This window comes from Allobosea sp. 01N443 (genome assembly GCF_056399325.1).
Map to the genome: position 1 here is coordinate 1 of NZ_JBFTRC010000023.1, position 57671 is coordinate 57671.

Annotated in this window: 47 protein-coding genes and 1 tRNA gene (1 of these 48 running past the window's edge); 23 read left to right on the forward strand and 25 right to left on the reverse strand. The window is 65.1% G+C overall.

Annotated elements, in window-relative coordinates; all coding sequences use genetic code 11:
* From AC1DRP_RS08985 to AC1DRP_RS08995, 3 genes are all read left to right on the forward strand, one after another.
* The coding region (locus tag AC1DRP_RS08985) for a hydantoinase B/oxoprolinase family protein (protein ID WP_476768320.1) at window positions 1-2508 on the forward strand (2508 nt) is incomplete at its 5' end.
* A 57-nt stretch (window positions 2509-2565) separates the two neighbouring features.
* The gene (locus tag AC1DRP_RS08990; protein WP_476768321.1) at window positions 2566-4236 is read left to right on the forward strand and encodes an OPT/YSL family transporter; all 1671 of its coding nucleotides are present in this window, start codon (window positions 2566-2568) and stop codon (window positions 4234-4236) included.
* A gap of 151 nt (window positions 4237-4387) precedes the next feature.
* Window positions 4388-5062, forward strand: coding sequence for an AroM family protein (locus tag AC1DRP_RS08995; protein ID WP_441505923.1), 675 nt, complete (start codon window positions 4388-4390; stop codon window positions 5060-5062).
* Window positions 5063-5459: 397 nt separating this feature from the next.
* Here the strand turns inward: AC1DRP_RS08995 and AC1DRP_RS09000 are convergent, their stop codons facing one another.
* From AC1DRP_RS09000 to AC1DRP_RS09015, 4 genes are all read right to left on the reverse strand, one after another.
* Complete coding sequence (locus AC1DRP_RS09000; RefSeq protein ID WP_476768322.1) at window positions 5460-5768, reverse strand: hypothetical protein; 309 nt, start codon at window positions 5766-5768, stop codon at window positions 5460-5462.
* Window positions 5769-6029: 261 nt separating this feature from the next.
* Window positions 6030-6926: an ABC transporter permease gene (locus AC1DRP_RS09005; protein WP_476768323.1), complete on the reverse strand. Its 897-nt coding sequence runs from the start codon at window positions 6924-6926 to the stop codon at window positions 6030-6032.
* Entirely contained in the window at window positions 6926-7705 is a 780-nt protein-coding gene (locus AC1DRP_RS09010; RefSeq protein WP_476768324.1) for an ABC transporter permease, read from the reverse strand. Before AC1DRP_RS09010 ends, AC1DRP_RS09005 begins: the two co-directional genes overlap by 1 nt.
* A 33-nt stretch (window positions 7706-7738) precedes the next feature.
* Window positions 7739-9427 carry a peptide ABC transporter substrate-binding protein gene (locus AC1DRP_RS09015; protein ID WP_476768325.1) on the reverse strand — a complete coding sequence of 563 codons (1689 nt, stop codon included), beginning with the start codon at window positions 9425-9427 and terminating at the stop codon, window positions 7739-7741.
* A gap of 338 nt (window positions 9428-9765) precedes the next feature.
* Between AC1DRP_RS09015 and AC1DRP_RS09020 the strand changes: the two genes are divergently transcribed.
* The 4 genes from AC1DRP_RS09020 to AC1DRP_RS09035 all read left to right on the forward strand — a co-directional run bounded on the left by AC1DRP_RS09020 (window position 9766) and on the right by AC1DRP_RS09035 (window position 14949).
* Entirely contained in the window at window positions 9766-11094 is a 1329-nt protein-coding gene (locus tag AC1DRP_RS09020; RefSeq protein WP_476768326.1) for an NAD(P)/FAD-dependent oxidoreductase, read from the forward strand.
* 185 nt (window positions 11095-11279) lie between these two features.
* Window positions 11280-12602, forward strand: coding sequence for an NAD(P)/FAD-dependent oxidoreductase (locus tag AC1DRP_RS09025; RefSeq protein WP_476768327.1), 1323 nt, complete (start codon window positions 11280-11282; stop codon window positions 12600-12602).
* Window positions 12603-12802: 200 nt separating this feature from the next.
* Window positions 12803-13471, forward strand: coding sequence for a haloacid dehalogenase type II (locus AC1DRP_RS09030; protein WP_476768328.1), 669 nt, complete (start codon window positions 12803-12805; stop codon window positions 13469-13471).
* Between the two features lie 5 nt (window positions 13472-13476).
* Window positions 13477-14949: an aldehyde dehydrogenase family protein gene (locus tag AC1DRP_RS09035; RefSeq protein WP_476768329.1), complete on the forward strand. Its 1473-nt coding sequence runs from the start codon at window positions 13477-13479 to the stop codon at window positions 14947-14949.
* A 207-nt stretch (window positions 14950-15156) separates the two neighbouring features.
* Here AC1DRP_RS09035 and AC1DRP_RS09040 read toward each other — a convergent pair whose 3' ends face one another.
* A complete protein-coding gene (locus AC1DRP_RS09040) occupies window positions 15157-16434 on the reverse strand; it encodes an NAD(P)/FAD-dependent oxidoreductase (RefSeq protein WP_476768330.1) in 1278 nt (425 codons plus the stop codon).
* Window positions 16435-16639: 205 nt separating this feature from the next.
* On the opposite strand from AC1DRP_RS09040, the gene AC1DRP_RS09045 reads away from it, so the two are divergent.
* Window positions 16640-17515, forward strand: coding sequence for a GNAT family N-acetyltransferase (locus tag AC1DRP_RS09045; protein ID WP_476768331.1), 876 nt, complete (start codon window positions 16640-16642; stop codon window positions 17513-17515).
* A gap of 103 nt (window positions 17516-17618) precedes the next feature.
* Here the strand turns inward: AC1DRP_RS09045 and AC1DRP_RS09050 are convergent, their stop codons facing one another.
* The 8 genes from AC1DRP_RS09050 to AC1DRP_RS09085 all read right to left on the reverse strand — a co-directional run bounded on the left by AC1DRP_RS09050 (window position 17619) and on the right by AC1DRP_RS09085 (window position 24780).
* The gene (locus tag AC1DRP_RS09050) at window positions 17619-18095 is read right to left on the reverse strand and encodes an Lrp/AsnC family transcriptional regulator (protein WP_200878107.1); all 477 of its coding nucleotides are present in this window, start codon (window positions 18093-18095) and stop codon (window positions 17619-17621) included.
* A 115-nt stretch (window positions 18096-18210) separates the two neighbouring features.
* On the reverse strand, window positions 18211-19605 hold the full coding sequence (locus AC1DRP_RS09055) for an aminotransferase class III-fold pyridoxal phosphate-dependent enzyme (protein WP_476768332.1): 1395 nt from the start codon (window positions 19603-19605) through the stop codon (window positions 18211-18213).
* A gap of 49 nt (window positions 19606-19654) precedes the next feature.
* A complete protein-coding gene (locus AC1DRP_RS09060) occupies window positions 19655-20071 on the reverse strand; it encodes a helix-turn-helix domain-containing protein (RefSeq protein WP_476768333.1) in 417 nt (138 codons plus the stop codon).
* A 162-nt stretch (window positions 20072-20233) separates the two neighbouring features.
* On the reverse strand, window positions 20234-21703 hold the full coding sequence (locus AC1DRP_RS09065; RefSeq protein WP_476768334.1) for an NAD-dependent succinate-semialdehyde dehydrogenase: 1470 nt from the start codon (window positions 21701-21703) through the stop codon (window positions 20234-20236).
* Between the two features lie 14 nt (window positions 21704-21717).
* Window positions 21718-22644, reverse strand: coding sequence for a 2-hydroxyacid dehydrogenase (locus AC1DRP_RS09070; protein WP_476768335.1), 927 nt, complete (start codon window positions 22642-22644; stop codon window positions 21718-21720).
* Window positions 22645-22665: 21 nt separating this feature from the next.
* Window positions 22666-23355 carry a GNAT family N-acetyltransferase gene (locus AC1DRP_RS09075; RefSeq protein WP_476768353.1) on the reverse strand — a complete coding sequence of 230 codons (690 nt, stop codon included), beginning with the start codon at window positions 23353-23355 and terminating at the stop codon, window positions 22666-22668.
* Window positions 23356-23463: 108 nt separating this feature from the next.
* A complete protein-coding gene (locus tag AC1DRP_RS09080) occupies window positions 23464-24189 on the reverse strand; it encodes a cupin domain-containing protein (RefSeq protein WP_441489753.1) in 726 nt (241 codons plus the stop codon).
* A 330-nt stretch (window positions 24190-24519) separates the two neighbouring features.
* Window positions 24520-24780: a heavy-metal-associated domain-containing protein gene (locus AC1DRP_RS09085; protein ID WP_441489752.1), complete on the reverse strand. Its 261-nt coding sequence runs from the start codon at window positions 24778-24780 to the stop codon at window positions 24520-24522.
* Between the two features lie 163 nt (window positions 24781-24943).
* On the opposite strand from AC1DRP_RS09085, the gene AC1DRP_RS09090 reads away from it, so the two are divergent.
* Together AC1DRP_RS09090 and AC1DRP_RS09095 are read left to right on the forward strand one after the other, a co-directional pair.
* Window positions 24944-25123, forward strand: a complete 180-nt coding sequence (locus AC1DRP_RS09090) for a hypothetical protein (RefSeq protein WP_476768336.1) — start codon at window positions 24944-24946, stop codon at window positions 25121-25123.
* A complete protein-coding gene (locus tag AC1DRP_RS09095) occupies window positions 25120-26136 on the forward strand; it encodes a 2Fe-2S iron-sulfur cluster-binding protein (protein ID WP_441505939.1) in 1017 nt (338 codons plus the stop codon). The genes AC1DRP_RS09090 and AC1DRP_RS09095 overlap by 4 nt, the downstream gene beginning before the upstream one ends.
* 54 nt (window positions 26137-26190) lie before the next feature.
* On the opposite strand, the gene AC1DRP_RS09100 is transcribed toward AC1DRP_RS09095, so the two are convergent.
* From AC1DRP_RS09100 to AC1DRP_RS09130, 7 genes are all read right to left on the reverse strand, one after another.
* A complete protein-coding gene (locus tag AC1DRP_RS09100) occupies window positions 26191-27261 on the reverse strand; it encodes an ABC transporter ATP-binding protein (RefSeq protein WP_476768337.1) in 1071 nt (356 codons plus the stop codon).
* Entirely contained in the window at window positions 27258-28250 is a 993-nt protein-coding gene (locus AC1DRP_RS09105) for an ABC transporter ATP-binding protein (protein ID WP_476768338.1), read from the reverse strand. The genes AC1DRP_RS09100 and AC1DRP_RS09105 overlap by 4 nt, the downstream gene beginning before the upstream one ends.
* Entirely contained in the window at window positions 28247-29707 is a 1461-nt protein-coding gene (locus AC1DRP_RS09110) for an amidohydrolase family protein (RefSeq protein WP_476768339.1), read from the reverse strand. The genes AC1DRP_RS09105 and AC1DRP_RS09110 overlap by 4 nt, the downstream gene beginning before the upstream one ends.
* 118 nt (window positions 29708-29825) lie before the next feature.
* Window positions 29826-31415: an ABC transporter substrate-binding protein gene (locus tag AC1DRP_RS09115; protein WP_476768340.1), complete on the reverse strand. Its 1590-nt coding sequence runs from the start codon at window positions 31413-31415 to the stop codon at window positions 29826-29828.
* 27 nt (window positions 31416-31442) lie between these two features.
* On the reverse strand, window positions 31443-32351 hold the full coding sequence (locus AC1DRP_RS09120; protein WP_476768341.1) for an ABC transporter permease: 909 nt from the start codon (window positions 32349-32351) through the stop codon (window positions 31443-31445).
* A complete protein-coding gene (locus AC1DRP_RS09125) occupies window positions 32351-33292 on the reverse strand; it encodes an ABC transporter permease (protein WP_476768342.1) in 942 nt (313 codons plus the stop codon). The genes AC1DRP_RS09120 and AC1DRP_RS09125 overlap by 1 nt, the downstream gene beginning before the upstream one ends.
* Window positions 33293-33304: 12 nt before the next feature.
* Window positions 33305-34927 (reverse strand): amidohydrolase, encoded by a 1623-nt coding sequence (locus AC1DRP_RS09130; RefSeq protein ID WP_441505940.1) that lies wholly within the window; start codon window positions 34925-34927, stop codon window positions 33305-33307.
* Window positions 34928-35285: 358 nt separating this feature from the next.
* On the opposite strand from AC1DRP_RS09130, the gene AC1DRP_RS09135 reads away from it, so the two are divergent.
* Window positions 35286-35864, forward strand: coding sequence for a cupin domain-containing protein (locus AC1DRP_RS09135; RefSeq protein ID WP_441505941.1), 579 nt, complete (start codon window positions 35286-35288; stop codon window positions 35862-35864).
* 156 nt (window positions 35865-36020) lie between these two features.
* Here the strand turns inward: AC1DRP_RS09135 and AC1DRP_RS09140 are convergent, their stop codons facing one another.
* From AC1DRP_RS09140 to glpK, 3 genes are all read right to left on the reverse strand, one after another.
* Window positions 36021-36920, reverse strand: coding sequence for an HNH endonuclease (locus AC1DRP_RS09140; RefSeq protein ID WP_441505942.1), 900 nt, complete (start codon window positions 36918-36920; stop codon window positions 36021-36023).
* Between the two features lie 181 nt (window positions 36921-37101).
* Window positions 37102-37175, reverse strand: a tRNA-Gln gene (locus AC1DRP_RS09145).
* Window positions 37176-37279: 104 nt separating this feature from the next.
* Window positions 37280-38782: a glycerol kinase GlpK gene (gene glpK / locus AC1DRP_RS09150; RefSeq protein ID WP_476768343.1), complete on the reverse strand. Its 1503-nt coding sequence runs from the start codon at window positions 38780-38782 to the stop codon at window positions 37280-37282.
* Window positions 38783-38988: 206 nt separating this feature from the next.
* On the opposite strand from glpK, the gene AC1DRP_RS09155 reads away from it, so the two are divergent.
* Window positions 38989-40113: a Ppx/GppA phosphatase family protein gene (locus AC1DRP_RS09155; protein ID WP_441505944.1), complete on the forward strand. Its 1125-nt coding sequence runs from the start codon at window positions 38989-38991 to the stop codon at window positions 40111-40113.
* Between the two features lie 65 nt (window positions 40114-40178).
* Entirely contained in the window at window positions 40179-40895 is a 717-nt protein-coding gene (locus AC1DRP_RS09160; RefSeq protein WP_476768344.1) for an RlmE family RNA methyltransferase, read from the forward strand.
* Window positions 40896-40982: 87 nt separating this feature from the next.
* On the opposite strand, the gene AC1DRP_RS09165 is transcribed toward AC1DRP_RS09160, so the two are convergent.
* Window positions 40983-42422, reverse strand: a complete 1440-nt coding sequence (locus AC1DRP_RS09165) for an MFS transporter (RefSeq protein WP_476768345.1) — start codon at window positions 42420-42422, stop codon at window positions 40983-40985.
* 275 nt (window positions 42423-42697) lie between these two features.
* Here AC1DRP_RS09165 and guaB point away from each other — a divergent pair, with 275 nt between their 5' ends.
* From guaB to AC1DRP_RS09215, 10 genes are all read left to right on the forward strand, one after another.
* A complete protein-coding gene (gene guaB / locus AC1DRP_RS09170) occupies window positions 42698-44191 on the forward strand; it encodes an IMP dehydrogenase (RefSeq protein WP_441489739.1) in 1494 nt (497 codons plus the stop codon).
* 234 nt (window positions 44192-44425) lie between these two features.
* Window positions 44426-44836, forward strand: a complete 411-nt coding sequence (locus tag AC1DRP_RS09175) for an MAPEG family protein (RefSeq protein ID WP_441505946.1) — start codon at window positions 44426-44428, stop codon at window positions 44834-44836.
* A gap of 204 nt (window positions 44837-45040) precedes the next feature.
* Window positions 45041-46294: an efflux RND transporter periplasmic adaptor subunit gene (locus AC1DRP_RS09180; RefSeq protein ID WP_441489737.1), complete on the forward strand. Its 1254-nt coding sequence runs from the start codon at window positions 45041-45043 to the stop codon at window positions 46292-46294.
* Entirely contained in the window at window positions 46294-49434 is a 3141-nt protein-coding gene (locus AC1DRP_RS09185) for an efflux RND transporter permease subunit (RefSeq protein WP_476768346.1), read from the forward strand. Before AC1DRP_RS09180 ends, AC1DRP_RS09185 begins: the two co-directional genes overlap by 1 nt.
* A gap of 271 nt (window positions 49435-49705) precedes the next feature.
* Window positions 49706-50632, forward strand: a complete 927-nt coding sequence (locus AC1DRP_RS09190) for a DUF2865 domain-containing protein (RefSeq protein ID WP_476768347.1) — start codon at window positions 49706-49708, stop codon at window positions 50630-50632.
* A 152-nt stretch (window positions 50633-50784) separates the two neighbouring features.
* Window positions 50785-51882, forward strand: coding sequence for a DUF2865 domain-containing protein (locus AC1DRP_RS09195; protein WP_476768348.1), 1098 nt, complete (start codon window positions 50785-50787; stop codon window positions 51880-51882).
* A 218-nt stretch (window positions 51883-52100) separates the two neighbouring features.
* The gene (locus AC1DRP_RS09200; RefSeq protein ID WP_476768349.1) at window positions 52101-53114 is read left to right on the forward strand and encodes an extracellular solute-binding protein; all 1014 of its coding nucleotides are present in this window, start codon (window positions 52101-52103) and stop codon (window positions 53112-53114) included.
* Window positions 53115-53137: 23 nt separating this feature from the next.
* The gene (locus tag AC1DRP_RS09205) at window positions 53138-54790 is read left to right on the forward strand and encodes an ABC transporter permease (protein WP_476768350.1); all 1653 of its coding nucleotides are present in this window, start codon (window positions 53138-53140) and stop codon (window positions 54788-54790) included.
* Between the two features lie 147 nt (window positions 54791-54937).
* On the forward strand, window positions 54938-56692 hold the full coding sequence (locus AC1DRP_RS09210; RefSeq protein ID WP_476768351.1) for an AsmA family protein: 1755 nt from the start codon (window positions 54938-54940) through the stop codon (window positions 56690-56692).
* A 125-nt stretch (window positions 56693-56817) separates the two neighbouring features.
* A complete protein-coding gene (locus tag AC1DRP_RS09215) occupies window positions 56818-57117 on the forward strand; it encodes a hypothetical protein (RefSeq protein ID WP_441505953.1) in 300 nt (99 codons plus the stop codon).
* An 80-nt stretch (window positions 57118-57197) separates the two neighbouring features.
* On the opposite strand, the gene gyrA is transcribed toward AC1DRP_RS09215, so the two are convergent.
* Window positions 57198-57671, reverse strand: the end of a protein-coding gene (gene gyrA / locus AC1DRP_RS09220; protein WP_441506012.1) for a DNA gyrase subunit A. It continues 2241 nt past the right edge of the window; 474 of the gene's 2715 nt are visible here — the last part of the coding sequence; the start codon falls outside the window, past its right edge — the gene reads right to left on this strand; it ends in the stop codon at window positions 57198-57200.

Below are 57671 nucleotides of genomic sequence, written 5' to 3' on the forward strand. Positions count from 1 at the left end.
AAGGATCCGCGTCACTACGCCATGGTCGGCTTCGGTGGGGCGGGCCCGGCGCACGCCGTCGATGTCGCCCGCGTGCTCGGCGTCCGGCAGGTCATCATTCCGCCGGCCTCCGGCGCGGCTTCGGCGCTCGGCTTTCTCGCCGCGCCGCTCTCCTTCGACATGGTGCAGTCGCTGCCGGTCGAGTTCTCGGAGGGCTTTGACGCCCAGGCCGTCAACACCGTGCTCAGCGAGCTGGAGGCGCAGGGCCGCAAGCACCTGCTCGAGGCCGGCGTGAAGCCAGCCGACATCACGGTCGAGCGCTCGGCCGATATGCGCCTCGTCGGCCAGATGCACGATATCGCGGTGACGTTGCCGGCCGGCACGATCGATACATCGAGCCTGGACGCCATCCGCGCTGCCTTCGCCACCACCTATTCGGCGCGCTACACCTCGGTCTACGAGGGCGCCCGTCTCGAGGCGATCAACTTCCGCGTCCGCTGCGCCGGTCCGGTGCCGAGCCTCTCGCTCTCCGGCGCGGCCGGCGGCGGCGATGCCGGCACCAAGGTGAAGGGCACTCGCCAGGCCTGGTTCGAGAGCGGCTGGAGCGAGGCGACCGTCTATGATCGCTACGCGCTGCGGCCGGGCGACTCCATCAAGGGTCCCGCGATCATCGAGGAGCGCGAAGCGACGACCATCGTTCCTCCCGGGGATACGGTTGCGATCGACCAGGTACTTAACCTGCTGGTCAGCGTCGGGCGGGCCAGCGCCGCCGAGACCACGATCAGCGCCGACATGCCGCTGGCTGAGGCCGCGCGCCGGATCGAGGCCGACCCGATCTCGCTGGAGATCATGTGGAGCCGCCTCGTCAACGTCGTCGAGGAGATGTGGCTGACCGTCTGCCGCACGGCCTTCTCGCTGGTGATCTCCGAAGCGCAGGATTTTGCCTGCGAGCTGCTCGACCCCGAKGGCGAGACGCTGGCTCATTCGCCACGCGCCATGCCGGTGTTCAACCTGACCCTGCCGCGCGCCGTCAAGGCGCTGCTCGAGCGCTATCCGGCCGACACCCTGAAGCCCGGCGACGTTCTGATCACCAATGATCCCTGGCTCTGCGCCGGCCATCTCTTCGACATTGCCGTGGTCACGCCGGTGTTCCTGGGCGACCGCGTCGTCGGACTGATGGGCACTGTCGGCCATGTCTCCGATATCGGCGGCACCAAGGACAGCCTCAGGGCCCGCGAGATCTACGAGGAAGGTTTCCAGATCCCGCCGATGAAGCTCTACGAGGCTGGCCGGATCAACGAGACACTCGTCCGCCTGCTGGGCGAGAACGTCCGCAATTCCGAGCAGGTTCTCGGCGATCTGCACTCGTTCGTCGCGGCCAATGCGATCGGCGCCGAGCGCCTGCAGTCCTTCCTGAGCGATTACGGCATGCAGGATCTGCGCGCCCTCGCCTCGGTGGTGCAGGACCGTTCCGAGAAGGCCATGCGCGAGGCCATCGCCGCGTTGCCGGACGGGACCTATCACGGCACCGTCTCGAACAACCCGCTCGGCACGCCGATGACCTATCCGCTGGCGCTGACGGTCAAGGGCGACACGATCCATCTCGACTTTGACGGCGCCCCACCGCAGCTGCCGCAGGGCGGGCTCAACTGCACCCTGAACTACACAATGGCGCATGCGACCTACCCGCTGAAATGCATGCTGACGCCGAATGTCCGCGGCAATGCCGGCTGCTATCGCGCCTTCTCGATCGACGCGCCGAAGGGCTCGATCCTGAACTGCGACAAGCCGCTCGCGGTCAACCTGCGGACGCGCACCGGCTGGTACATCGCGCCGAACATCTTCCGCGCCCTGTCACAGGCCGCTCCGAACCAGGTCCAGGCCTTCACCGGACTACCGGTGGCGGCGAGCGTCTATGGCCGGGACCAGGCGGGTGATACCTATTCCGACATGCTTTTCGTCGGCGGCGGCCAGGGCGGCTCGGCCCATGGCGACGGCAAGTCCGGCCTTCTCTATCCGACCTCGGCCGCCAACACCTCGATCGAGACCTTCGAGGCGCGCGTGCCGGTGCTGGTCGTGGAGAAGACCTATCTCACCGACTCCGGCGGTGCCGGCGAGCATCGCGGCGGCCTCGGCCAGCGCGTCCGCCTGCGCAAGCTCTCCGATGACGGTCTCCCGACGCTGGTCTCGCTCTATCCGGAAGGCGTCAACAACCCGATCCCGGGCCTGTTCGGCGGCAAGGCCGGCGGCGGAGCATCAGGGCGGGTCATCGATGAGCAGGGCCATGTCCTGAAGGATGTCGGGACGGGCGACCTCGTCCAGGTCAAGCATCCCCATGAGATCGTGGAACTCGTGCTCGCCGGCGGCGCCGGCTACGGCGCGGCGGCGGAGCGCTCCCGCGACGCCATCGCCCGCGACATCGCACTCGGCCTCGTCTCACCGGAGGCCGCCAAGCGCGACTACGGGGTCCAGACCGGCCATGCGACGCACGACGTCGGCGAGGCCAAGGCCGGCATCCTTGTTGCCTGACGACTGACATCAACAAGCACATCTGCCCCTCCAGGGGCCAATAACGGGGACTGAGGCATGAAGGACCAACCGAAAGGAGTGCCTCAGCGGCACCCGAGCCTGTTCGAGCCCGGGACGCTGGTGCTGATCGCCATTCTTTGCGTCTTTGGCGCGATCATTGGCATGCAGCTTCTGGTCTCCCTGGGCATCACGGCAAACACATCGCTAATCGGGGCGCTCGCCGCCATGGCGCTTGCGCGCGTGCCGATAGCGATGTTCACGCGCTACCGCTCGATCCATGTTCAGAATCTGGCTCAGAGCGCGATCTCGTCCGCGACATTCGGGGCTGCCAACAGCCTGCTGCTGCCGATCGGCATTCCCTTCCTGCTTGGTCGCTCCGATCTGGTGCTGCCGATGCTGGCAGGCGCCTTCGCGGCGATGCTGCTCGACGCCTACCTGCTCTACCGGATGTTCGATTCCCGGGTGTTTCCGGCGACCGGTGCCTGGCCCCCGGGCGTTGCCGCCGCCGAAGCGATCAAGGCCGGCGACGAGGGCGGACGCAAGGCGGTGCTGATGGGGGTCGGCTTCGTCACCGGCATCCTGGTCTCCTTCGTCAAGGTGCCGCTCGCGGCCATCGGCTTTGTCGGCTCGACGGCGGTCTCCGGCATTCCGATGTCCGCCTTCGGCGTCGCCTTCATCGGCAATATCTGGGCGCTCTCGATGTTCGGCGTCGGCCTGCTGCTGCGCGGCTATTCCAGCCAGCTCTTCGGCGGCCCGCTCTTCGCCGAGATCATCCCGAAGGGCGATCTGATGGCGGCCTATATCCCGCACGGCTTCATGATCGGCGCAGGGCTGATTGCCCTGTTTCAGGTCGCGCAGCTCCTGTTCAGGCGCAGCGAAGCCCAGAAGCTGGCCGAGGCGGCCTCCGGCGTTTCCGATGCGGAAGTCAGGCGCGCGCTCGGTCTCGGCACCATTGCCTATCTCGTGATCGCGGTCTTCATCGCGCTGGTCGGCGGCCTGATGAGCGATATGTCGATCGGGATGTTGATCCTGTTCGTGCTCTATGCCGCCTTCGCGGCCTATGTGCATGAGCTCATCGTCGGCCTCGCCGCGATGCACTCTGGCTGGTTCCCGGCCTTCGCCGTCGCACTGATCACGCTGATCATCGGCATGCTGATCGGCTTCCCGATGCCGGCGCTTGCGTTGCTCGTTGGCTTCTCCGCCGCGACGGGGCCTGCCTTCGCCGACATGGGCTATGATCTGAAGGCCGGGTACATCCTGCGCGGCAACGGCGCCGATCCCGCCTTCGAGCGCGACGGCCGTCGGCAGCAGCTCTTTGCTGCGATGTTCGCCTTCGTCATCGCCGGTGCGGTGGTGCTGGTCTCCTACCAGTCCTATTTCGACCAGAACCTCGTCGCCCCCGTGAACAAGGTCTATGCCGCGACGATCAAGGCCGGCGTGGCGCCAGGCGTCGCCTGGCAGCTCTTCCTCTGGGCGATCCCGGGCGCGATCCTGCAGTTCATCGGCGGCCCGAAGCGCCAGATCGGCGTGCTCTTCGCCACCGGCCTGCTCATCAGCTTCCCGATGGCGGGGTGGGCCGTCCTGGCCGGCATCGTCTGCCGGCTTGTCTGGGAGAAGCTGCGCGGCAGCACAGGCGAAGGGGACATGGAGGTCTTCGCCGCCGGCATCATCGCCGGAGACGCGATCTTCAGCTTCTTCGACTCGGTGATCAAGAACTTCAGGCGCTAAAGCAACGGCCCGAAAACTGCTTCGCGGTTTTCGGGACGGCCGATGCGAACACAGAGCTGGATCATCGGACCGGAAACGAGATCCGATCGATGATCTCAGCGCCCGTGCCGGAAACGGCACGGGCGTCCCATTCGACAGAGGACGGCCTCGCATGCGCAAACTCGGAACCCTGACCATCGGCCAGGCGCCGCGCTCCGACATCACGCCCATTCTCGACGCGGTGATCGGCTCCGACCTGCCGCGCCGCCATGCGGGTGTGCTGGACGGGCGGAGCAAGGCCGAGATCGAGCGCGACTTCGGCCCTCGCGCCGGAGCTGCCGTGCTGATCACCAAGCTGCTGGACGGCAGCTCAGTCATCATCGACAGGAGCCGCACCGAAGCTGCGGCGCAGGCCAAGATCGCCATGCTGGAAGCCGAGGGCTGCAGCACGATCCTGATGCTCTGCACCGGCCATTTCGAGACCCTGGCGGCAGACAGGGCGCAACTGATCGAACCTGATCGGATCCTGCCGCCAACGGTCGCCGCCCTCACCCCGGGCGCGCAACTCGGCATCATCGTGCCGCTCGCCGAACAGATCGCAAGCGAGGCCGGGAAATGGGCCGGGCTTGATCGCAAACCGCTCTATGCTGCGGCCTCGCCCTATGGCGGGCCTGGTTCCAACCTGTCCGAGGCGGCCCGCGACCTCGCCAGGCGCGGTGCTAAGGTTCTGCTGATGGACTGCATGGGTTTCGTCGAGGCTCATCGCCGCGAGGCCGCGGAAGCCGCGAAGCTGCCTGTGATCCTCTCCAACAGCCTGATCGGCAAGCTCGTTTCCGAGATCGTCTGAGCACGCCCGTCACGCTCGGCCCCAATCTCGGGCAGATCGCCATGCAATGGAGTTCCGGGAGGACGCAGGGACTGGCCTGACATCGGCCACACCCGCCCTTGCGCCGGTGCTTCTGAACGGCAAACGGAAGACGGCGTCTGGCGCCTCGCCTTGAGCCGCTCCTCCGACCGGTCAGGGCTCGTTCGATTATTTCAGATTGCCGAAGTGGTTCTTCTGCGTGACGCCGGYCCGGATCCGATGCTCTTCGATCGCCCGCTCGTGGCCATCGGAGCCCCGCACCCGGTCTTGTCGGTGCCTGATTTCGCCCGCTGGCAGCACCCGAGGGATCTGGTAAGTTCCGAGACCGGATCTGTCGCGGAAGTCAAAATTCAGGCTGATCACATCAGCCTTCCCTTAGTTACCGGTCATGGAGCAACTCCTCGCTCTCGCAGCGCTCGTCGAGGAGGCTGCCCACGAAGGTAGYCCCGTCGCTGCAATGATCGGTGATCGCAAGGTTCACGACATGCCCGTCCTCGCAGAGCAGCCTGATCTCATAGGAGAGCAGCAAGGGTGCGACCTGACGTAGATCGAGGTCGAAATGCCCGCGGCATCTGCCGTTCGCGTTCCGGGATGTTTCGAAACTGTAAGATACAGGCTGGCGCGTACCGTCGCGCCAGATGATCTGGCCCTTGCCCTGAAGCCAGGTGACCTGGCGTTCGCTTTGCACGACGAGCTTCCAGCCTTGACCGGCGCCAACCCGGCACCGCGGCCCGCTCTCGGTTCAGGTTGAACGGAAGCGGCGATGCAGTGAGCGCTCTTCCAGGGCACCAGGCAAGCAAAATCCGCGCGTCATCTCAGCACAGAGGCACGCCCAGGAACGCCTCTCGGAAAGGGTACAACCTAACAGAGAGGCACGTGCCACCGTCCCACACTCTGTGCAGCCCGCAGCAATGCCCCTCCCCCCTTTCGAGAAGGGCAGCACGCGACGTCACGGCAAGTCCATTCTGGGATCGAGCGCGTCGCGCAAACCGTCTCCAACGAAGTTGAAGCTCGTAACGGCGAGCGTGATCGCCGCCCCGGGCAGGATCGCAAGCCATGGCGCGCTGGTGAGATAGCTTTGGGCGTTCTCCARCATATTGCCCCAGCTTGGAGTCGGCGGTTGGATGCCGTAGCCGAGGAAGCTGATATAGCTCTCGGCCAGGATCGCATGGGCGACGTTCAACGTCGCGGCAACGACGATCGGTGCGATCGCGTTCGGCAGCAGCTGACGAAACATGATGCGGCCGTTGCTGGCGCCCATCGCGACCGCTGCAACCACATAATCGCGGGTGCGGAGCGATCTTATCTGAGCCTCGACGACCCGCGCCACCTCCATCCACGAGGTCATAGCGATCAGCATGACGATCGAGGGCACCGACGGCAAGATCAGGGCCGAAACAGCAAGCAGCAGGAAGATCGAGGGGAAGCACAGCATCGCGTCGACGAAGCGCATCAGGGCAGCCCCGACCGCACCTTCGTAGAATCCGGCGATCATGCCGATGCAGATGCCGATCGCCATGCTGATCAGCATGGCGGAAAAGCCCACTGCGAGTGAAATCCGCCCGGCCATTAGCAGGCGGGCCAGGATATCGCGCCCGAGAGGATCGGTGCCGAGTACATGCGGGCCCGAGAAGGGTGGCGCGAAGCGCTGCCGGATGTCGATGAACGTGTCGCTATAGGGCAGCAGCATCGGCCCGAAGATGCAGGCGAGCGTCATCGCCACGATTGCCACCGCTCCGAAAACCGCCAGCCGGTGCCGGCGGAAACGGCGAAAGCCGGGGCTGTTCCAGACGAATGGCGAAGCTGCGATCCGGACTTCGGTGACGCCGGTGAGATCAGTGCTCATCAGCCATTCCTCGCAATCCGCGGATCGGCGAGACCATAGAGCAGGTCGGCGATCAGACTGCCGAGCAACACCAGGACGGCGGTGAACATCAGGATGCCCATCACGGTCGGATAGTCGCGATAGCTGATCGAGTCGAGGAAGAGCCTCCCCATGCCCGGCCAGGTGAAGACGGTCTCGGTCACCAGTGCGCCCGAAAGCAATGTCGGCACATGCAGGCCGGTGATGGTGATCATTGGCAGCAGCGCATTGCGAAGGGCGTGCCGCAGCAGGACCTGGCGCTCCGGCACGCCCTTGGCCCGGGCGGTGCGGATATAGTCCTGATTGACGACCTCAAGCATCGAGGAGCGCATGTAGCGGCTCCAGACCGCCGTCGAGACCAGCGCGAGCACGATGCAGGGCCCGATCAGATGATGGATCCGGTTGAGCACCGAACCATCGCCGATGGTGTAGCGGTTGCCGGCAGGTAGCCAGCCGAGCCCGACCGAGAAGACATAGATGATGACAAGGCCGAACCAGAAGGTCGGGATCGAGAGCGCGATCATCGCGCAGTCGCCGCGCAGCATGCGCCAGAGCCATTCCGCATATTGCAGCGGCAGCGGGCGGTTGAGGCCGAGCTGTTCAGCGATGCGGTCGAGATCGGCCTGGGTCATGTCGCCGCCGGCGGCGAACTGCGAGAGCGGCCCGCCCGGAGCCAGGTGCAGGATCGCAAAGCCGATTATCGAGACGATGAGCAGCAGCACGAGCGCCTGCAGCAGCCGTCGCACGAGAAAGGTGCTCATGGCGCCGTGTTCCCGGGGGGGCCGTTCATGGTCTCAGCGCGCCCAGTACCAGCTGCCCATGTTCCAGGTATTCTGGCGGGCATTGATATTGGGCTCGTAGCCGATGAGCCCTTCCTTGTAGCCCTCGACCGGAACATATTGGTAGATCGGCAGGATCGGCAGTTCCTCGCGGACGATTTCCTGCAATTTCCAGTAGACGGCCTTGCGCTTGGCCTGATCGAAGGTTTCCTGGCCCTCCTTCAGCAGCTTGTCGACTTCGGCATTCTGCCACTGCATCTGGTTGGCGCCACTGCCGTTCTTGGCGGGTATTGCATCAGAGGCGAAGCGCGAGGCCGGATCGGGATCGATCACGGTGCGGAAGGCGGTGCCGACCAGCAGCGACTGGAACTTCGAGCGCGTATAGAACTCGCCCCAGATCACCGCGGCCGGCATGTTGTTGATCTTCATGGAAACGCCGACCTGCTGCCAGTCCTGCATCATCAGTTGCTGGCACTGCTCGCGTAGCGAGGCGCCGGTCGTCGTCGAGACCGCGAACTCAAGCGGCACGCCGTTCTTCATGCGAACGCCGCTGCCGCTGCGTTTCCAGCCAGCGTCGTCGAGCAGCTTGTTAGCCTTGGTGAGGTCGTAGCTCTGCTGCGGCAGGTTGGGATTGTAGGCCCAGGATTCCTGAGGCGCGAAGGACTCCGTCGGCTTGTGCAGGCCATAGAAGATGACGTCGATGATCGCCTGCTTGTTGATCGAGGCGTAGAGAGCCTGGCGCACCGCCTTCTCGGACAAGGCCGGATGCTCGAGATTGGGCATCAGGATTTCGAGCGAGGCGTTCGGGATCTTCACGATCTTGCGGCCCGGCAGCTTCACGGCCTCGGCATAGAAATTCGCCGGGATGCCAGTGCCGATAATGAGGTCGACCTGTCCCGTGCGGAACTGTGCATAGAGAGCCGTCTGGTCCGGCACATATTTGAGGACAGCCTTCTCCAGATAGGGGCCCTTGCCGTGATAACGCTCATTGGCGACGAGCGTGATGTTGTCGCCCGGCGTGCGCTGCCCCCATTTGAAGGGCCCGGTACCGACCGGCGCGCCGTTGAAGGGTGCGGTATTCGGGTCGCTGGCTTTCTCAAGCAGATGCTTGGGCACGATGAAGGTGTTGGAGAGCAGCGCGAGATAGGGCGCGTAGGCCTTCTCCATGCGCCAGGAGATCTCATGCGGTCCCTTGACCACGATGTCCTTGACCAGCGCATGGCCGACCCGGGTGCGGCTCTTGAAGCCCGGCGCATTGATCAGCTCCAGCGTGTATTTCACGTCCTCGGCCGTGAAGGGCGTCCCGTCATGCCAGGTGATGCCCTCGCGCAGTTTGACTTTCCAGGCCAGGCCACCTTCCGAGATGCCCCCATTGGCCTCGCTCGGCACCTCGGTTGCGAGATCGGGCATCAGGTTGCCCTGAGGGTCGGCGAGCCACATCGTATTGAAGACCTGCATCCAGACGGTCTCGTCGACCTCGATGCCAGGCATGAGCGGGTTGAATGCTGTCGGCTCCTGCGACAGGCCAACGACGACCTGGCCGGTCGGTTTAGCGGGCGGTGGCGGAGCAGGCTTGGTCTGGGCGCTGGCTCCAACCCCCGAGGCGGCCAGCAGGCCGCCCGCTCCGAGCGCGAGAAACTGGCGGCGATGCAATGCCGGCATCGGGAAAGCCGAACGGGTCGTTCCGTCGGAGTGCTTTATCATCCGGTAACCCCTCTTTTGCTTGTTTTGCGGAAGTCCCGGGCGCCCCGGGCAATTCAGGCGGAAACGATCGCGCATCCACGCCGCCCGCTTCATCCGTCGGGTCGTTCGCGGGCGCGGCCGGTCCTTCAACCGCGTGCCTAGGTTAGGCCTGCACCCACCCGCCTCGTATGCCGATCACGGCGCCCGGCCGGGCATAATCTGCCGATTCAACCACCGCCTTTGGCATAGGGTTCTGCACCGGATCGGGTCTTATCGAGCCGATCAAATCGGATCGGCCGTGCGGATGGATTGGTCGTTGCCCGCGCGGAGCGGTCCCGCAGCGCAAGGAAAGCCAGCCTATGTCTCCTCCGGTCACCCGCGTCCGTAGCGACGAGTTTCTGCCGAAATCTGCCGATGTGGTGGTCATTGGCGGTGGCATCGCCGGCACGAGCGCGGCCTATGAGCTGGCAAAGAAGGGGCATTCGGTCGCACTGGTTGAGAAGGGGCACCTCGCCGGCGAACAGTCGAGCCGGAACTGGGGCTGGTGCCGCCAGCAGAATCGCGACCTGCGCGAATTGCCGCTGGCCCAGCGCGCCGTCGAGATGTGGAACGGGTTGAACGAAGAACTCGGAGCCGAGACGGGCTTCCGCCGCACCGGGCTGCTCTATGTGACGACCAAACAATCCGATCTCGATATCTGGTCGAACTGGGCCGACCGCGCCCGCGAGTATCAGATGCATAGCCGGATGCTGACGGCTGCCGAGGCCAAGGCCATGTCTCCGGGCAGTACGGAGAACTGGATCGGCGGAGTGCATTCGCCGACCGACGGGCGGGCCGAGCCCGCGCTGGCGACCCCGGCCATCGCCGAAGGGGCGCGCAAGCGGGGGGCGACCATTCATCAGAGCTGCGCCGCACGCGGACTGGAGACCGAGGGAGGCAGGGTTTCGGCGGTCGTCACCGAAAAGGGCACGATCCGGACCAGCGCAGTGCTCTGCGCCGGCGGGGCCTGGAGCTCGATGTTCTGCCGCCATCACGGCCTCAAGCTGCCGCAGGCGGGCGTGCGCTCCACCTCCTTTTTCACGGAGGCCGCGCCGCAGGTGATCGAGGGCGGGCTGTCCATGCCCGATCTCACCTTCCGACGCCGGATCGATGGCGGTTATACCGTCGGCATCAGCGGACGCGGCCTGCTCGAACTCACTCCGCAGGGCATGCTCTACGCCCAACAGTTCTGGCGGACCTTCAAGAAGCGGCGCTGGGGCCTGACCATCCGGGCTGGCCGGTCCTTCTTCGCCGGGCCGGAGGCGATCTCCCGCTGGAGCAACGATGGCATCTCGCCCTTCGAGCGAATCCGCACCTTCGATCCGCCGGCACAGGAGGAGCTGATCAGCTTTGCCCTGACACGGCTTGGGCAACTCTATCCGCAGCTCGCCAATGTGAAGATCGCGCATAAATATGGCGGGCTGGTCGACTTCACCCCGGATTGGATTCCGGTCATCTCCGGCGTCGCGACCCTGCCCGGCTTCTATATCTCTACGGGCTATAGCGGTCACGGCTTCGGCATCGGCCCGGCCGCCGGGCGCCTTGCCGCCGACATCGTCGCCAACGACACCCCCATCGTCGATCCACACCCCTATCGCTACAGCCGCATGATCGACGGGACCGATCTCGGCGAGCCCGGCATGATGTGACGCGCCTTTCAATGTCTTGAAGACAAGCCACCGCATCGGGGTTGGGTCTTGCCATAGCTGCATCCGCCAATCGGCATCGAGACCGCGCTGCGGCATTGAGTCCGGCGCCGATGCAAAGATGATCCAATGCCGCCCGCAGCGCGGTCGCTAACGTCGCGACGAAACCCTGCCGGAGCGCCCCGCCTATGTCACCGACGCTTGAACGCATCGCCAGCAATGCGCGCCTGCCGGCCCAGGCCGATATCATCGTGATCGGTGCCGGAATCGTCGGCAGCGCAGCAGCCTATTTCCTGGCGAAGCGCGGGCACAGCGTAGCACTCCTTGAGAAGGGCGTCGTCGGCGGCGAACAATCGAGCCGGAACTGGGGGTGGTGCCGGCAGCAGAACCGTGACGCCCGCGAACTGCCCCTCGCCATGCGCGCCATGGAGCTCTGGGACGGGCTCAGCCGCGACATCGGCAGTGATATCGGCTTCAGGCGCAGCGGCCTGATCTATGCCAGCAATGATGCCGGCCAGATCGCGCAATGGGACAAATGGCGCGGAACCGCACAGCAATTCGGCATCGATACGCGCATGCTCTCCGGCAGCGAAGCAGTCGCCATGACGGCAGGCACCGGCCACTCCTGGCTCGGCGGGGTCCATTCGGTCAGCGACGGCAAGGCTGAGCCTGCCCTCGCCGCACCTGTCCTCGCAGAAGGCGCCCGTTCGCAGGGTGCGAGCATCCATCAGGATTGTGCTGCCCGCGGCCTCGACGTCACGAATGGCGCGGTCTCCGGCGTGATCACCGAGAAGGGCCTGATCCGAACGCGCTCCGTCATCCTTTCCGGCGGCGCCTGGGCATCAGCCTTCTGCCGGCGCCATGGCATCCGGTTTCCGCAGGCGAGCATCCGCTCGACCATTCTGCGGACAGAAGTCGCGCCCAGATTACTCGATGCGCTCTACACCCCCGACTGCGCCCTGACGCGTCGGCTCGACGGCAGCTACACGATCGCGATCAGCGGCAAAGGCACACTTGAAGTCACGCCGCAGGGACTGCGCTATGCGCGCGAGTTCCTGCCGATGTTCATCAAGCGGCTGAAAGCGGTCGAGTTCGGCCTCGGCACCTCCTTCTTCGAGGGGCCGGAGGCGCTCGGAGGCTGGGCTTTCGACAGGGAGACTCCCTTCGAACGCATCCGCGTGCTCGATCCCGTGCCGAGCCGCAGGTCCGTTGCGCTGACGCTGGCAAGGGCACGGGCGCTCTACCCCGCACTTCAAGACGTCGCCGTCCGGGAGAGCTGGGGCAGCTATATCGATTCAACGCCGGACGCCGTGCCGGTGATCTCGCCCGTCGCGGGTCTGCAGGGCTTCGTGCTGGCGGCCGGTTTCAGCGGGCATGGCTTCGGACTCGGGCCCGCGGCCGGCCATCTGGCGGCCGATCTCGCCGTGGGGGACAAACCGATCGTCGACCCGCGTCCCTTCCGGCATTCGCGCCTGATCGATGGCTCGCGGGGCGAGATCGGCGAATTCTGAACATCGCCCGTCGGTGTCGGACAGCCCTTCATTCGGCCTTTTGCAGCCGGCGGCAATTCATGCTGAACCGGGGCAGATGATCGGCAGAATCTTTGCTCGGCCGGACGCAATTCCAAGTCCGCGCCTGCACACCGGCCCTAGTCTTGGATGCAACGCGGCAGATCGTGCTGGCGCGGCAACTTCTGATGGCGAGAGACGCGATGAGCACCCTGCGGCCGAAATTCGTGACCTTCGATTGCTATGGCACGCTGATCAATTTCGAAATGGGCCCGGCGGCGCGGCGCGTCTATGGCGCACGCCTGTCCCCCGAGGTCATGGACGGTTTCTGCGAGAGCTTCAGGGGGTTTCGCCTGGACGAGGTCCTTGGCGCCTGGAAGCCCTTCATCGAAGTGGTCCATAACTCGGTGGAGCGCAGTTGCAGAGCCTGGAAGATCACGTTCGACCCGGCCGACGCCCAGGCCATCTACGACGAGATTCCGAGCTGGAACCCGCACCCGGATGTGCCGGCAGGCCTCGCCAAGGTCGCCAGGGAGATCCCCCTCGTCATCCTCTCGAATTCGATGAAGGAGCTGATTCCGCACTCCGTCGTCAAACTCGGCGCCCCCTTCCATGCGGCCTATACCGCGGAGGAGGCGCAGGCCTACAAGCCGCGCCTGCAGGCGTTCGAATACATGTTCGACATGCTGGGCTGCGGACCTGAAGACGTCGTGCATTGCTCGTCCAGTCTGCGCTACGACCTGATGAGCGCCTACGACCTGAAGATCGGTCAGCGGGTCTTCGTCAATCGCGGTCACGAGCCCGGCATTCCAGCTTACGGCTACCGCGAAATCAAGGACATCGGCGGCCTGCCAGGCCTGCTCGGGCTCTGACGCCGATGCGCGATTTCGACCCTGACGCCATCGCCTTCGCCACGGGCCATTTCATCGCCGGCAGCAACATCGATGGCCCCGGTGAAAGGATCAGCGTCACCCGACCATCCGACGCCGTAACCTATGCCGATCTGCCGGTCGCATCGGCGGAGGTTGTTGATCGGGCTGTCGAGGACGCAACGCATGCGGTCAAGCGCAGTGGCTGGGCGACGCAGCCCCCGCGCGACCGGGCGCGTGCCATGCGGCGCTGGGCCGAGTTGATCGAGGCGAAGAGCGAGGCACTCGGCCGGCTGGAGGCGCTGGGCTCGACACGCCCGATTGCCCAGGCCGTGACCGGCGACGTCGCCAGCACAGCCGAGGGCATCCGCTTCTTCGCCGAATGGGCGGACAAGCTCGGCGGCGACGTCGCCGCGACGCGGGCCGACCATTTCGGCATGATCGTCTCCGAGCCCTATGGTGTGGTGGGGGCGATCACGCCCTGGAACTTCCCGCTCAGCATGGCCAGCTGGAAGGTCGGCCCGGCGCTCGCCGCCGGCAACGCGATCGTCCTGAAACCGTCCGAACTGACGCCGTTCTCGACCGTGAGGCTGGCTGAGCTCGCCGTCGAGGCCGGAATTCCGCCCGGTATCTTCAATGTCGTACAGGGCACGGGCGCGGTGACGGGCGACGCACTCAGCCGCCACCCCGGCATCGCCAAACTCTCCTTTACCGGCTCCACCCGTACGGGCATCGCCGTGATGAAGGCCGCGGCCGAGACCGGCATCAAGCCGGTAACACTGGAGCTCGGCGGCAAGAGCCCGCAGCTCGTCTTCGCTGACGCCGATCTCGACAAGGCAGCGGATTGCATAGCCAGCTCGCTCCTCGCCAATGCCGGCCAGGCCTGCGTGGCGGGTTCGCGGCTGATCGTTCAGCGGCAGGCCACTGATACCCTGGTCTCAGCTCTGCTGGCGCGGCTCTCGCGCATCGCGCCAGGTCCGACCTGGAAATCGTCGACGGGCTTTGCGCCGATCATCTCGGAGATCCAGGCCCGGCGCATCGATGCGATCCTGGCCCGCAGCCGCGCCCAGGGCGCCGAGGTGCTGTTGGGAGGAGGAAGGATCGAGGGTCACGGCGGAGCCTTCTATCAGCCGACCTTGCTCACAGGCGTCGATGCGGACACCGCGGCGGTGCGTGAGGAGATCTTCGGCCCGGTGCTGACGATCCAGCGCTTCGACACCGAGGAGGAAGGCTTCGCCCTCGCCGACCACCCCGAGTATGGGCTCGCGGCCGGCGTCTACACCTCCGATCTCGGCCGAGGCCTGCGGGCCGTACGCCAGATCAAGGCGGGCACGGTCTGGATCAACCGCTATAACCGCACGCTCGACTTCATCCTGCCGACCGGCGGGTACAAGAGCTCCGGCATCGGCAAGGATCTCGGCCGGCAAGCCGTCGAGACCAATCTGCGGCACAAGACCGTGCTGATCGACATCGGTGCGTGAAGGCTTACGGCCACTCGCGCGCAGCCGAGCGCGGTCGGGAAGGAGCCGATCGATCGCCTCGATTCCGGCCCGAGCTGACGACGGTTTCCCCCCTGCTTCAGCGATGCTGAAGCAGGCAGGCTGAATCCACGAGCCTCATCATCATTCCCGACAAGCCGCGACGCGGAGGCCCGGGTGTTCGATGGGGCTCCTCTCGTTGACGCCTCCTCAGTGACGCCAGTCCTGGTAGCGGTAATAGGCGCCGACGAAGGGGAGGAACCAGGGCGGACCGAAATGGCCTGGCACTGCGGGCCAGGCGAGCCCCGCCAGCGGATTCGCATTCACGTCCCCGCCCATGACGCGGGCTATGATCTGGCCCATATGCACCGACATCTGGGTGCCATGGCCGCTATAGCCCAGGGCATAGAACACGCCGTCACGCTCGCCGGCGCGCGGCAACCGGTCAGAGGTCATGTCGACCAGACCACCCCAGCAATAGTCGATGCGGACGCCGGAAAGCTGCGGAAAGAGTTCAAGCATCCGCGCCTGCAAAATCGCACCGCTCTTGGCATCGGATTTCGGGCTCGACAGTGCGAAGCGGGCGCGGCCGCCGAAGATCAGGCGATTATCCGGCGTGAGGCGGAAATAGTTGCCGATATTCTTCGTCGTCGTCGCGGTGCGCCGCATCGGAAGGATCGATGCAGCAAGTTCGGCCGAAAGCGGCGCGGTGGCGATGATGAAGCTGCCCACCGGCACGATGCGCCGCCTGAGCCAGGCGAACGGCCCCTGCCGGGAGGCCCCGGTCGCAAGCAGCACCTGCCCGGCCTCGATCTCGCCGCGGCTCGTCACGACCCTGTGCGCACGCGCCTTGAGGCGGTGAAGCTCCGTCACCGCAGCGTTCTCATAGATGCTCGCGCCACGCCGCGCAGCGGCATCGGCCAGCCCGACACCGAAACGGCCCATATGCATGTGGGCACTGCGCGGGAAGACCAGTCCGCCATGGAATCCGTCGGAACCGATTTCCCGGCGGATATCTTCCGGCCGGACCACGGTGAGATCAGGCTCGACGGTGCGCGACAGCAACTCCGCGCTCTTCTGCAACTTGGCGAAGTGCTCGGGCTTGGCCGCGAGCTTGATCTTGCCGGTGCGGATAAAATCGCAATCGATCGCCTCGCTTGCGACCAGCCTCTCCACCTGATCGACCGCATCATCGAAGGCCCGGTAGAGCGCCACGGCACGGTCCTGGCCCAGGCTGGCTGCGAGACCGCCGAGATCATGGGCGAGCCCGTTATTGCAGTGTCCGCCATTGCGCCCGGACGCCTCGCCGATCACACGGCCCGCCTCCAGAACCGCAACGCTTGCGCCGGATTTTGCCAGGGCCAGGGCCGCCGAGAGCCCGGTGAAGCCACCGCCGACGATGGCGACATCGACAGTGCCTGCGAGCGGACCTGTGGCGCCTCCGCCAAAACGCGGCGCCGTCGCAAGCCAATAGGGTTCGAGTTTCATCAGCGATCGATCCGCGGGTCAGCGCCGGCTGTCAGGGCCGGAAAGGCGTTGCGAACCGGTCTGCGCAAGCTGTTGCCCAGACGCGGTCCGATTTGGAAGCCCGAGCATGCGACATTCTAAGCCTATGTATTGTATGAATTTTACTATTCTCGAAAGCCAGCGGCGCACCTATACTTGGGCTTCATTCCAGATGAGGCTCGCAGGGGTGGATTACAAAACGGCCAAGCGCCCACTTGACTATGCGATCGATATCCGCGCGATGACCGAGGCCGATCTCGGCCAGGCACACCAACTCTCGATCGCCGTCGCCTGGCCGCATCGCCCTGAGGACTGGCGGCTGGTATTCGAGGTCGGATATGGCCTCATCGCCTGCGATCTGATCGGTCGTGCGCTCGGGACAGCGATGTGGTGGCCCTTTGGCGAACATTTCGCCACGATCGGCATGGTTATCACCTCGCCCCGCCTCCAGGCGCGAGGTGCGGGCCGGCGGCTGATGGACACGATCTTCGAACAATCCGGGCAGCGCGATCTGCGCCTGAATTCGACGCGCGAAGGCTACCGGCTCTACCGCTCGCTCGGCTTCGAGCCCATCGGCCGTGTCTTTCAGCATCAGGGCCGCGTCGAGGATGCAGGCCCCGCCACCGATTCCACGATCTCGGTAAGGCCAGTGGTTGTGGATGATCTTGACGCTATCGCCCGTCTCGATGCGATGGCCTATGGCGCGGATCGGACGCGGGTGATCAAGGCCCTGATGCCGCAATCGATCGGGACGATCCACGAACGCAACGGAGAGGCCGTCGGCTTCGCGCTGTGCCGCCACTTCGGGCGAGGCCATGTCGTCGGGCCGATCGTGGCGGAGGACGATATGGCGGCGATTGCTCTGACCCGGCCCCATGTCCAGGCACATGAGGGCGAGTTCCTCCGGGTCGACACTGCGATGGAGCAGGGCTTGTTCGGCGGTTTCCTCGAATCCTGCGGCATGATGATCCACGACACCGTGACGACGATGATCCGCGGCAACAATCATGCGGCGCGCGGCACGATGCGCACCTTCGGGCTGATCAACCAGGCCCTGGGTTGACGGTTAGATCATCGGACCGGATATCGTATCCCGTCCGGTGATCTAACCTTCTGTGTTTGCATCGGCTTTTCCGAAAACCGCAATCTACTTTTCGGCCGATGCCTTAAACGTCGAACAGCACAGGCAGCGGATAGCCCGATTTCTGGATCGGCGTCTTGATGACGATGTAGCTGAAGTATTTCGAGATGCCGAGATTGCGATCGAGCAGCGTCTCGATCAGCGACTGGTAATGCGTCAGCCCGCGCGTGACGAACTTGACCAGATAGTCATAGCCGCCGCTGACCATATGGCATTCCACCACCTCGTCGACGCGACGCAAGCCAGTCTCGAAGCGGATGAAATATTCCTTCGTATGGTCCGCCAGCGTGATCTCGGTAAAGACCGTGATCGTCTCACCAAGTTTCTGCAGATTGATCGTGGCTCCATATCCGGAAATGAAGCCGGCTTGTTCGAGCCGCTTCACCCGCAGCAGACAGGGGCTCGGAGACAAGCCGACCGCATCGGCCAGCGTGACATTCGTCACGCGGCCGTTGTTCTGGAGCTCAATCAGAATCTTCATGTCGATGCGATCGAGCCGCACGCCCGGTGTCACCACGAAAGCCTCACCCCAGCCCTCCCCGCGCAAACCCGAACGGCGAGCCACCACTCCGGTGGCGTGAAACTAAACACGTCGCTCTATCCGAGCAAAGCGAGGATCATGCCGGCTCAACCAGTTTCAACTCGGCTGTGACCTCAGGGAGCGCCAGCATGTCGTCCAGCGTCTGGCGCAGGCGCGCGACAATCAGATCGATTTCCGTCTCGCTGCAGCACAGAGGCGGAGCGAGCCCGATGATATCATCGGCGAAGGCGCGGAAGATCACGCCATTGGCATAGCCACGCGCAAAGAGATGGTCGGACAGCTTCGCCGCGCGCGAGAACTTCGCCTTGGTGACCTTGTCGGCAACGATCTCGACACCGGCGAGCAGGCCGCGCGCCCGGACTTCTCCGACCAGGGGATGGTCGGCAAGCGTAGCGAGGCGCTTCTCGAAATAGGCGCCGACGCGCTGGCCGTTGGCGAGGATGCCACCCTCGTCATAGAGGCGCAGCACCTCAAGCGCGACGGCGGCGCTGACGGGATGGCCCGAATAGGTATAGCCATGCCCGATCGGGCCGCCGGCGGGTGCGTTGTCGGCGATGGCGCGATAGACCTTCTCGCCGATCGCGAGCGCTCCGAGCGGGGCGTAACCCGAGGTCAGGCCCTTGGCCATGCTCATCATGTCCGGCACGACGCCCTCCGCCTCGCAGGCGAACATCGGGCCGGTTCGTCCAAAGCCGGTGATGACCTCGTCGGCGACGAAGAGGATGTCGAGTTCGGCCGCAGCATCGCGCATCGCTTTCAGCCAGCCCCTCGGGGGAACGACGACACCGCCCGAACCCTGCACCGGCTCGCAGAAGAAGGCGGCAACGGTGTCAGCCCCGAGTTCCTCGACCTTGGCCCGCAGCGTCGCGACGCTGGCTGCGATGACGGCGCCGTCGTCGGAGCCCGCCGGGTTACGATAGGGATAGGGCGAGGCGATGTAGTGCTGCCCCTCCACCGGCAGGCCGAAATGGGCGTGGAACGCTGGCAGCGCCGTCACGCCTGCCCCCGTCGAGCTCGAGCCATGATAGCCTCGCTCCAGCGAGATGATCTGCTTCTTCGCCGGTCGTCCGGTGACGTTGTAGTAGTAGCGGATCAGGCGCAGCGCGCTGTCGACGGCATCGGAGCCGCCGAGAGAGAAATAGATGTGGTTGAGATCGCCGGGAGTGATCTCGGCCAGCTTGGCGGCCAGCCGGATCGCAGGTTCGCTGCCGAAGCCGAAATAGCCGGTCGCATAGGGCAGCTCGCGCATCTGCGCGGCAGCCGCCTCGACGATGCTGTCATGGCCATAGCCGACATTGACGCACCAGAGCCCCGCAAAGCCATCGATCAGTTCGTGACCATCGGCGTCCGTGATGAAGGCTCCGCGTGCCGACTTCAGGATGGTGACGCCGCGCTTCTCATGCCCCGCCCAGTTGGCGACAGGGTGGACCCAATGCATGCGGTCGAGTGCTTCGAGCGAGTTGACGGTCATGGAGACAGGCCTTGCTGGGGGATCTCTGGATCGAGAGGCGGATGACGGATCAGGCAGCGCCGGCCTGCGCATAGGCAGCAGGTTCGGACCTCAGTCGCGTAGCATGCGCCTGCTCGCGCAGGTAGCGGCCCGGCGTGACCCCGCATATGCTCTTGAAATGACGCGACAGGTGGCTCTGGTCGAAGAAGCCCGCCTCGGAGGCCGCCAGTGCCAAGGGCACGCCCTCGCGCAGCAATGACTTGGCGTAACGGATACGCCGGTGGCAGATGAAGCGATGCGGCGTGAGCCCGACCTGATGGCGAAACACCGTCACGAAACGGCAGACGCTCAGTCCGGCGAGAACCGCAATATCCTCAAGATAGACCGCGTCGGTGAAGTGCCGCTCGATATGGGCGAGAGCACGTTGGATACCGGGGCTGATGCGGCCCGAAAGCGCTGCACCGACATTGGAAACTGGCTCATGCATGGACTGGCTCTTCCCTGCTGACGGCCTGGCCGCCTTGCCAGAAGCCTAGGACCGGGCCGCCATGATGTCGGCTTCAGCGGAGGGGCCGACATGGTATCCCCTGCGCATTTCCGAGGCAGCGACAGCACATCATGCTTTCGGTGCTCTGAGAGGCGCCGCCGCTCAGGCTTGCTTCAGCCCGCCCATATGGAAACTCTTGGTCTCCAGATATTCCTCGATGCCGGTTGCGCCGCCTTCGCGCCCAATTCCGGACTGCTTGATGCCACCGAAGGGCGCAACCTCCATCGAGACGGAGCCGGTATTGAGCCCGACCATACCGAATTCGAGCCGCTCGCCGACGCGCCAGGCGCGATGCAGGTTCTCGGAGTAGAAATAGGCCGCCAGGCCATGGGGCGTGCCATTGGCGATCTCGATCGCCTCATCCTCATGCCTGAACCGGAACAGCGGCGCGACCGGGCCGAATGTCTCCTCGTTGGCAAGGCGCATCCGTGTATTCGCCCCCGTCAGCACGGTCGGCGCAATGAAACGGGCAGGATCGAAGCCAGCCTCACCGCCGACCACCMGTTTTGCGCCGAGCGCCAAGGCATCCTCGACATGAGCCCGGACCTTCTCGACAGCCGCGGCATTGATCAGCGGACCGATACTGACGCCATCCCTGCGACCACTGCCGACCTGCATTGCCGATACCGCTCTCGCAAGACGCTCCGCAAAGGCGTCATGAACGCCGTCCTGCACCAGGATGCGGTTGGCGCAGACGCAGGTCTGGCCGGCATTGCGGAACTTGCTGGCGATGGCCCCTGCAACGGCCATGTCGAGATCGGCATCGTCGAAGACGATGAACGGGGCATTGCCGCCAAGCTCGAGGCTGAGCCGCTTCAGCGTGTCGGAGGACTGGCGCATCAGCAGCGCACCGACCCGCGTCGAGCCCGTGAAGGAGAGTTTCCGCACCGCGGTGCTGCCGGTCAGCGTCTCGCCGATCGCATTGGGCAGGCCGGTGACGATGTTGATCACGCCCTTGGGGATACCGGCCCGCGCCGCCAGCATACCGAGCGCCAAAGCCGAAAAGGGTGTCAGCTCGGATGGCTTGACCACGACGGTACAGCCCGCCGCCAGTGCCGGCGCACATTTGCGGGTGATCATCGCATTGGGAAAATTCCACGGCGTGATCGCGGCAGAGACGCCAACCGGCTCCTTGAGCACAAGGATGCGCCGGTCGGTGGTCGGAGCCGGCACGATGCTGCCATAGATGCGTCGCGCCTCCTCGGCGAACCATTTGATGAAGCCAGCGCCATAGCGCACCTCGCCCTCGGCCTCCGCCAGCGGCTTGCCCTGTTCTGCGGTCATGATCAGGGCGAGATCACCGGCATGCGACAGCAGGAGATCGTGCCAGCGCTCCAGCAAGGCAGCACGCTCGGCTGCCGGGCGCGCGCGCCACGCCGGGAAGGCAGCTTCCGCGGCAGCGATGGCAGCCTGCGTCTCCGCTTCGCCGCAGGCCGGGATCGTACCGAGCTCTGAGCCGTCGGCGGGATCGCTCACCGCCAGCACCGCGCCCGACGCCGCCCCGACCCACTCGCCACCGATCAGCGCGCGCTGGACGAACAGGCTTGGATCCTTCAGCTGTTCCACGAGCATGGACTGATCTCCCCTCAATAGCCGCGCTTGCGGTCCACCAGCCCGAGCAGCGGTTCGCCGGCGCGATGACGTCTCAGATTGTCGAGCACGACGTCGACCGCCGTCTCCGGCTGGGTCATGCTGGCGATATGCGGGGTGATCAGCACGCGCGGGTCGCTCCACAGCACATGGCCGACGGGCAGCGGTTCGGGCACGGTAACATCCAGGACCGCTGCCGAGAGCTGGCCGCTGTCAAGCGCGGCGAGCAGAGCATCCTGGTCGAGATGGCCGCCACGTCCGGAACTCACCAGCCGCGCGCCCCGCGGCAGTTTTGCGAAGAGCTCGGCATTCAGCACGCCGCGCGTCTCTTCGGTCAGGGGCAGCAGGCAGGCCAGGATATCGGTGCGGCTGAGGAAATCGGTCATCCCGTCCGGGCCGGCATAACAGATTACGCCCTCGATCTCGCGGCGCGAGCGGCTCCACCCCGCGACCTGGAAGCCGAAACCTGCGAGCTTGCGACACGCGGCCTCCCCCAGCATGCCGAGCCCTAGAACGCCGACGCGACGGGTCGATGCCGGCCACACCCTGATCGGACGCCAGAGCTGGTCGCGCTGCTGGGCGATATACGGCACGAGGTCGCGATGCAGCGCCAGCACCGACATCGTGACATACTCGACCATGCCGTCGACGATGCCGGGTTCGACCATGCGCACGACCGGAAGCTCCGGCGGCAGCTTCGAAAAATCGAACTGGTCGACACCGGCCCCGACCGAGATCAGCAGTTCCAGATTTGGAAACTGCGCCATGATGTCGTCGGGTGGCATCCAGGCAGCGAGATAGCGGATGTCTGCGGGATCGCCGACATCCGGCCAGATGCGGAAGGCCAGATCCGGCGCCTTTGCCGCCAGAAGTCTGGCCCATTCGGCACCGCGCGCGGGATCGGATTTGTAAAGCAGCGCCATTGTGTCCGCCTGCTCCGACAGTCAGCCGAGTGCCTGGTTGGCCAAGGCGTAGAGGCGCATCGGCCCCGGTTGGTCTGGCATCTCGCCAAGCACCATCGACGTGACCAGCCCCGCAGGCTTCAGCCCACATTCCGTCAGCCAATCCCCTAGCCCTGAATCCGCCTGGATATCGACACGCAGGAACTGACCGCGCTGTTCATGCAGCCAATGCGCAATCAGGGTTTGAGCATCGTCGCGCTTCATGGCGACGACAGGTCCGATCACCAGGCCGCGACCGAAGCGGCGGAGGATGCTGAAGCCCACGGGCTGGCCGCTGCGCTCCAGCACGATGCACTCGCCGCAGGCGAGCAGCATCTCCAACATCGGTTTGCGCGCCAGCCCGGTGGCCTGCCGGTCGATCCGCTCCAGCATTTCCAGATCCGCTGGGCGACCAAGGCGCAGCGACATGCCAGCTTGCAGGACGGGCGCCGCGATCGCCGGCGCATCGCCCTGATGTTGCTGCACCCCACCGCAGGGAACGAAGCCGAGCTTCGCATAGAGCGGCTCCCCGGCGGCAGTGGCATTGAGCATCAGCGAGCGCCCCTGTGCCTGCTCGAACAGCGCCTGCATCAGCCGTTTGCCGATGCCCCCACCCTGATGGGCGGGCGAAACAATGATCATGCCGAGCGTGGCATGGCTCTCACCATAGGGCCACCACAGAGCGCATGGCAGGCCAGTGCGTCGGCCGTCGAGATCTCGCGCAGAAGCAGCGTCTCTTGAGGGGCGGTAGCGGACATCATCGGTTCCATGGTCAGAGGCATCGGCCGGACGGTCGCGGGCTTAGCCGCGGACCTCCTGCACGACGTAGAATTTGGCGACATGAACGCGGCTTTCCCATGCGCAGGGCGTCTCCTGGACAACGAAGACGCTGTCGCCTTGCTCGACACGTGTGACGCTGCCATCGGCCCCCGTGAGATCGACGCTGCCTGCGACCAGATGCATCAGCTCATTGACGCGATGCGGGCGCGAGATGCGGTGATAGGGCGTCGAATCCCAGGTGCCTGCCCGGAAGCGCGAGGCCTCGTCGGTAAAGGCGTTGAAGCTGCGGCATTGCGGCGTCGGGCCGATGAGCACCTCGACCGGCGGCGCCGCCGAGGGCGAGAGGGCGGCCTCAGCCAGAATTTCCTGCAATCCCGGCGCGGCCGAGGTCGCACCGGTCATGGCGCAGAAGACGAAGCGCGCACCGGGCATCGCTTCGATCCGCAACCCGGTGCCGCACGCGATCACGGCCCCGCGCCCGGGTGTCAACTCCAGGGCGGCCTTACCGGTCTCGGCAAGACGCAGCAGCCCGGCGACAACAACCAGGAATTCGGTGTGAGGAAATGAGACGCTTTCGCAAGTCCCCTCGAACGTGGCGCGGCCCGCGGCCATGGAATCGGGGCCGGTCCACGCAATCTCGCGGCCCGCGGCAAATGGGTCGGCCGCGCTTAGCCTCGTCGTGACGTGGCTGATGGCAGGCTGCGCGCCCTTGGCGCGGTCAAGCACTATGATTGCGGGCGATGTCATCTGTGGAGCCGTCCAGACGTTTCTTGCGACAGTTCCAGAGCTAAGGCCAAAGMCGCCATGGGGATTGGACCATCTTTCCGGGCGCCGGCTTCCGCCCGGTCCCGTATCGGCCGCACGCCCCCAGGGAATGGGAAGGTCGGCTTACACAAGCACAGCAGCAACCGCCCCACCCCGCGCCTGAACCGGATGGGGACGGCATGATCTGCTGAGCGCCTGTCATTGTTCGAGACAGCGCGGCCAAGCAAAAGGCCGCGGCATTCGCCGCGGCTGTCACGATTTCAAGGAGCCTTGCCGAACGCGAGCGGAGGCCGGATTTCCGGCCTCACGTGCTCAGGCGTGGGCAGGCGCAGCGTCGGGCGTATAGCCGGCCTGGGCGATGATCTCGCGAACCCGGGCAAGATCGGCACCTTCGACCGAGACGAGGCGAGCCTCCGGGTTGGCACTGACCTTGGCGCCGGGGATCGAGCTCTCGATGGCGCTCTTGATGGTGCCGGCGCAATGGCCGCAGGTCATGTCGTCGACACGAACGGAAACGCCGGAAACGGCAGCGGAAGCAATCTCGTGGTCCTGAGACTGGTGAGCTTGGCACATGGGAAATCTCTCCTGAAGGAATGAGCGCAAAATCAGTGTCGGTCCTTGCCATATGGCAAGGTCAAGCCCGGATTTTCTTCCCACGACAGGTCCGCGGCCGCTTGACACTCCCACTATGGGAAGCCGCACCGCATTGAGCGTTCGTCCAATCAAGGTGGCGCAGATGACGGTAATCAATCAGTCCGAAGTGCGGTCAGCGCGGAGGCCCCTGGTCGCGGTCGGGGGCATCACCTCCTCCAGGGCCGACCGCGTCGAGAAGGCGCAGCGCCTGCGCCGTTTCTCGCCGCCAATGGCCGGCGCTGCGGTGGCGCCGTTCGAGCCTCAGCAGGTGCCCGCTCGATGACCGCAAACCACACCGTCCACATCGCCAACCTCGCGACCGAAATCACCGTCGCGGCGGATATGACGATTCTGAAAGCGGCCCAGCTTGCCGGGTACGCCTATCCCTATGGCTGCCAGGTCGGGCGCTGCGGCGCCTGCAAGTCGAGGCTTCTCTCGGGCGAAGTCGAGCTGCTTCCCCACACGCCCTTCGCGCTCACCGCAGCAGACACGGAGCGCGGCTTCGTTCTCGCCTGCCGCGCCCAGCCGCGCAGCGATTGCGGCATCGCCTGGCTTGGCAGCGACACGGCCGGACATCCCCTGCGCGAGGTTTCGGGACGGGTCGTCTCGCTGCAACGCCCGACGCCGGATATCTCGATCCTGCGCGTCGAATTGGAGGGAGAGCCGCTCGCCTTCACGGCCGGCCAATATGCCGAACTGCATTTCGCAGGCTGCGCGCCGCGCAATTATTCGATGGCGAACGACCCGGACGAGCCGCTCCTCGAGTTCCACATCAGGCATGTCGCCAATGGTGTGACCAGCGGCCATGTCGCGAGCGGGTTGCAGGCGGGCGATCCCGTCCGGCTGCGTGGCCCGATGGGCACGGCGCATCTGCGCGCAAGGCGGACCGGGCCAATCCTCGCCGTGGCGGGCGGAACCGGGCTCGCCCCGATCCTGTCGATCCTGCACAGCGCTGCGCGTCTGCACCTGAAACAGCCGATTCGGCTCTACAATGCCGCGCGGGCTGAGCATGATCTCTATCAGGAGGCCACGATCGCTGACCTCGCCAACCGGCTCGCCGATTTTACCTATATCCCTGTCCTGAGCGACGGACCGCCGCTCGGTGCTCGCCTTGAAGCGCTTGCCGAACTCGAGGGCGTGACAGCCTATGTCGCCGGCTCGCCCCGCCTGGTTGATGACGCCGTCGCAGCCATGACGCGCCGCGGACTCGACCCGGCTCACGCCTATGCCGACGCCTTCTTCACGGCAGCGGACCAAGCATGCACAAACGGCACGGAGATCGCGGTCCGGGCGTGACGGCAAGACGAGGACAATCGGTGTGCGTGGACCGCCTCAGACGCCAAGCCTCGCTCAGTTCACCTGACGACGGTGCGCCTCATAGAGCGCGAGGCGCCTGCGCCGGCTCGGCGATTCCTCCCGGGCCGCAGCCGCGTGGCTGAAGGTCGGCACAGTCTCGGCAAAATGGCACGCGGCGCTGTGCCCCGCGCCGACGGCACGAAGGCTCGGCACGTCACTGCGGCAGCGCTCCTGCGCGAGGGGGCAGCGCGTATGGAATCGGCAGCCCGCTGGCGGATTGAGCGGGCTCGGGACATCGCCCCCCAGCACATTCCACGCCTCGCGCCGGGTCGGGTCCGGCTCCGGAGCCGCGGACAGCAGGGCCTGCGTGTAGGGATGGCGCGGATTACCGTAGAGGTCCTGCTTGCTCGCCAGTTCGACGATCTGCCCGAGATACATCACCGCCACGCGATCGGCCATGTGCTTCACGACGGCGAGGCCATGGGAGATGAACAGGTAGGCCAGGCCGAATTCCTTCTGAAGGTCCTTCAGCAGGTTTACGACCTGTGCCTGGATCGAAACGTCGAGAGCCGACACCGGCTCGTCGCAGACGATGAGCTTCGGAGACAGGGCCAGGGCCCGGGCAATGCCGATGCGCTGACGCTGGCCACCCGAGAACTCGTGCGGATAGCGCGCCGCATGATAGGGAGCGAGATCGACCCTCCGAAGCAGTTCCAGCACGCGCGCACGCCGCGAGGCCGCCGTGCCCTCGCCATGGACCAGCATGGGCTCGGCAATCAGCTCCTCCACCGTCATGCGCGGATTCAGGCTGGCATAGGGGTCCTGGAAGACGATCTGCATATTGCGACGCATGCTGCGCATGGCCGCTCGGTCGAGATGCGTGATGTCGCGACCTTCGAAGCGCACGCTTCCCGCCGTGGGCTCGATGAGCCGCATGGCAAGACGCGCGGTGGTCGACTTGCCGCAGCCGCTCTCACCGACGATCGCCAGGGTTTCGCCTGGATTGATCTGCAGGCTCACCCCGTCCACGGCACGGACCGCACCGACCTGCTTCTTCCGGATCAGGCCCTTGAAGACGGGGTAGTGCTTGGTCACGTCCTCAAGTTCGAGCAACGGTACCGTCATACGAACTCCTCCAGCGGGGCCTTCCGACAGGCGACGAGATGGGTCGGGCCGATTTCCCCGAGCACCGGCATCYCCGCGCGGCAGCCGTCATCCGCAAACGGACAGCGCGGATTGAAGCGGCAGCCTTGCGGCAACCGGAAGGGCGGAGGCACGACGCCGTCAATCGCGATGAGCCGCGCAACGTCCTGGTCCATGCGTGGCATCGAACCCATCAGGCCGATCGTGTAAGGGTGCTGCGGATCGTGGAACACGTCCTTGACCGAGGCCCGCTCGACCACCTTGCCGGCATACATGACGGCCACCTCATCGGCGACCTGAGCGACGACACCGAGGTCGTGGGTGATCAGGATCATCGACATGCCCGTCTCCTCCTGCAACTCGCGCAGGAGCCTGAGAATCTGGGCCTGGATGGTGACGTCCAGCGCCGTGGTCGGCTCGTCCGCGATCAGCAGGGCCGGCTTGCAGGTCAGCGCCATGGCGATCATGACCCGCTGGCGCATGCCGCCCGACAGCTGATGCGGATACTCGTCGAAGCGCCGCTCGGGCGATGGAATGCGCACCCTGCGCAGCGCCTCGATGGCCTCGTCACGCAGATCGCGGGCCGAGGCCTTGCGGTGCGCGCGCAAGGACTCGACGACCTGATACCCCACCGTGTGCACGGGGTTCAGGCTGGTCATCGGCTCCTGGAAGATCATGGCGATGCGGTTGCCACGAATGTCGCGCATCTCGCTCGGCGGCAGCTTCAGGAGGTCGCGCCCTTCGAACAGGATCTCGCCGCCGGCATTGCGTCCCGGAGGCGGCACGAGGCCCATGATCGACAGGGACAGCATGCTCTTGCCGCACCCGCTCTCCCCCACGATACCGAGCGTTTTGCCGCGCTCGAGCGAAAGCGAAATGCCGTCGACCGCCCGCACCGTCCCGTTCAGGGTCTGAAAGGCCGTCGTCAGGTTGCGCAGTTCGATGATCGGTGTGGCCGTGGCCGGGCTCATGAGCGGGCCCCGGAGGTCCTATGCCCGGCTTCGGGAAAGGTCAGGGGCGAGTAATCCGTCACCGGGCGGCCGGCCCAGTCATTCCTCGGAGCGGCCGCTTCGGTCCGCTTTTGGGCTTCGTGCAGGCGCCTCGCAGCGGCGGGGTAATCGATGGTGAGGACCTCGCCACCGCTCACGACGAGCCGGCCATCGACATAGACGCGATCGACCGCGCGCTCGGCCGCCGCGTAGATCAGGCTGCGAACGGGATCACGCCGCGGCTGCATCATGGGATGGGCAAGGTCGACGAGCACGAGGTCCGCCTTGCAGTCCACCGCGAGCCGGCCGATATCGCTGCGCCCCAGCGCACGGGCGCCAGCGACCGTCGCAGCCTCGAACAGGTCGGTCGTGCTGAGCGTGCGCGGGCTCTCCGCCATCAGGCGCGCGACATAGGCCGCATTGCGCATTTCCTCGAGCATGTTGTGGGGATAGGTGTCCGTACCCAGGCCGATATTCACGCCGGCCCGCCGATAGCGCCCGAAATCACGCAACGCGATGCCCCGCCGCATGAAGACGGTCGGACAATGGGCCACCGTCGTGCCGCTCTCGGCCAGGAGATCGAGATCGCGGCGACTGTGCCAGGCGTTGCGCGGGTAGTCGTCGAGGAAAATGGCATGACCGACGATGCTCGTGGAGCCGAGCACGTCGAGATTCTCGAGCCACTGGATCGGCGAGACGCCATGCCGGCGCGTGATCTCATGGAACTCGACCGTCGACTGCGCCGCATGGATCTGCCAGCGCAGCCCGCGTCGGCCGGCCTCAGCATAGCTTTCCTTGATCAGCCCCTCGCTGCAGGTGTCGATCTGGGCGGGGCATACCATGCCGAACAGGCGGCCCGAGGGGTGGGCCTCGGCCTTGGCGATAACCTCAAAGGCCTGCGCCATGGCGTCGGCACCGGCCTTCTCGTCCCACTCGTATTCGACGACATAGCCATTGCGCGTATGCCAGCGGGCCGAGCGGAACATCGGAGCAAGGCAGACGCGCATGCCGCTCTGTCCCGCGAGGTCGAGCCAGTCCGGATGCGGCACCGACAGATCCGCAACCGTCGTCACGCCGGAGAGCAGCAGCTCGGAATAGGCGACGCGTACGCAATCCGGCACCGCCTCGGCATCCGGACGCAGGATCGGCATAAACTCGTAAAGCGAGGAATTGTAGAGCGCCGGCGAACCGAGCTCATCCAGAAAGCCCTTGTTGAGGGGTTCGCTGGACGGATGCGAGTGAATATTGACCAGGCCGGGCATGACCATTCGCCCCTGCCCGTCCACGGTCTCGTCCGCTGGGCCGTCATAGCGCTCGCCGACGAAAAGGATCTTGCCATCCTCGAAGGCGACATCCGCGCCGTAGAGATAGACGTGACCGGCAGCCTGGGCATCCCAGGCCACGACGACATCCGCATTCCTGATGACCGTGAGCGTCATGGCATCATCCGTAGAGAGAACAGAGAAGGCACCCGGGGCGAAGAACGCGCGAGAGAACCGTGCGGCCGACCGGAGCAGGAGATGCGGCGCGGGTCTCCCCCGCGCCGCATCGAAGCGCTCAGCGCTTCAGCTTGATGTCGAGGCCCTTGTAGAGACCTGCGCCATAGACACCGTGGGCACGCACGCCCTCGACGCGGTCGCCCGAGACAACCCAGAGCGGCTGCGAGACGAGCGGCACCCAGACATTGGCTTCGGTGAGCTGGGTCTGGACGGCGCCAATCGCCTGCTTGCGCTTGTCGGCATCGACGGCCGTTGCCGCAGCCTTCAGCATCTCGTCGGTCTTCGGGTCCTTCCAGTTCATCCGGTTCGGGGTCGGCGCCTGGCGGCTGTTGAAGTAGAGGTTCAAGGCCTCGGTCGCCGTCACATAGGGATAGGCCATCACGAAGGCGTCGAATTCCTGCGTGGCGAGCTTGCCCCAGGCAACCGTCGCATCCCAGAGCTGGATCCTCATGTCGATGCCGACCTTGCGCAGGTCGGCCTGCATGGCCTCGGTGATCCGCGGATTGACGTCGTTGCGGATGCCGTAGACCGTGAAGGTCGCCTTCTTGCCGTCCTTCTCGCGGATGCCGTCGGCACCAGCCTTCCAGCCAGCCGCATCGAGGAGCTTGGCCGCCGCCGCCGGATCATATTTCGGCATCTTGGCGGCTGCGTCCTTGTCGAAGTCGAGGACGCTCGCATTGAGGAGTGCCGGCAGGGTCTGGCCCTTGCCGAAGAAGATCGCCTTCGCGATGGCGTCCTTGTTGACGGCCATGTTGACCGCCTCGCGGATCACGCCCTCGCTGGAGATGGGCTTGTCGACCTTGAAGCCCATGAAGATGTCGTAGATATAGTTGTCCTGCCGCTGCACCTGCATGCCGGGCATACGCTGCATCGTATCGAGCGCGATATACGGCATGTAGTAGGTGACGTCGGCCTGCTTGGCCTGGATCGCCGCCATCAGCGTATTCGACTCAGGAATGATCTTCCAGACGATCTCGTCGATCTGCGGCTTCGGATCCTTGTAGATCGGCGGCCCCCAGGTGTAGTGGGGGTTCTTCTTCATCACGAGTTCCTGCCGCGGGGTCCACTTCACCCAGCAATAGGGTCCCGTCGCGTTGAAGCCCTGCACGCCGAAATTGGCGCCGAGTTTCTCGACCGCGTTCTTGTCGACCACCGAAGCGAAGGACAGGCCGATCTGGAAGAGCAGGTCGCTATAGGGCTCCTTCAGCTCGTAGACGACGGTCGCATCGCCCTCCGCGCGGATGTCCTTGACCTGACCGCCGCGGAACGACACCGGCGACTTGTTGGCCGGATCGGTCCAACGCTTCAGCGAATAGACGACGTCCTCGGCTGTCATCGGACGACCGTCGCAGAACTTCACATCGGTGCGCAGCTTGAACGTGTAGGTCGCGCCGTCCGGAGAGACCGTCCAGGATTCCGCCAGACCGGGCTTGATCGTCTTCATGTCGAAATCGACGCTGACCAGCGTGTCGGCCAGCATGTAGAGCGCTTCGGCCGCAGCCGTCGATGTCGAGCGGATCGGATCGTAATTATCCGCGTCGATGACGCGCAGGATCGACAACGGTGCCTTCTGCTGGGCGCAGACGGGCGCGGCGGTGGCCGCAACAGCGGCGGCGCTGCCGAGAAGCAGTGCGGTAAGCCTATTCATGTGAGGGAACCTCCGGAAATTCTGCGTCTATTTGCGCAGCTTGGGATCGAGAGCATCGCGCAGCGCGTCGCCGAGAACGTTGAAGGCCAGCACGACCACGAAGATGACCAGGCTTGGCAGGACGGAGACATGCGGCGCGAAGAACAGGAAGTTGCGGCCGTCCGCCGCCATCGCGCCGAGCTCCGCCGTTGGCGGCTGCGCGCCAAGGCCGAGGAACGACAGGGCCGCGCCGAGCAGGATGACCTGGCCGAATCGTAGCGTGACGAACACGAAGATCGCCGACAGGCAGTTCGGCAGCAGATATTTGAAGATGAYGCGTGCGTCGCTCATGCCGAGCGAGCGCGCGCTCTCGATATAGTCCTGCTGCAGCACGACGATGGCCGAGCCGCGCACGACGCGCGCCATGAGAGGCACGGTCGCGATCGAAAGCGCGATGATCACCGCGGTCAGCCCGGGCCCGAAAATGGCTGCGATGGCCAGTCCGAACAGGATGGCCGGAAAGGACAGAAGCACGTCCATCAGGCGCATGAGCAGGCCCGACACCCGCGTGTAATAGGCCGCAACGAAGCCGACGAGGCCACCGAGCGCACAGCCGAAGACGACGGAAGCGAACCCCATCAGCAATGTGGTGCGCAGGCCGAAGAGCAGCCGCGTGATCATGTCACGCCCCTGCCCGTCCGTTCCCAGCAGGCCCATCTCGCCGGGCGCCTTCAGGGTATTGGCGAGATCGCCGCCATAGGGGTCCGACGGCGCAAGCCAGGGCGCGAAGATCGCCCCCGCGATCACCAGCACCACGAGCACCAGCGAGATGCAGGCGCCGACATCGCTGACGAGCATTCTCAGCACCGACGGGCGGCGGACGATGAAGTCTTCGGTCGCTGGCGTCGGCAGCGATTCCGCCTGCCCCTTCGCGAGCGTCTGCGTGATGGAGCTCATCAGGCGCCCCTCACTCTCGGGTCGAGCACGGCATAAAGCACGTCCACGGCAAGGTTGATCAGGATGAAGCCGAGCGACAGCACGATGATCGTGCCCTGCGCCATCGGCAGATCGCTCGACAGGATCGCGCCAACGGCCAGCCGGCCGATGCCGGGCCAGCTGAAGACGGTTTCGGTAACGACGGCGCCGCCGAGCAGGAACCCGATCTGCAGCCCGATCAGCGTCACGACCGGAACGAGCGCATTGCGCAGGGCATGCCGCATGACCACGGCCCGTTCGGTCAGCCCCTTGGCGCGGGCCGTCCTGACGTGATCCGCTCCCAGCACGTCGAGCACCGAGCTGCGGGTCATGCGCGCGACGGGGCCGACGAAGACGCCGCCCAGCGTGATGGCCGGCAGGATGATCGCGAGAAAGCCGTCCCAGGTCCAGAACGGCCCCATCCGACCGGTGAAAGGCAGCAGCGGATACTTGAAGCCGAGCAGCCAGATCAGCGCCAGGCCGAGGAAKAACACCGGCAGCGAGACGCCTGCGACCGACACCGCCATGATGGCGCGATCAAGGATCGAGCCGCGGAAATAGGCGCCGACCGTGCCCATGGCGATGCCCAGCGGAATGGCCCAGATCAGGGAGGCGACCATCAGCTCGAGCGTCGGCCCGATCGTGTTGCCGAGCTCCTGGACGACCGGCACATTATTGATGATCGACACGCCGAGATCGCCCTGCAGCAACCGCCCGACATAGATCAGGAACTGCTTCCAGAGCGGCTGGTCGAGCCCGAGATCGCGGCGGATGGCCTCGACGATGTCCTGTGTGGCGGTTGGCCCCGCCCGCACCTGCGCSGGATCGGTCGGAACCACCTGCATGAGCAGGAAGCCCAGCAGGAGAACCCCCAACAAGACCGGCAGCGCGAGCAGCAGCCGTTGCAGCGTGTGCCGCAGCATTCCGGCTTCCCCCTACTGCGCTGCGGCTGCGAACTGGCCGAGCCGGTCATAGACCACCTCGCCGCCCAGCAGCGTCAGATCGCAGCGCGCATCCATCTCGACGGTCTCGACCGGAGCCGCGAAGATGTCGTGCGACAAAACCGCGATATCGGCGAGCTGCCCCGGCACGAGACGTCCCATGCGGTCCTCGGCGAACTGGGTATAGGCGCCGATCGCCGTATAGGCATGGACGGCCTCCTCCATCGTCAGGCGCTCCGCCGCACCGATCACCGTGTGGCGCTTGGTCTGGCGCGTGACCATCGTGAAGAGGTTCTTGAATGGGTCCGTGGCACAGACCGGCGCATCCGAACTTGCAGCGGGATGCACACCGGCATCGAACCATTTGCGCATCGGATAGGAGGCATCCGCCCGTTCCTGCCCGAGATTATGCACGTAGAGATCGCCGAACTCGTAGATGAACACCGGCTGCGGCACGGGATCGATTCCGGCAGCTGCCATCCGGGCGAGCTGGCCATCGGTCAGGAAGCCGCAATGCTCGATACGGTGACGACGCCCGAGGACGGGGTGCTCGGCACTGTCCGCCTGCTCGATCCCCGACAGCACCTGCTCGATCGCAGCGTCGCCGATGGCATGAATCGCGAGCTGGTAGCCGAGCCTGTGATAATGCGCGAGATAACCGTGCATGTCCTTGTCGGAATAGATGAAGATGCCGCGATTGTCGGGGTCGCCGACGCGATAGGGCTGGCTCATCGCCGCCGTCAGACCGCCGGCGCTTCCGTCCCCGAACACTTTCATGGCGCCGTAGCGCAGGAGACCGACCTCCCGCCCAAAGCGGTATCTGGCCGCGTGCGCGGCATCGCCGATCCCGTCGGCATTGCCATAGATGCAGACCCAGGTCCGCACCGGCAGGCGGTTGGTGCGGGCCATCTCCTCATAGGCCTCGATCTCCGCCATGCCCGCCAGCATGCCGACGCCGGCATCCATCACACTGGTGAAGCCCTGCGACAGCATGTAATGGCCGGCCTGCTCGATGGCCGTCGTCAGCTCCGCGTGGCTGGGTTTCGGCATCGCCTCGACGATCAGGCGCATGGCGCTTTCAGCCAGAAGGCCGGTGAGCTTGTTGTCGCGCCGCTCGATCAAGCCGCCATCGGGGCTCGGCGTGTTGTGGCCGATGCCGGCCTTGCGCATAGCCTGGCTGTTGACGACGCCGACATGGCCGCAGGTGCGCTTGATATAGACCGGATTGTCGGGCGCCACCTGATCGAGCTCGTCGGCGGTGGGATGGCGGCCCTCGGCCAGTTCATTGTGATCATAGCCGCGCCCGAGCACCCACTCGCCTGGCTTCTTCGTCCTGGCCACCGCCGCAACGCGGCGCAGGACCTCGTCGATGCTGCGTACCCCCTCTTCCGGCCGCAGATTGATTTCGTTCATGCTGACGCCGAGCGGCAGCAGATGCATATGCGCATCGTTGAGGCCGGGAATCGCAACGCGACCGGCCAGATCGATGACACGCGTGCCCGCCCCCCGCAGGCTCGAGATCTCCTCAGCCGAACCTGCCGCGAGGACTGTGCCGTCCCTGACCGCCAAGGCCTCGACGAAACCCTCGGCCAGACCGCAGAAGATGCGGCCGTTCAACAAGACGGTGTCCGCTTGAAACATAACCTTACGCTCACTGCTGCATTGTAATGATTGACACCGCTGCGCGCGCAACTTGYCAGACGCAAGCAAACGCGTAGCGTAACGCAGATTTAGCGCACTAAATCCACGACGTTCAGCTCTGTCAGATAATGGAATATGCTCTAGGCAGCCGTCTCGAGCCGCAGAAACTCTTCCATCCTTGATATTTCCTCGGAGTCATTTTCTTATTGGATTGGGGCTAGCATTGCTCAGAATATTTAACAGCGCAAGGGGCGCTGAGCAGGCAAGCGCTGCAGGCTGTGCGGATCAGGTTGCAGGCATTGCGTGATGGAACGAAGACGGGCGGAGACCGGTCATGAGTTTTGACGTGGGTGGAAGATTGAAGGAAATCAGGGCGTCTGCCGGGCTTTCGCAACGTGAATTGGCAGCTCGCTCGGGCGTGACGCACAGCCTGATCTCGCTGATCGAGCAGAATCGGAACAGTCCCTCGGTCGCGTCCTTACGCAAGATTCTCGACGGCATCCCGATGTCGATGGTGAATTTCTTTGACGAAGAGCGCGTGCCGCGAGGCAAGGTGTTCTTCGAGGCGGACGACCTTCTCGACCTGACATCGCGCCTGCATCAGGTCAGCGGCGGCAGCGGCGAGGGCCGCATGTCGTTCCGACAGGTCGGCGACGCCAAGGCGCATAACCTGCAGATCCTGCATGAATCCTACGAGCCCGGCGCCGATACCGGCGTGACCATGCTGAAGCACGATTCCCATGAAGGCGGGGTGGTCCTGTCGGGAGAGCTCGAGATCACCGTCGGCGAACAGATCAAGATCCTTGGCCCCGGCGATGCGTATCTCTTCGACAGCCGCACCCCCCATCGCTTTCGCAATATCGGCGCGACGCGATGCGAGGTCGTGAGCGCCTGCACGCCGCCCTATCTTTGAGGCCTGGGCGCGATTGGCGGCGCCTCGCCGGAGGAGGACCCAGGATCGTCGATGGTCGTTTTCAAACGCCTCTGCGCGCGAGATCAAAGGACCTCGGCCGCTTTGCTGCCGCCGCGTTGATCAATCGCGCAGGCGAAGGGCGACTTGGCAATCTCGTTACTGCTTGAAGCAGGTCTCGCGGTGCCAATTGAGGAAGTGAGGATGCGGACGCTCAACGGGCCGCGCGGGCGCAAATGCGCGGCCGCTTCGGTTCACGAAGGCGCGGATGCCTTCGACGTCGTTCGCATGTCGCGAGACCAGAATGTCCAGGTCATCGGACAGACTGATCAGCCCGCGATCGAACATCCAATGCGCCGTTCCCGAAAGCGCAAGCCCATTGCTGACGATGTCCGGCCCGTTCGCCTCCACGGGGCGAATATGAGCGGCAGCGACCTCGGCACGACCGCCACCATTGATCAGCCTGAGTCCAGTGATCGCACAGCGCTCACCATAGGCCCGCAACACCGTTCGGCGAAATGCTCGATCGCGCACGATCCGCGAGAGCGCGATCGTCAACCGCTCTCGGGCTTGATCGAAGACAAAGGGAGCCTGCTCTTCCGCAAGCCCGCCGGCGACGTTCGGGTCATCGCTTCGCGGCAGGAGTGGCTCCGCATCGTCGAGGCCGAGGGCGAGAACACGGTTGAAGTCGGCCGATGAGATCGGCCGCACTGCGGCTTGTGCTCGCCCCGATATCCGGCCCTCGTCGTTTAGGACGCCGCGCTCGATGACACCGCTCTCGTCAGCGAAGGGGACCGGATTGGCGAAGTCGAGATAGCTGTTAGGCTCGATCACCGCGATGAACATGTCGTGTGCGGCTGGGTCGGGAATGACCTGCTGAACTTTGGCGATGGCAAAGTATCCGCGCGTATTCGCCACTTTGCGCGGCTCGTAGTAGACGATCCAGTCACTGACGCAGGCTTGAACGCGACCAAGATATTGCCGCGGGAACTGATATCTCTCAGCCGGGCTGTCATCGTAGATCGAATCGTATCGGTGGATGAAGACGCCAAACCCCATGGCCGTTGATAGCGCTGTGTGACGCCCCGACGCTAGTCTCCTGTCGGGAGCGGCGCGCGAAGAGCGGTGTTGCCGTACCCTTCAATGAAGGCATCGGAGGTCAGCGGGCGGACATCCCTTTGGATGGCAACCAGACCTGAACAGCTGAGTTCTTGGATCTTCAAAGAAAGCCACTGAAAAGTGGCTGGGGGACTAGGATTCGAACCTAGACAACCAGAGTCAGAGTCTGGGGTCCTACCGTTAGACGATCCCCCAACGGCGCGAACGCCTTCGTTGGTGAGGCGCGGTCTAAACAACCCGCGCCCGCATGGCAAGCCCATTGTGAGCAATCTTGTGCATGAAGGCGACGGGGCCACCTGTCAGCCTGTACTCAGCGTCCTCCGCACGCTGTCGCGCCAGCCCATGACCAGCTTTTCGCGCTGGCTTTTCGCCATTCCGGGGACAAAGCGCCGTTCAAGCCGCCAGAGATCCGCAAACCGATCCGGCTCCGGCAACAGCCCTGCATCGAGGCCGGCGAGATAGGCGGCTCCCAAAGCCGTCGTCTCCAGCACCTCCGGCCTGTCGACAGGTAATGCGAGAATGTCGGCGAGCCGCTGCATGGTCCAGTCGGACGCGACCATGCCGCCATCGACGCGCAGCACCGCGGCGCCCTGCCCGGCGTCCGGCCAGTCGGCACGCATCGCGTCGAGCAGATCGAGCGTCTGGTAACAGACGCTTTCCAGCGTCGCCCGCGCCAGCTCGCGCGGGCCGCTGTTGCGGGTGAGCCCGAAAATAGCGCCACGCGCCTCGGCGTCCCAATGCGGCGCACCGAGCCCGACGAAAGCCGGCACCAGGTAGACCGCCTGGGTCGGATCGGCCGCTTCGGCAAGCGGCCCGGTCTCGCTTGCCGTCTCGATGATTCCGAGCCCGTCGCGGAGCCATTGCACAGCCGCCCCCGCGACGAAGATCGAACCCTCCAGCGCATAGGTGCGCTCGCCGCCGAGCTGATAGGCGATGGTGCTGAGCAGCCGGTTCTGGGATGCCACCGGCGTCGAACCGGTGTTCAGCAGGGCAAAACAGCCGGTGCCATAGGTCGACTTCACCATACCGGGCGTGAAACAGGCCTGGCCGATCGTCGCCGCCTGCTGGTCGCCGGCCATGCCACGTACGGGGATCGCCGCGCCGAAATGGTCGGGCAGCGTCTCGCCGAACAGGCAGGCGCAATCGCGAACCTCCGGCAGCAACGAGCGGGGAATGTCGAACAGCGCGAGCAGGTCCTCGTCCCAGATTCCGCGCCCGATATCGAACAGCATGGTGCGCGCCGCATTGGTCGCGTCGGTTGCGTGGACGGCTCCGCCTGTCAGGCGCCACAGCAGGAAGCAATCGACCGTGCCGAAGGCGAGTTCGCCGGCTTCCGCCCGCCGGCGCGYGCCCGGCACATTGTCGAGCAGCCAGGCGATCTTGGTCGCCGAGAAATAGGGATCGATTCGCAGGCCCGTCCGGCTCGAAACCAGCGAATCATGGCCTCGCTCGCTGAGCTCGGCGCAACGCGGCGCCGTCCGCCGGTCCTGCCAGACGATGGCGCGGTGGATCGCCTGCCCGGTCCTGCGGTCCCAGATCAGCGTCGTCTCGCGCTGGTTGGTGATGCCGATCGCGGCAATGTCCGCGGCTGAGAGCCCGCCCTTGCTGACGGCCTCGCGGCAGGTCGCCAGAACGCTTTCCCACAGATCCTCGGGCTCATGCTCGACCCAGCCCGAGGCCGGAAAATGCTGTGGGAACTCGCGCTGCGCCGATGCCACAGCCCTGAGCGCACCATCGAACAAAATCGCGCGCGACGAGGTCGTCCCCTGATCGATCGCGAGAATATAGCGTGCYCCGGCCATGGCAGCAGTGGTCCTTCCCAGTGGCGGCCCGTCCGATCCGGGCTTGCCCCGAACTTGGCCGAAGCGTGTCGCCGCAGGCAAGCACTCCACCGACAAATGAACAGCGCACAGGTTCCGCTTGGCATCTTCATCAGGCTCTTGTTACGCTTCACCCGAAGCAAGCGGCCGGAGCGTGCAAACCGCGGCCGACGAGGGGTCAAAACACGGTGACGGTCGAGGACCGCCAGGATCGGGATATCGCGCTCGCGGTATCCCCAGGGGTTGATGGCGCCGATCCGCGCCCGATCGGCTCGTCTCCCCTCGGCCCTGCCCCCGTCACGCAAACCTATTACGCGCCCTCGCGCCATCCGGTCGCGACCTATGCCGCGCTCGATCTCGGCACCAATAATTGCCGGCTGCTGATCGCCCGCCCGGCCCAACATGGCTTTCGCGTCGTCGATGCCTTTTCCCGCATCGTTCGCCTGGGCGAAGGGCTTACAGCGAGCGGGCGGCTTGCCGATGCGGCGATGGACCGGGCGGTCGAAGCCCTGAAGATCTGCAAGAGCAAAATGACCCATCGCGGCGTCAGCCGCGCGCGCCTGGTCACGACCGAGGCCTGCCGGGCCGCCACCAACGGGCTCGACTTCGTCCGCCGGGTCGCTGCGGAAGCCGATCTCGAGCTTGAGATCGTCGACCAGCGGACCGAGGCGTCCCTGGCCGTCACCGGTTGCGCTGCGCTGGCCCATCCCACGGCGGAAGGCGTGATCGTCTTCGATATCGGCGGCGGCTCGACCGAGATCGTCTGGATGGGCGGGCGCTCGCAGGCGCGCGACCCGGCGGGTCGCATCCGCGAATGGGCCTCGCTGCCGATGGGCGTCGTCTCTGTCGCCGAGCGCTATGGCGGCGTCGATGTCGGGCGTGAAAAATTCGAGCGCATGGTCGATGATTGCAGCGCTGCCTTGAAGCCATTCGCGACGCGCGCTGCGGCGGCAAAGGACGCCGCCGGTTTCCATCTGCTTGGCACGTCGGGCACCGTCACCACCGTCGCCGGCATCCATCTCGGCCTGCCGCGCTATGACCGGCGTCTGGTCGACGGGCTGTGGATGGACGAGACGGATATCCTCGCCGTCATCGACCGGCTGGTCGATATGGACTATGCCGCCCGCTCGGCCAATGCCTGCATCGGCCGCGAGCGGGCCGATCTCGTGCTTGCCGGCTGTGCGATCTTCGAGGCGATCAGGCGCGCCTTCCCGAGCCGGAAAGTGCGCATCGCCGACCGCGGCCTGCGCGAGGGCATCCTGCTCCGGATGATGCATGAAGATCGCGCCTGGTGGCGCCGCAGGCAGGCATGACGTAAGTCCACGGGAAGGAAGCCCCGTAGCCATGAGCACCACCAAGAGATGAGCACCACCCAGCAATGAGCACCACCAAAGGCGGCACCGGCGCCCGCGATATGCGGGTCAAGGTGAAGAAGGCCGGCAAGCTCAAGCATTCCTCGCAGCTCTGGCTCGAACGCCAGCTCAACGACCCCTATGTCAAGCGGGCGAAGGAGCGCGGTTTTCGTTCGCGCGCGGCGTTCAAGCTCGAGGAGATGGACGACCRCTACAAGTTCCTGAAGACCGGCCAGAAGCTGATCGACCTCGGCTGCGCGCCAGGCGGCTGGTGCCAGGTCGCGGCGCAGCGCATCGGGCTCGAGCGGGGCAAGGGCGCGATCGTCGGCATCGACCTGCTGCACGTCGATCCGATCCCCGGCGTCGATCTCATCGAGATGGATTTCATGGCCGACGAGGCCCCTGCCCTGCTGACCGAGCGGCTCGGCGGCCGGGCCGATGGCGTGATGTCGGACATGGCGGCCAACACCACCGGCCACAAGAAGACCGACCATCTCAAGATCATCGCGCTGGCCGAGGCCGCGCTGGAATTCGCCTATTCGATTCTGGCTCCCGGCGGCTTCTTCCTGGCAAAGCTGTTCCAGGGCGGCGAAAGCGCCGAGCTGCTCGCCATGCTCAAGCGCGACTTCACCACCGTGCGCAACGTCAAGCCGGCAGCGAGCCGGGCGGATTCCTCGGAACTCTACGTGCTGGCGACCGGCTATCGTCGCAAGGAACAGCCGGCAGCGGACACAGAGGGCTGATCTGCCTTCCGAACGCGCCAGGGGGAGGTCTAGACGGCGCCCCCTGCTTACCCCCTCGCCTGAGCGCTGGAGTTGCCGGCCAGCCCTTCAGTCCAGCGGCTTCTGATCCTCGATTGCCTGGGCCGTTGCCTTGCGCGCGCTGAGCGGTGCGTGACCGGAAACCTCGGCGCCGGCATCGGGGGCAAGCCGCGTCATCCAGAGGGCCGACGAGGCCGAAATCAGCCCGACCAGCACGAAGGCCGGCCAGAAATCATGCGCACCCAGCGCCTTGCCGCCGTTCAGCATGTTCGCCGCCTCCAGTGCGAATGCGCCGATCGTGATCCCGAGGCTGAGCGACAATTGCTGCGCCACGCTGGAGAGGCTGGTCGCGCTCGACATGTCCCGGTTCGAGACATCGGCATAGTTCAGCGCATTGATGCCGGTGAATTGCAGCGAGCGGAAGCACCCACCGATCAGCAGCACGCTGAGCATCAGCCATTGCGGTGTCGTCGGCGTGAACAGCCCGGATGCTGACAGGAAGGCCGATCCGATCAGCGCATTGAAGATCAGGACATGGCGGAAGCCGAACCGCGCCAGGATCGTCTTGGCCAGCGTCTTCATGATCATGGCGCCGGCGGCGGACGCAAACGTGATCAGGCCGGAATGCAGCGCGTCATAGCCAAAGCCGAGCTGAAGCATCAGCGGCAGCAGGAAGGGGATCGCCCCGATGCCGACCCGGAAGATCGAGCCGCCGAGCACGCCGATCCGGTAGGTCGGGATCTTGAAGAGCGAGAGATTCAGGACCGGATAGGCCGTTCGGCGCGCATGCCAGAGATAGGTCATCAGCGAGGCCAGGCCCGCGATCACGAAGCCGATCGAGGCTTCGATCGGCACCAGATGCCGGCCGCCGGTCGCAAGCCCCAGCATCAGCGCCGCGAAGCCGAAGGCCGACAGCATGAAGCCCCGGAGATCGAGCGGCGCAACGTCCTCCTCGCGGACATCCTCGAAGAAGCGGCTCGCCAGAACGATGCCGATCAGCCCGATCGGGATATTGATGAAGAAGATCCAGCGCCAGTCGAAATAGGTGGTGATGAAGCCACCCAGCGGCGGCCCGACCACCGGCCCGACCAGGGCCGGCACGGTCAGATAGGCCAGCGCACTGACGAGCTGCGATTTCTCGACGCTGCGCAGGATCACCAGCCGACCGACGGGCACCATCATGGCACCGCCCATGCCCTGAACGAAGCGCGCGCCGACGAAAGCCCCGAGCGAATTCGAGATCGCACACAGGATCGAGCCAAGCATGAAGACGCCGAGCGCCGTGCGGAAAATCGTGCGGGCGCCGTAGCGATCGGCCATCCAGCCCGAGATCGGGATGAAAACCGCGAGGCTGACGAGATAGGAGGTCAGCGCCAGCTTGAGCGCGATCGGGTCCTCGCCCAGCGATTGCGCGATCACCGGCAGCGAGGTCGCAATCACGGTGGAGTCGGTGTTCTCCATGAACAGCGCGCAGGCGACGATCAGGGGCAGGAGTTTGGCGCGTTGCACGGATAAGGAACCTTGCGGCCCGGAGCCGGGATCGGAGAGTTTTGTTCTTTGCCACGCCGGATGTGGCATGAACACGGCCATTTTGCCTGGATCGCGAAGAGACGCTCTGCGCCTGTCGCATGAGTCGCGTTATCGCAGCGCAGCATAATCCGCCTCAATTTCGGCTGAGGCCACTAGCGGCGATGCCGCACGCATGATATCGGGCCTCGTCAACTCGGTAGCGGGCGCATGTTGTCGCCCACCCTGAAATGCCCCGCATGGGCTTGGAGTTGGCGATGGCAAGCATCAGTGACACCCTCATCCGCGACGGCCTGACCTTCGACGACGTCCTGCTCGAGCCGGGGCCGTCCGAAGTGATGCCGGCCGACGTCAATATCTCGACCAAGCTCACCAAGACGATCTCGCTCAACCTGCCGATCATCGCCTCGGCGATGGACACGGTGACCGAGGCCAGGATGGCGATTGCCATGGCGCAGGCCGGCGGCCTCGGCGTCGTCCACCGCAATCTGGAGGCCGACCAGCAGGCCGCGCAGGTGCGGCTCGTCAAGAAATTCGAATCGGGCATGGTCGCCAACCCGATCACGATCTTCCCGGACGAGACACTGGGCGACGCGCTTGCTCTGATGCGGCACCATTCGATCTCGGGCATCCCCGTGGTCGAGCGCGGCCCGCAGGGACACAAGGGCAAGCTCGTCGGCATCCTGACCAACCGCGATGTCCGCTTCGCCGACCGCCCCGAGCAGCCCGTCGCCGAGATCATGACCAAGGATCGCCTGATCACGGTGCGCGAAGGCGTGACCCAGGAGGAGGCACGCCGCCTGCTCCACCAGTTCCGCATCGAGAAGCTGCTGGTCGTCGATGATCATTTCCGCTGCATCGGCCTGATCACCGTCAAGGACATGGAGAAGCAGGTCGCCCACCCGCATGCCGCCAAGGACGCGCAGGGTCGTCTCCTGGTTGCAGCGGCGACTACGACCGGCGATCTCGGCTTCGAGCGCTCCGAGCTGCTGATCGACGCCGGTGTCGACATCATCGTCGTCGACACCGCCCATGGCCATTCCGCCAAGGTGCTGGAAGCGGTCACCCGGGTGAAGAAACTCTCCAATACCGTTCAGATCATTGCCGGCAACGTTGCCACCGCGTCCGGTGCGCAGGCTCTCATCGATGCCGGCGCCGACGCGATCAAGGTCGGCATCGGGCCGGGCTCGATCTGCACCACCCGCATCGTCGCGGGCGTCGGCGTGCCGCAGCTCACCGCGGTGATGGACGCAGCCTCGGCGGCGAGCAAGGCGGGCATTCCGGTCATCGCCGATGGCGGCATCAAATATTCCGGCGACCTCGCCAAGGCGCTGGCCGCCGGCGCCTCCTGCGCCATGGTCGGCTCGCTGCTTGCCGGCACAGACGAAACGCCGGGCGAAACCTTCCTCTACCAGGGGCGCTCCTACAAATCCTATCGCGGCATGGGCTCGGTCGGCGCGATGGCGCGCGGCTCGGCCGACCGCTACTTCCAGCAGGACATCAAGGATGCCCTGAAGCTGGTGCCGGAAGGCATCGAGGGTCAGGTCGCCTATAAGGGGCCGGTCTCCGGCGTGCTGCACCAGCTCGCGGGCGGCTTGCGGGCTGCGATGGGCTATGTCGGCGGGCGCGATCTTGCCGACTACCAGTCCAAGGCCCGGTTTATCCGCATCACCAGTGCCGGCCTGCGCGAGAGCCATGTCCACGATGTCACCATCGTGCGCGAAAGCCCGAACTACCCGACGCGATCCTGAGGCCCAGGCCTCGCCGATACCATCGTGACGCCGATTGGCCCTCATACCGCGAAATTGCCCCAAGAGCATGCTGCGAAAAAGTGGCAACGGTTTTCGCACTGAGCATGCTCTAAACTATGAGAATCGATCACGTTTTCTGCGTTTGGACGATTTCGTCCAAACGCAGCGTGATCTGCCGGCAACCTCCCGGGGTGAGGGTTTTCCTTTGCATGAACAGCGAGAGGCGAGCCGCCCATGACGATCCAATTGGTCTACCCCGCCCTGGCTCAGATCCTGTGGACCTTCGTCGTGCTCGGCATCCTGTTCCAGCGCCGTCGTGTCGCCTTCCGGAACAAGGAGGTCGGGATGGCCGATATCGCGGTCTCGACCGAGCGCTATCCGGAGCGTGCCCGCCTCGCCGCTGCGAACTATGCCAATCAGTTCGAGACGCCGGTCATTTTCTTCGCGCTGATCATGCTCGCCATGGAGGTCGGCGCGACCGGCACGGTGATTGTTGCCCTTGCCTGGGCCTTCGTGCTGACGCGCATCGTGCACACCTTGATCCATACCGGGTCCAACCGGGTCCCAGTGCGCGCGGCTGTGTTTGCTCTGGGTGTCGCCTGCCTGTTCTGCATGACGGTCGGCATTGTCGTTACGGTACTTTGACATGCTCGTGCGGCGTGCAATGATCGCAGACGCACGTCCGCAAGATATACTCTGTCACATCCTCGCTACATCGTGAGACAAACGCTGTTTCGCGCTTGCGCCCAAAACCACCTGCCGGCATGCTAAATGCTTGCGGCTAGGACGGTTTAGGGACGACCGTTCCAAATGGTACAGAGTCTGTCCCGCTCTGGCGCAAGGTTTCGCATGGCTGTCTTGTCTTTCGGGCGCGTTGTTGTCGTGGCCGCCGTCGGCGCGGTCGCAGCTGGCGCGGGTCTCCATTATTCCGGCCGATCAGTCCCTCCTCCGCTCGATCGCATTCCCTACGGAAAGATCATCCCGCCCTATGCCCAGCCGGCCCAGCAGGCCGCGGCCCCATCATCACGCGCTTCGGGACAACAACGCCCACCCGTGACGATCGTCACGGCCAAGGCTGAACGCCGGCCGATGCCGGTCAGGCTCGACGCGATCGGCACCGTGCAGGCACTCTCGAGCGTTGCGGTGCGCTCGCGCGTCGATACGCAGATCATAGAGGTCGGCTTCCCCGATGGCGGCTATGTGAAGAAGGGCGACATGCTCTTCCGCCTCGACTCCCGCCTCGCGGAAGCGCTGCTGAAACAGGCCGAAGCGGGTGTTGCCCGCGACAAGGCCTCGCTCGCCTCCGCCGAAGCCGATCTGCGCCGGGCGGAAGAACTCGCCAAGCGCGATTTCGCCACCGACCAGCGTCTCGACACCGCCCGCACCCAGGTCGCGACGCTCAAGGCCAGCGTCCGTGGCGGTGAGGCAGCGGTCGACGCCCTCAAGGTCCAGCTGACCTATTACACCATCACCGCCCCGGTTTCGGGCCGGATTGGCGTAGCCGGCCTCAAGGAAGGCAATATCGCCAAGACCGGCGACAATTCGACCACGCTGGTGACGATCAACCAGATCGATCCGATCTATGTCAGCTTCGCCCTGCCGCAGCGCCAGCTGTCCAGCATCCGCGAAGCGATGAATGCCGGCACGGCCGTGGCGGTTGCCACGCAGCAGGGTGCGAGCCGCGGCGTCGAGGGCAAGATCGCGGTCATCGACAATCTCGTCGATGCGACGACCGGCACGATCCAGATGCGCGCGATCTTCAACAATCCTGACGAGACCCTGTGGCCCGGCGCCCTCTGCCAGGTCCGCCTGACCCTGCGTGTCGAGCCCGATGCGCTGACCGTGCCCCGCGAAGCCGTCCAGAACGGCCAGAACGGCACCTTCGTCTTCGTGATCGAGGACGGCGTCGCCCGCGCCCGCCCGGTCACCGTCGACCGCACCATCGATGACCGCGTCGTACTTGCGTCGGGCCTGAAGGGCGACGAGACGGTCGTCATCGACGGCCAGCTCCTGCTGACCGATGGCGCCCGCGCGGTCGAGCGCAACCGGGGCGGCCAGAGGCCGCCGCCCAACCAGACCTCGCAGCGCGGGAGTGCTGGCTGATGAACCTCCCGGAGGCCTGCATCCGTCGTCCGGTGATGACGACACTCCTGATGGCAACCTTTCTGATCTTCGGGTTGTTCGCCTTCAAACAGCTTCCGGTCGCGGCATTGCCGCGGGTCGATTTCCCGACGATCAATGTCAGCGCCCGCCTGCCGGGCGCGAGCCCCGAATCGATGGCCTCCTCGGTCGCCGCACCGCTGGAGCGCGAATTCGCCTCGATCTCGGGCATCACCTCGATGTCCTCGGTCTCGCAGCTCGGCGCGACCTCGATCACGCTGCAATTCGACCTCAACCGCAATATCGACGGCGCAGCGCTCGACGTGCAGGCCGCGCTGAGTGCCACCGCTCGTCGGCTGCCGCCGGAGCTGCCCTCGCCACCCAGCTTCAGGAAGGTCAATCCGGCCGACCAGCCGGTGCTGTTCATGGTGCTGACCTCGGCGACGAAACCGCTCTACGAAGTCCATGAATTCGGCGAGAACATCCTGCAGCAGCAGATCTCGCAATTGCCTGGCGTCGCGCAGGTCAACATCTTCGGCGCGCAGAAATACGCCGTGCGCGTACAGGTCAATCCCGACGCCGTCTCGGCTCGCGGCCTGGCACTGAGCGATGTCCGCAATGCGATCGCCGCCGCCAACTCCAATTCCCCGGTCGGCACGCTCAATGGCGAGAACCAGCGCCTGACGCTCGGCGCCACGGGCCAGATGGAGCGCGCCGCCGAGTACGGCAACCTCATCATCTCGCAGAAGAACGGCGTGCCGATCCGCCTCGAGGACGTGGCACAGGTCTACGACTCCGTCGAGAACAACCAGACCGGCAGCTGGTTCAACGGGCAGCGCTCGATCATGCTGGCGGTCTATCGTCAGTCCGACGCCAACACCGTCGAGGTCGTCGACAGCATCAAGTCCAGGCTCGAGGCCTATCGCGAGCAACYTCCAGCCGCGATGGAACTCAATGTCCTGAACGACCGCTCGATCCCGATCCGGGAGGCGGTGGAGGATGTCGAGGTCTCGCTGATGATCGCGATCGCGCTCGTGATCATGGTGATCTTCCTGTTCCTGAAGAGCCTGGCCGCGACGCTGATTCCGACGCTCGCCCTGCCGATTTCGCTGGTCGGTACCTTCGCGATCATGCACGCGCTCGGCTATTCGCTCGACAACATCTCGCTGCTCGCACTGACGCTCGCGGTCGGCTTCGTCGTCGATGACGCCATCGTCATGCTGGAAAACATCATCCGGCATATCGAGATGGGCAAGAAACCGTTCCAGGCGGCCCTCGACGGCTCGCGCGAGATCGGCTTCACCATTCTCTCGATCACCATTTCGCTCGTTGCCGTCTTCATTCCCGTCTTCTTCATGGGCGGGGTCGTCGGCAAGGTTTTCACGGAGTTTGCCGGCACGATCGCGGCCGCGATCATCGTCTCGGGCTTCGTCTCCCTGACCCTCACCCCGATGCTCTGCGCCCGTTTCCTCAAGGCGCATGATCACCACAAGAAGCCGAACCTGATCGAGCGCGTCTTCGAGGCCGGCTTCCAGGGGATGCTGGGCGCCTACCGCTGGACCCTGGATTGCGTGCTGAAGGCGCGCATCCTGATGCTGATCTTCACGCTGGCGACGGTCTATATCTCGGCGCAGATGTATATCGACATCCCGAAGGGCTTCTTCCCGACCGAGGATACCGGCCTCCTGCGCGCATCGACCGAAGGCCCGCCCGACACGTCATTCGAGGCGATGGCGGCGCGCCAGATCCGCATCGCCGAAATCGTCAAGGCCGATCCGGCAGTCGATTATCTGACGTCGAATATCGGCGGCTTCAACGCCACCAATAACGGCTTCATGTTCATCGCGCTCAAGCCCAAGGATCAGCGCGAGAAGGCCGAGGTGGTGATCTCGCGGTTGAGGCGCGCGACCGGCGACGTGCCGGGTATCACTGCGGTGTTCCAGCAGGTGCAGAACATCAACCTCAACGCCGGCCGGTCGTCACGCGCGCAGTACCTCTATTCGCTGCAAGGACCGGACCTGAATGCGCTCTTCGCCTATGCTCCGCTGATGCAGCAGCGGCTCGCGCGGCTTCCGCAGCTGCGCGATGCCAATATCGATCTGCAGTTGCGCAACCCGCAGCTCTCGATCGACATCGACCGCGAACGCGCCGCGAGCCTGGGCATTTCCAGTGACCAGATCCGGCAGGCACTGGGCAACGCTTTCGGCTCGCGCCAGATCGCGACGATATTCACCCCCTCGACCGATTATCAGGTCATCATGGAGGCCAATCGCGCCTATCAGCAGGATCCCGCTGTGCTCTCGCGGTTGCTGCTCAAGGCTGCGAACGGCCTGAACGTGCCGTTGGAAACGGTGGCGACGATCAAGCCCAGCGTCGGCCCGCTCGCGGTGAACCGCATTTCGCAGCAGCCGGCGGTGACAATCTCGTTCAACACGGCGCCGGGCATCTCGCTTGGCGACGCCGTCAACGCCATCCGCGCGGCCGAGCGCGACGTCAATCTGCCGGCCTCGATCGTGACGAGCTTCGCCGGTTCCGCCCAGCTGTTCCAGGATGCGCTGAAGGGGCAAGGCCTGCTGATCTTCGCCGCAATCCTGGTGATCTACATCATCCTCGGCATTCTCTACGAGAGCTTCATCCACCCGATCACCATCCTCTCCGGCCTCCCCTCTGCCGGCCTCGGAGCGCTGCTCGCCCTGCAGTATTTCAACATGGACCTGTCGGTGATCGCGATCATCGGCATCCTGATGCTGGTCGGCATCGTCAAGAAGAACGCGATCATGATGGTCGATTTCGCGATCGAGCGTCGTAAACAGGGGGACGACGCGTTGACCGCCATCCGCGAGGCGGCGCTTGTCCGCTTCCGTCCGATCATGATGACGAGCTTTGCCGCGATCTTCGGCGTGCTTCCCATCGCACTCGGCGCGGGCGCCGGCGCCGAGCTCCGGCAGCCGCTCGGCATCGCCGTGGTCGGCGGATTGATCGTCTCGCAGCTGCTGACGCTCTACATCACGCCGGTGATCTATTTCTACCTCGACAAGGTCGACACCTGGCTCTCCGGCCGCAGTCGCGGCGAGCGCGAGAGCGTGCCCAGCTCCGCTGTGCCCGTAGCCATCCCGCAGGCGGTGCGCGGCCCGGACCTCTGAGGGCGGTCAAAGCCTCCCTCTCAATCGTTCCTGCGCCACGAACTTCGCATCTCCTGCAGTTCGTGGCGTATTTCTGCAGAATGCATCAAAGGCAACCTTGTGCCTTAAAGCGGAGAGAACGGCGGCTTGCATAACGCTGGGTGAGTGATCCCTGCCATAAGCAAAGTCGTCGATGTTCCGCATAAGAAATGCCGTGCCGCTGTCGGGCCATACTCCRCCCGGAATCCATCCGTCTCCTTCCCGAAGGGCCGCTCTGACGCGGTATGCAGCCATGGTGCTGCTCGGATTGGTTCTCGGAGCGAGCGGCACGGCGCTGACCGTCACCCTCGTTCGGGCTGGTGATGACGCCGGCGTTCGTGCCTTCCATCTTCAGGAAGCAGCGAGACGTGCGCCCAGTGCCGCGGCCTTGACCTATGCTCCGGTCAGTTCAGGCTGGAGGCTGCCGCTCTTCGGCTCATACCCGGATGGCCGGATCGAACATCCCCCCGTCCTGCGCGAACGCGGCAAGCCGCGCGATGGAGCGACCGTAAGCACTCTCCGTGCAACGGCCCGTTACGATACCGGATCAGGCGCCTCCCGCACCATTTGCGTACGGATGTGCGACGGCTATCACATGCCGCTTGGCCATTTGCGATCGCAAGCTGACTGGCCGGCGCATGAGGCCCTTTGCACGGCGATGAATCCCGGCATCCCGGTCAAGGTCTTCCGCGTTCCTGCCGGCGCCGCGGATATCGACGGCGCCGTGGCCTCCGACGGCAGGACCTATGGCTCCCTGCCCGTTGCCTATGGTCACGAGACATCGTCCGACCCGGGCTGCAGGCCCACCGTCCCGTCTGCCGGTGATCGCCGTGTCTCTCTTCTGCGGGATTTCACCCTGCGCCCAGGCGACTCGGTGGTGCTTGATGGCAAGGTGACAACCTTTGAGGGCTCTTCCACCTGGCCTTACAACCCGAGGAATTTCCGCGATTTTCGGTCGTCGAACGAACTCAACGCCAATCAACGCCGGATGATCGACGACACGGTCGGCGTTTCCAGCCGTGAAGGCCAGATGCTGGCCCTGCGTCGCGACATGACGGTGCGGGAGGCGAAGATCGGTGATGCCACCACGATCGAGCTGCGCGGCCGTTTCGAGAGCGGCTCAGGTGAAACCGCAACCGCCTCGAACATGCAGCGCATCGTCATTTCGCCGGAAAGCTGAACCCCTCTCCAGGCATTTTGGCCGGGCACGCTGCGTTAAGCATCGCGCCCGTTTTGCATGCGCGAACGCCGACGGGCCGTTGATGATTAACGAAAAGTAAACTACACCCCAAGGGCGGCGGACGAAGAACAAGCGCGAGTGGAGTAGACGCGATGTTTCGTGTCCGTGAGATCCCCGACCGGGAAGACCCACCATTAGGCAGCCCTGTCCCCGTCGTTGCGCTGGAGCGTAATGCTCACGGCAAGAAACGAACGGGCCGCTTCGCGGCGATGACTGCGCTTGGCCTTGTGCTCGGAGCGGGTGGCGCGATCGGCACGATCTCGCTCGTCCAGGCTGGCGACGATGCCGGCGTCCGCGACTTTCAGCTCCAGGAAGCGGCGAACCGCCGTGCTATGCGCGCCCCGCAAGCCGGCGCCTATCATGCCCCCATCGCCTATGCGCCCGCGCGTGGCATCTGGAACCTGCCCCTGACGCGCAGCGTACCGAACGGGCGCATCGCGCACCCGCCCGTGGTCTTGAACCCTTTCAGGACGGTCGAACCTCCGCGTCAGGCGGCCCGGCGCCCCACGACGCAGCACAGCGTTGCACGCCTCGATACCGTCTCCGGCAGTGGACATGGCGCGCGCACCATCTGCGTGCGGCTCTGCGACGGCTTTCATGCGCCGATCGGCAATCTGAATGCCCAGTCTGACCTAACGGCACACGACGCCCTCTGCCGGGCGATGAACCCCGGCGTCCCGGTCAAGGTCTTCCGCGTTCCCGCCGGTGCCAGCACGATCGACGGCGCCGTTTCGGCAGATGGCAAGACCTATGGCTCGCTCCCCGTTGCCTATGGCCACGAGAAATCCTCTGATCCAGCCTGCCGGCCGGCGATTGTCTCCAGCGGCGAGCGCCGCGTCTCGCTGTTGCGCGATATCACGCTTCGTCCCGGCGACAGCGTCGTTCTGGACGGCAAGGTCACGACCTTCACGGGCTCGTCGCAGTGGCCCTATAGCCGGCGCGATTTCGTCGATTTCAGATCGGCGCGGGAGCTCAGCGCCGGCGATCGGCGCGGCATCGACGAGCGGGTCGGCATTTCACGCGTCGAAGCGCAGATGCAGGCGCTGCGCCGCAAGCTGCGCACGCGCGAAGCCTCGCTCCGTGACGAGACCGTGATGAGCGATGCAATCGAATTGCGCGGCTCGATCGATCCGCCAACGCGCGGGCCGGTCCGCGTGATCGCCGGGCCGGCGTTCCGGCTTTTGCCTTAGTTCCAACAGGCCTGCCGGCCGACTTTCGGCGGCCCGATGTCAGTCTTGGACGCTGGTTCGGAGGCGCATCTTCTTTGAATTAATCTAAAGAGGGTGCAACTTAGAAAACCTATAAGCGATTGATCTATAACGCTTTTCAATTGACCGCCCTAGCGTCAGGCACTACCGCTCCAGCACCACGAACGTGCAGAGGGCATCTACGCCCGAAGGAGCGAACCATGATCGACAAAACTCGCCTGTGCCTCATCGCCCTGGCGTCCTGCCTGCTCGCTACCCCGGTCCTGGCCCAGAGCGTCAATCTCTACACGACGCGCGAGCCGGCCCTGCTCAATCCCGTCGTCGAGGCCTTCACCAAGGACACCGGCATCAAGGTCAACACGGTGTTCCTGAAGGACGGACTCGAGGAGCGCATCAAGGCCGAGGGCGCAAACAGCCCGGCCGATGTCATGATCATGGTCGACGCCGCGCAGATGATCTCGGCCGCCAATGCCGGCGTCACCCAGCCGATCAAGTCGGCGGCTGTCGACAAGATCGTCCCGGCGCAACTGCGCGATCCGCAGGACAACTGGGTCACCCTGACCAAGCGCGCCCGCATCGTCGTCGTCTCGAAGGATCGCGTGCCGCAGGATGCGATCACCTATGAGGACCTCGCCGACCCGAAGTGGAAGGGCAAGTTCTGCATCCGCGGCGGTCAGCACCCCTACAACAACGCTCTCTTTGCCGCCTATCTCGCGCGCAACGGCGCCGAGAAGACCGAGGCGTGGCTCAAGGCACTCAAGGCCAACACCGCGCGCAAGCCCGGCGGCGGCGACCGTGAAGTCGCGCGCGACATCCAGTCCGGGCTCTGCGATATCGCAGTGATCAACACCTACTATATCGGCCTGATGAGCACTGCTGCGAACGAGCAGAAGGGCTGGTTCGAGGCGATCAAGCCGCTGAAGACCACCTTCGCCAATGGCGGCACCCATGTGAACATCTCGGGCGCCGCCATCGCCAAACACGCCCCCAATCGTGAAAACGCGGTCAAGCTGATCGAGTACATGCTTGGCGACAAGGCGCAGACCATCTATGCCGACGGCAATTTCGAGTTCCCGGTCAACCCGGACGTCAAGGAAAGCGCCGCTGTGAAGCTGCTCGGCAAGGTCAATGTCGACACCACCCCGCTGACCGAGATCGGCAAGAACCGCAAGGCGGCCGCTGACCTCGTCGACAAGGTCGGCTTCGACAATTGAGCCTGTCTCCCACGGCTGGAGAAATGCGACGGTCGCCACGCCTGTGGCGGCCGTCGAGCCGTTTTGTCTGGGCCTCGGTTGCGGGTGCCGGGCTTGTCGCGCTACCAGTTCTCGCGCTCGGCCTGACCGCGCTTTCGTCGGCAGCATCGTCGATCTGGCCGCATCTTGTCGCCAATGTCATTCCCGATGCGCTGGCGAACACCGCCATGCTTCTTGCCGGCGTCGGCCTGCTCTGCAGCCTCATCGGCGTCGGCACGGCCTGGCTCGTCACCCAATATGAGTTTCCCGGCCGTCGCGCCTTCGAATGGCTGCTCGTGCTGCCATTGGCGATCCCGACCTATCTGACGGCCTATATCTACGTCGAGTTCCTGGGCTTCCAGGGGCCGCTGCAAACGGCCTTGCGTGCGGTGACGGGCTATCGCAGCCTGCGTGACTACTGGTTTCCCGATCCGCGCAATCTGGCGGGCGCGATCTTCGTCATGGGGATCGTGCTCTACCCTTACGTCTATCTCAGCGTCCGGGCGCTGTTCGGCCTGCAGAGCGCGACGATCGTCGAGTCGGCGCGGACGCTCGGAGCTGCGCACGGCACCTTGTTCTGGCGGATTGGCTTGCCCATGGCGCGCCCGGCGCTCGTTGCAGGGTTGACCCTGGCACTGCTCGAAACACTCAACGATATCGGCGCGACCGAATATCTCGGGGTCCGCTCCCTGACCCTGTCGATCTACACGACCTGGCTCAATCGCGGCTCTCTGGCGGGCGCAGCCCAGATCTCCTGCGTGATGCTTCTCCTCGTGGTCGCCCTGATCGCAACCGAGGCGAGACTGCGCGGCGCGCGCCGCTTCACGCTCTCGGTGCGCCAGCCCCGCGCCGTCGGCCGCCGGCTCCTGTCCGGGCGCATTGCGCTCGCAGCCAGCGCCGCCTGCGCCCTGCCCCTGCTGCTTGGCGCGCTTCTGCCGATGGGCTTTCTCCTCCAGGAGGTCCTGACGCGCGGCCTGCTGCATCAGTTCGACATGGCCCTGCTGCGCAATCTCCTGAATGCCCTGCTGCTGTCGGCTGGCGCCGCGCTGATCGTGGTGACGCTTGGCCTTTGCATCGTGGCTGCAGGCCGGCTCGGCCGCGAAACCTGGCTGCCGGCGTTCGCGCGCATCGCCTCGCTTGGCTATGCGCTGCCCGGCACGGTGCTCGCGCTTGGACTGCTCGTCCCGCTTGCCGCCTTCGACAATCTCGTCGCCGACACCGTCTCCGCATTGTTCGGCGTCAGTCCTGGTCTCATCCTGATCGGCTCGGGTGCCGCTCTCGTGATTGCCTATGTCGTACGCTTCCTGTCGATCGCGATCTCCGGCATCCAGAGCGGTCTCGCCCGGATCTCGCCGAGGATCGACGATGCCGCGCGCGCCCTCGGCTCAAGCTCGGGCGAGGTGTTGCGGCAGGTGCATTGGCCGCTCGCTCGCCCTGCCATCGCTGCGGCCGCCTTGCTCGTATTCGTCGACTGTCTGAAGGAGCTGCCCGCGACGCTGCTGCTGCGACCGCTGAACGTCGACACGCTCGCAACCATCGTCTACGGACATGCCTCACGCGGCATGTTCGAAGACGGAGCGCTGGCCGCGTTGCTGATCGTGATCGCCGGCCTCTATCCCGCCATCATTCTGGCACGAGCCGGTGGCACGAAGGGGTGACACCGTAAGGCGTTGCGGCTCTCTTTGCCGATCCACAGCTTGTATGCCGGAAATAGGCTCCTCAACTCGACAAGCCGCCCGGCATCGTCATAAACAATTTTAGCTTGACCTCCGGTTCGATTCCGGTTGCAGCCCGGCCGAAGGCCCATGACACGACGCGTTTCCATTCTCGCCTATTCGCTCGCCATCGGCCTGCTGCTTGGCCTGCAATCCTGGGGCGTTGCCGTTGGGCTGGTCGAGCGACATGTCGTTGCCCGCATCGAGGATCGCACCGGCCTCAAGGTGACCAGCCTCGAGCATGCGAGCATCGTCCTTCTGCCTTTGCCGCGGGTCGAGCTCTCGCAAGTCAGCTTCAAGCAACATGACGGCCTGCTCTCCGGCAAGGCGTCGCAGCTCAAGGCCCGCGCCCGCCTGCTGCCGCTTCTGGCAGGGCGCCTCTCCTTCGACCGGATCGATCTGATCTCTCCCCAAATCGATGCCACAGTTTCAGGCAGGGACGATGAGCTCTCGGAATGGCTCGCGCCGCCCCTTGCCTATCTCACCAGCCTCACGAACCAGAGCCGGATCGTGATCATTTCGGGTTCGGTCTTTGCGCGGGCCGAAGGCGCGATCCGCACCATCCTGCGCGATGTCAATCTGATCATCGAGGACCGCGACCCCGAGGAGCCGATCATCGCCTCGGGCTCCGTGACCTGGCGCGGCGTCGCGACCAATCTCAGTGTTGTCTGGCCGGTCGCCGGGGAAAGCGCCAGGCTCTCCTTGTCCGCGACCTCCGAACGGATGAACCTGCGCCTTGACGGCATAAGATCCGGCCTGCGCGAGCCGGTCTTCAATGGGCAATTGAGCCTCTCGACGCCGTCGCTCCCGGAACTGTTCGACTGGTTCGGTGAAACGCCCCGCCTCGCGCCTGCCATCGGACAGCTCAGCATCGCCGCTGAAGCCCAGATCAAGGCCAACGAGATCTCGCTCAGCAACGCAAGCGCCATCTTCGACGGGGACCGCCTCGACGGCGCGATCATGCTCGGCGAAGCCGGCCAACGCTGGTCCCTCTCCGGAACACTCGCCGGCGCGACGCTCGATCTTGGCCGCATGACCAATCGGCTCGGCCTGCCCAAACCCGGCACCGGGCTCGCCAACCCGACGCCGCTCGAATTCGAGGCCTGGACGGCCCATGACATCGACCTGCGCGTCTCGGTGGATGCCGCCCGCCTCGGCGGCGCCCGTCTCAGTGATGTCGCGACCCAGTTGCTCGTCAAGAAGGGCCGCTTCGAGGCCGGGTTGCTTCGCGCGACTGCCTATGGCGGCAGCGTCAAGGGCCGCCTGCTTGCGAGTGCGACCCCGAACACCATCGACGTGAAGCTGCAAGGCAATCTCGACCGGATCAATCTCGGGCAAAGCGCAACCGACCTGCCCGAACTGCCGAGACTGAGCGGGCAAGGCAATCTGCAGTTCGCGCTGGATGGCACGGGCACCACGGCCGAGGCCGTTCTCGCCTCCTTGAACGGAAAGGCGAGCCTCAGTCTGCGTCAAGGCGAGCTTGGCGGCTTTGCTTTCATCGACCTGCTGCGTCGTGCCGAGCGCAATCCTGTGGCGGCCCTGCGGGAATGGCGGCAGGGCAAGACGCCATTCGACAGCGCGAGCGCTACGGCGAATGTCGCCGATGGCATCGCGACAATCACTGATGCCCAGATGACGGGCCCGACCTATCGTCTCACGCTCGCAGGCCAGGCATTCCTGCAGCAAGGCTGGATCGAGATGGCCGGCCAGCTGGCCCAGCAGAGCGGCTCCCTGACGGTGCCCCTCGTCCTGCAGGGCCCGCTCGAAGGTCCATCGCTGGCGCTCAACTCGGARGCCACCTTGCGTCCTGCCGGCAGCACCCTGCCAAATCTCCTGACGCGCTGACGGTCGCCCGGCTTAGTCAGCCACCACCCGCGCAGATTTGAGCCGCGGCCTGCCMCCGCAGCCTCGCAATTGACCTGTCCACGGACCGGGTGTTTCCTCATCGCAGTCAGCGCGGAAACCACGCCATGCGTGCACCAACGGGATCGATCGTCGGGCTCTGTTCCGCCTCAGCCACCATGTTTGCAATGGGGATGGCGTTCCTCGGCTACTGGGGTGTGCATGAGCCGGTGCCATGGCGGCGGCTCGACATCGTCATCGTCACCCTGGCCTTTGCCGGCTTTGCCTCACTGGGCTCGGTCACCTGGATCGCAACCACACCCGTATCAGCAGATAGTGACGAGAAGGTCGTACCCGCCCGGCGGGCCTTCGCCCTGGGCGTGTTTGCGATCTGGCTGTCTGTTCTTGTCGCGGTCCTGGCGGCATGACGTCGAGAATGTTCGACATCATGCCTCGGTTGTTCCACAGCCCAAGCTTCAGGTCATTTCAAACCTGAAACAAGCCGGCTTCAGCCTTCCTGAGCAGGCTCGTCCGCAGGCGCAGGGCCTTCGTCCTCGGCCTCGTCGTCCCCTGCATCACCGATGCATTCGACCGAGACGACCTTCTCACCGGCTGCGGTGTTGAACACCGTGACACCCTGGGTCGAGCGGCCGGCAATGCGGATGCGGTTGTCCGGTCCCTTGTCGACCGGCACGCGGATCACCTGCCCGCCATCGGTCACGAGCATGATCTGGTCCGTATCGACCGCCGGGAAGGAGGCGATCAGCTTGCCGTTGCGCTCGTTCACCACCATGGCGACGATGCCCTTGCCCCCGCGTCCGGTGACCCGGTACTCGAAGGACGAGGTGCGCTTGCCGTAGCCCTTCTCGGACACCGTCAGGATGAACTGCTCCGCAGCACCCATCTCGGCATATTTCTCCTGGCCGAGTTCGATATCGCTGGCGGCCTCCTCGCCCTCGCTCGCCTGGACCGGCTCGGAGGT

Excerpts from the sequence above, each read along its gene's own strand:
- AC1DRP_RS08990 (WP_476768321.1), top strand. The coding sequence starts at position 2,566 with ATGAAGGACCAACCGAAAGGAGTGCCTCAGCGGCACCCGAGCCTGTTC.
- AC1DRP_RS08995 (WP_441505923.1), top strand. The coding sequence starts at position 4,388 with ATGCGCAAACTCGGAACCCTGACCATCGGCCAGGCGCCGCGCTCCGAC.
- AC1DRP_RS09010 (WP_476768324.1), bottom strand. The coding sequence starts at position 7,705 with ATGAGCACCTTTCTCGTGCGACGGCTGCTGCAGGCGCTCGTGCTGCTG.
- AC1DRP_RS09015 (WP_476768325.1), bottom strand. The coding sequence starts at position 9,427 with ATGATAAAGCACTCCGACGGAACGACCCGTTCGGCTTTCCCGATGCCG.
- AC1DRP_RS09020 (WP_476768326.1), top strand. The coding sequence starts at position 9,766 with ATGTCTCCTCCGGTCACCCGCGTCCGTAGCGACGAGTTTCTGCCGAAA.
- AC1DRP_RS09025 (WP_476768327.1), top strand. The coding sequence starts at position 11,280 with ATGTCACCGACGCTTGAACGCATCGCCAGCAATGCGCGCCTGCCGGCC.
- AC1DRP_RS09030 (WP_476768328.1), top strand. The coding sequence starts at position 12,803 with ATGAGCACCCTGCGGCCGAAATTCGTGACCTTCGATTGCTATGGCACG.
- AC1DRP_RS09035 (WP_476768329.1), top strand. The coding sequence starts at position 13,477 with ATGCGCGATTTCGACCCTGACGCCATCGCCTTCGCCACGGGCCATTTC.
- AC1DRP_RS09040 (WP_476768330.1), bottom strand. The coding sequence starts at position 16,434 with ATGAAACTCGAACCCTATTGGCTTGCGACGGCGCCGCGTTTTGGCGGA.
- AC1DRP_RS09055 (WP_476768332.1), bottom strand. The coding sequence starts at position 19,605 with ATGACCGTCAACTCGCTCGAAGCACTCGACCGCATGCATTGGGTCCAC.
- AC1DRP_RS09060 (WP_476768333.1), bottom strand. The coding sequence starts at position 20,071 with ATGCATGAGCCAGTTTCCAATGTCGGTGCAGCGCTTTCGGGCCGCATC.
- AC1DRP_RS09070 (WP_476768335.1), bottom strand. The coding sequence starts at position 22,644 with ATGGCGCTGCTTTACAAATCCGATCCCGCGCGCGGTGCCGAATGGGCC.
- AC1DRP_RS09080 (WP_441489753.1), bottom strand. The coding sequence starts at position 24,189 with ATGACATCGCCCGCAATCATAGTGCTTGACCGCGCCAAGGGCGCGCAG.
- AC1DRP_RS09085 (WP_441489752.1), bottom strand. The coding sequence starts at position 24,780 with ATGTGCCAAGCTCACCAGTCTCAGGACCACGAGATTGCTTCCGCTGCC.
- AC1DRP_RS09090 (WP_476768336.1), top strand. The coding sequence starts at position 24,944 with ATGACGGTAATCAATCAGTCCGAAGTGCGGTCAGCGCGGAGGCCCCTG.
- AC1DRP_RS09095 (WP_441505939.1), top strand. The coding sequence starts at position 25,120 with ATGACCGCAAACCACACCGTCCACATCGCCAACCTCGCGACCGAAATC.
- AC1DRP_RS09100 (WP_476768337.1), bottom strand. The coding sequence starts at position 27,261 with ATGACGGTACCGTTGCTCGAACTTGAGGACGTGACCAAGCACTACCCC.
- AC1DRP_RS09110 (WP_476768339.1), bottom strand. The coding sequence starts at position 29,707 with ATGACGCTCACGGTCATCAGGAATGCGGATGTCGTCGTGGCCTGGGAT.
- AC1DRP_RS09115 (WP_476768340.1), bottom strand. The coding sequence starts at position 31,415 with ATGAATAGGCTTACCGCACTGCTTCTCGGCAGCGCCGCCGCTGTTGCG.
- AC1DRP_RS09135 (WP_441505941.1), top strand. The coding sequence starts at position 35,286 with ATGAGTTTTGACGTGGGTGGAAGATTGAAGGAAATCAGGGCGTCTGCC.
- AC1DRP_RS09140 (WP_441505942.1), bottom strand. The coding sequence starts at position 36,920 with ATGGGGTTTGGCGTCTTCATCCACCGATACGATTCGATCTACGATGAC.
- guaB (WP_441489739.1), top strand. The coding sequence starts at position 42,698 with ATGGCAAGCATCAGTGACACCCTCATCCGCGACGGCCTGACCTTCGAC.
- AC1DRP_RS09175 (WP_441505946.1), top strand. The coding sequence starts at position 44,426 with ATGACGATCCAATTGGTCTACCCCGCCCTGGCTCAGATCCTGTGGACC.
- AC1DRP_RS09180 (WP_441489737.1), top strand. The coding sequence starts at position 45,041 with ATGGCTGTCTTGTCTTTCGGGCGCGTTGTTGTCGTGGCCGCCGTCGGC.
- AC1DRP_RS09190 (WP_476768347.1), top strand. The coding sequence starts at position 49,706 with ATGGTGCTGCTCGGATTGGTTCTCGGAGCGAGCGGCACGGCGCTGACC.
- AC1DRP_RS09195 (WP_476768348.1), top strand. The coding sequence starts at position 50,785 with ATGTTTCGTGTCCGTGAGATCCCCGACCGGGAAGACCCACCATTAGGC.
- AC1DRP_RS09200 (WP_476768349.1), top strand. The coding sequence starts at position 52,101 with ATGATCGACAAAACTCGCCTGTGCCTCATCGCCCTGGCGTCCTGCCTG.
- AC1DRP_RS09205 (WP_476768350.1), top strand. The coding sequence starts at position 53,138 with ATGCGACGGTCGCCACGCCTGTGGCGGCCGTCGAGCCGTTTTGTCTGG.
- AC1DRP_RS09215 (WP_441505953.1), top strand. The coding sequence starts at position 56,818 with ATGCGTGCACCAACGGGATCGATCGTCGGGCTCTGTTCCGCCTCAGCC.